The organism is Longibacter salinarum (assembly GCF_002554795.1).
Classification (GTDB): Bacteria; Bacteroidota; Rhodothermia; order Rhodothermales; family Salinibacteraceae; genus Longibacter; species Longibacter salinarum.
Genome location: NZ_PDEQ01000009.1, coordinates 57,672 through 115,342, shown reverse-complemented (window position 1 = coordinate 115,342; position 57,671 = coordinate 57,672). Strand labels below are relative to the sequence as shown.

Below are 57,671 nucleotides of genomic sequence, written 5' to 3'. Positions count from 1 at the left end.
CGTCGACGAGGCCTTCAGCCGAGTCGGGATCAGCAACGATTTCAGTATCGGAGGATCCGTCGGGATGCTGGGAGAGCTGTACGGAACGAGCGGGGTATCACGTCGCCCGACGGCTTCCGGACGCTTATTTGCGCGGGCGCAGGCATCGGGGTATGGGCTCAGCTACGACCTGAACATGGTGCTTTCGACCGAGCAGTACCAGTTTAATCAGAATGCGAGGCGGCAGTCGATCAACCAGATCGATCTGCGCGTCAAGTACAAATGGATCGAAGCGGACGCGGGAACGGTGTCGCCTCGTCTGTCGCAGTACAGCCTGAACGGGACCTCGTTGAAAGGGGGATTTTTAGAGCTAACGCCCGGCAAGTGGCGGATCACGTACACGGGTGGGGTGTCGCAGCGAGCGGTCGAGCCGGCGAGCCTCGGGTCCACGTCCTCGGCCACGACGACGGCCGGTCCCTCGCCTCGGATTGGCGCGAATGCAGGCGCCTTCCAGCGCTGGCTGCACGCCGCAAGACTCGGGTACGGAGACCTTGGTGGGTCCTACGTCGATCTCATCGGGCTGTACGGGTTTGACGACGCGTCGTCGCTGCGCGACCCGGGCGCGCTCTCTCCCGTCTCAAACACGAACGTGACCACGGTCGCGGGCCTCCGGGTGCTTGATGGACGGATTCGGCTGGAAGGGCAGCTGACGGCATCGGGGCTCGTCAACGATACGCAGGCCCCGCGCTCGGATACCTCACCCGGTTTGCTGTATGACCTGGGTATCATGAATGCGCGAGCGGGGAGCCAGATGGATTACGCCGGCCGGTTGAGCGCTCGGGTCGACGTCCTGAAGCGGGGACAGCTGCAGATGAGTTACGAGCGGATCCAGCCGGGCTTTCGCTCGCTCGGGCTGGCGTACCTGCGCAGCGATCAGGAAGTGATCCAGATTCGCCCACGCGTCGATTTCTTCGACGGAAAACTTCGTCTCGACGCCCAACTCGGTCAGCGCCGGAATAACCTGAACGGCGATCTGCAGTCAACGCTACGGAGACGCCAGGCCCGCATGAACGCGCAGGTTCGCCTCTCCCGTACGTTCTTCGTCTCCACCTCCTACAGCCGACTCGTGAACGCCAACACGGCGATGCCCGGTGTTCAGGACGTCGCGACCTTCCGGCAGGTATCGCAGACGGTTTCGGTCGCGCCGTCCCTGACGTTTCGGCGCGGGTCGCTAACGCACAGCTCGGCCCTAACGGCAAGCCTGCAAACGCTCCGCGACCGGCAGTCCGATCCGAATGCGAGTGGCGCGAGCTTCACCAACTACTCCGGCACGCTCAGTCATACCGTCGCCTTTCCGAGCGGGACGAGCGTGGGCCTGTCCGGGAATGCACTGATGAGCCAGCGTGCCGCCACGGATCTGGTGACCGTCTCGGTTAATGCGAACGTGAGTCGCAGCCTTCTCGACCGGGCCCTGCGCGTGAATGCGAGCGGAGGATGGTCGAGCAATCGCGTGCGCATCGATCCGGCCTCGATGGTGCCCACGACGACCAACACGTCGCGGCAGTTTACCGCAACCTCGACGGTACGGTACCGCATCCCGGTGATGGGCGACGTGTCGTTTCGGCTTCGAGCCCTGCGAAGCAGTCAGCCTCAGGGTGGCTCCTTTAACGAGGTACAGTCGACGATCCGGTACGAGTACCGGTTCTAAATCGACGTCGCTCACCTCCGATGACCCATTGCATGCCCGACTCTACAGAGAACTGTCTTATGGGAAGCCATTCTACGAACCGACGATTGGGATTGCGCCACCTGCGTCGTATCGCGGTCGGGGCATCGTTTCTGTTTCTCCTGGTTGCTTCCGCAGCCGGAATCGAGGCCCGCGCTCAGAGCACGGCGCAGGTTCAGCTGACCGGGGTTCCGCCGCAGCTTTCATCGGTTCAACTGGGCGTGATCGAGCGGAATTATCGGGCGGGCATGTATCCCGTGCAATTCATTTACAACGATCCATCCGATCGGCCGGCGGTCTTTCGGTTTCGGTTCACGGTCCGATACAACGGAAGCGTGGTGCTGGAGATGACGTCTGATCCGACGCGGTTTCTGCCGGGGATCTACCTGTACCGGACGTTTCGCGACGCGCCTCAGGTCCGCTTTCCCGGGGGGCAGAACGCTCTGCTTCGCAACCTCGCGCCGTCACTGCGACGTCAGATTGAGAATACAGGCCGGCTGCCGGAAGGGGACTACGAGATTGAGCTGGAAGCCGAACCCATGGACCCGACTCGGCTCATCTCGAGCCTGCCGGGCCGAGCGACGGTGTCCGCCCGGGTTGCCGAGCCGCCCGTGCTGATCTATCCATCAAACGGGGCACTCGTCACCGAGGCCACGCCGCAGTTCTCATGGTCGCCGGCCACGGGCGTACCGGGCAACACGATGGTCCAGTACAGCCTCCGGATCGTCGAAATCAACGCCGGGCAAACGCCTCTGCAGGCTTTGAGAAGCAATATTCCCCATGTGGAAACGGTGGTAACGGGAACGACAACATTCACCTATTTGCCGAATGAGCTTCCCCTCCAAAACGGACGCCGATACGTCTGGCAGATCGTCGCAAGCGGTGCCACGGAGATACTTCCCTTCTCCGATAACGGGGAAACCGACATCTACACCTTCACTTACGGCGACCAGGGCGTCCAACGCTACGTCTGGCGCTATCCATCGACGGAGGACCCGTTGATCGAGGTGCCGATCCCGGAATACGCGATGGGCGACCTCGGCCTGAGCGTGACCGGCGTGTTCAGCGGAACAGTTCAGGGCGAAACCGTCTGGGCAGACTTTGGCGGCGAAGGCGATGCCGCCATCTTCGACGTACAGGGCACGCCGCCAAACGCCACGCTTGAGCTGAAAGTCGGCACCGTGAAGCTATCCAATGGCATGACTATCACACCTGGCAACTGATGAGACCTTTTCTACCTGACATGCCTCGCGCGGCTGCTTGCTCTGGGGGCTTTCGGCGGCTCATTTTGCTGGGCGTCATCCTTTTGGCGGTGATGCCCGAGGGGGCGCGTGCACAGACGGCACCGGTCGCCCAGTCCGTCCAGTATTTTGCGATCGAAGACGAGACCCTGACCGTGGATGCGCCGGGTGTGCTTCAGAATGACACCGACGCCGATGGCGATCCGCTGACGGCCGTACTCGAATCCGACGTGTCGTTCGGCACCCTCAACCTCCGGGCGGACGGTTCCTTCGACTACACGCCGAATCCCGGATCCGTCCAGGATGATTCGTTCACGTACCGCGCCTCGGACGGCACACTTACGTCGGATGAGACGACGGTCACCATTCAGGTCAACGGTCGTCCCGATGCGCTGGCCGACTTCTACCTCGTTGGGCAGAATGACACGCTCATGGTCAACGCACCGGGCGTTCTTGAGAATGACAGTGATCCCGAAGGCGACTCGGTGGTCGCGTTACTCGTGAGCGGCCCATCCAACGGAACGCTCGAGCCGCGTGGAGGCGACATGCTCGAGCTGACGCTGGACGGCGCCTTTACCTACATTCCCGACACAGATTTTAGCGGCACGGACGAACTCAGATACGCAATCGAAGATACCGGCGGCGCGACATCCGATACGGTAACGGTCGTCCTGACGGTGAATTCGCCCCCGGTCGCCCAGGACGATGCCTACACGGTGAGCGAAAGTGATACGCTGGACGTTGTAGCAAGCAATAACGTGTTGACGAATGACACCGACCCGGATGGCGACACGGTGAGCGCCCTCCTCCTCAGCGGTCCGGCGAACGGGAATCTTCTGCCTCGGGGCACGGACAATCTGCCGCTCACATTCGACGGCGACTTCTCGTACGTCCCCGCTCCAGGGTTTACCGGCACCGACAGCTTCACGTACACCGTCTCCGACAACAACTATACGGATGCAGATACTGCCACAGTCACCCTCACCGTGAACGCCGCGAACACGTCGCCCGTGGCCGAGGCCGATACGTTCACCGTAAGCGAAAGCGATACGCTGGAGGTCTTTTCTCCGGGCGTGCTCATCAACGATACGGACGCGGATGGCGACGACCTGGCGTCTGTGCTCATTGATGGACCGCAGAACGGTGTGCTGGTGCCGCAGGGGACAGACAACCTCGGCCTCACACTCGACGGGGCCTTCACGTATGCCCCGAACTCTGGCTTCCGCGGCGTCGACCAGTTCACATACCGCGTGGATGACGGCACCACCACCGACACGACGACCGTCACGCTCAACGTAAACGGCCTCCCGACCGCGCAGCCCGACGCGTACGACGTCGCCGTGAACGATACGCTCGACGTGGCGCCGCCCGGCGTTCTTGAGAACGACACCGACCCGGAAGGTGATGATCTCTTCTCTACTCTGGTCGAGGGGCCCGTGAACGGAACGCTTGTCCCGCAGGGAATTGATCAGCTCGGCATCACACCGGATGGCGGGTTCGTTTATGTGCCGAACACCGATTTTGTCGGTACCGATACGCTGACCTATCGCATTCGCGACGACGTCGGTGGGGAGAGCACCGCGCGCATAGCCATTACCGTCGGGACCTGCGCGTTCACCGTGGTGAACCTCGGTACGCTTGGAGGCACAGCAAGTCGTGCGCTCGACATCAATAACGTGGGGGAAATCGTGGGGCTCTCGGAGACCGCCGATGGTCGGGTCGAAGGCTTTATCTGGAGCGGTGGTGTGATGACTCCGGTAGACGAGAACCGGAGGAGCCAGACGTTCGCTATTGACGAAGACATTGCCGGCACGGCCGTAATCGACACCTCTTTTCAGGCCGTCCGATTCAGTGGAACGCAAACGCTTAGTCTAGACGCCCCGGCCCCCTTCAGCGTGGCGTTGGGTACGCGCGGTCAACGATTCGCCGGGACATACGTCGATGCCGACACCTTCCAGCCCTTCGTCTACGACAACGGCTTTTCCGCTCTATCCGTACCGGACGGGAGCGGAGGGCGCGCTGTGGACGTGAATGCCAGCGGGCAAGTGGCCGGATACAGTCTGGGCGGGCAGGTGCTACGGTGGGAAAACGGGGGCGTGGTCGAACTCGGTCGCGGCCGGGCGTACGCCATCAACGAAACCGGGCAGGTGGTCGGTCGGAGCGACGGGCGTGCGGTGCGCTGGGACGCCGACGGGACGGAGGTGCTTCTGGGGACGGACCCGGACTTCGCCGAGGCCTACGATGTGAATGGAAACGGAGATGCCGTCGGAAGCAGCATTTTTGTCACCGACACCACGCAGACCGCGTCCTCCACTTCAGGCAAAGCGAGCGGTCGGGATTCTCGCGTTTCCTGGCGCACGGCACGTGACCTCGCAGTCATCGCCCGGAGCGTACGGACACCGCGGAAGATGTCGATGTCAGCCCGGTCATACAAGCGTTCCGTTCGGGGGGCGGCCTTCGCGTTCCGTTCGGGATCCGTGACGGATTTGAACGAATGCCTTCCGCCTTCGTCGCCGTGGGTGTTGGAAGAGGCCCGGGCGATCAACGACCTCGGTCAGATCGTTGGGTTCGGGCTCGTGGACGGAGAGCAGCGCGCGTTCCTGTTGCAACCCGGTAGCAACGCCCAGCCGACGGCCAGTGCCGACCGGTTCGAGGCACCGGCCCGGGAGCCGATCGACCTTCAGCTTCTTGCGAACGACACCGACGCGGATGGCGACCCCCTGCGGGTCGTCCGTGTGTTCGCCCCGAAGAACGGGACCATCCGTCGGCATGCAGATGAGAGTGTTCGATACGTCCCGCCGTCGGGGTACGCCGGCACCGACCGCTTTACGTACGTCGTGTCGGATGGAAAGGGAGCGACGGCACGAGCCGACGTCGCGATTGAGGTCCCCGCGCCCGAGAAGACGTATCTCGAAGCGAATGCTCCGAATCCATTTCATGGAAAGACGACCATTACGTTCACGCTTCCCGGTCGACAGCACGTTCGTCTCGACGTGTACGATCTCCTCGGCCGACGCGTCACGCGACTCGTGAATGACACGCTTCCGCCCGGCCGGCACGACGCCACGTTCGACGCGACGGGGATGTCGAGTGGCGTTTACTTCTATCGAATCCAGGCGGATGGCTACGTGGAGACGCGGAAGATGGTGGTCGTCCGATAGCGCACGGCGAGAATCCATTTGCCTCGATTTGATCACGCTGGTCGGCTCTTTGCCTCACCGTCGCACGGCCGTGCGACGATCGGGGCCAAACGATGACCTTCGGATTGAGCGGAGACATGACCCCGTTGCCCTTACTTGTTCGCAATTCATCCCCAGCGGCCGAGGCACGGCATCTGGACAGCGTCATTTGGATTCAGTATTAACGCAAAAAAGCGAGCTCCCTGGAGAGGGAGCCCGCTTCTGAACTTCGTTTACATGGGGGCGCTTGAGTGCGGCCCGCGCGACCGAACACGTCAGGATCCGGTCTGCACCGTTCCTTCCATGGACGCGTGGATCGTGCATCGGTATGTGGCGACGGCATCCGCGAGGGTCTGCGTATAGGTAAACGTGATTCCCTGCGAGTCTTCGACGTAGTTGATGTCGCTGTCGCCTTCGAGGCTTCCGGAGCCGCCCTGATTCAGCAGGTAGTCCGAGTTCGCGTTCTGGAAGCCGAGCGGATGGGCGGACCCGCCGTTATTTTCGATCCGGTATCGCGTTCCAACGGTTAGCGTCAGCGTCGGGTTTTCGCCGGACGCGGCCACGCCGGTTGCGCCCTCAACATTCGCCACTTCCCATGCCGACGCGCCGACGTTGGTAAGTGTAACCGTCACGTCAGGCGACGACGTGCCGGTACCTTCGTTGGCTCCAATGTTGCCCTGTGAGACGATTTCCTGGAGGTTCGCCGCGCTCTCGTGGATGTTGACGTAGCCGTCGAAGCTGGTGAGGTCGCCAAACGAGAGGTCAATGATCTGGCTGCTACGTGCGGCCGGATCGGTACCGTCGATCGGGCTCAGGTAGTACTGAATGTCTCCGCCCTCGGACGCGCTGTTCGCGTGAATGTGGCCCGGATGCGAGACGTCTGCGCCTGTGGCGTCGTCCTCGTACTGACCGTCGCCATCAACGTCCAGTCGTACCGTGGCGAGGGTCAGGTCGGTTGTGAGTTCACGGAACGTGATCTCACCAGGAATTCCGCTCGGTGCGACCGATCCGCTGTTAGCATTTGCCTGGAGCGGGTACGTAGTCGTCTGCGGGTTGTCCAGCAGCGCGAGACCAGCGCCGAACGTTCCCGTGGCGTTGGCTCCGATATTACCCTGCGAGACGACGTTGTCCAGGTTCGCGACGCTCTCGTGGATGTTCACGTACCCGTTGAAGGTCGCAAGTTCATCGAATGGCCGGTCAACGAGGCGGGCTGACGTACCGTCGTTTGCACTGTTGGCGTTGGTCCCGTCGATCGGGGAGAGGTAGATCGCAATCGATCCACCTTCCGAGGCCGTGTTGTTGTGAATGTGGGCGGGGTGGGATACGGTTGTACCCGTCGGGCCATCCGTCAGAGACAGCGTTACGAGCGTTTGGGTGTCGCCGGCCTCCCAGAAGGTCACGGTGCCATCCACGCCATTGGGGAGGGCGCCGCCGTTCGACTGTGCCGCGAGGTCGTAGCTGATCCGCTGTGGAAAGCTGTCCGGCACGAGGACACCATCAATCACATGTGCGACGCCATTATCCGCTTCGACATCGGCCTGCGTGACCGGAATGCCACCGACGGTAAGGGTGCCGTTTTCAGAGGCGATGGGCAGCTCCTGGCCCTCCACGGTGGTTACGCTCTGGCGACCTTCCAGATCACTTGCCGTGAGTGCTTCACCGGCGACGACGTGGTAGTTCAACAGACGGGTCGTCAGGTCGGGGTTGTTCGTCAGGCTTTCGACGTCGACGTTGTCGAAGGCAGCGTTTGCGGGCGCGAAGACTGTGAACGTGGTGTTCTCGTCTGCGAGAGTTTCGTCCTGGCCTGTTGCTTCGAGGGCCGCACCGAGTGTGCTGAGATTCGCTATATCGTTAACAACGTCAGCCAGGGTCGTGACAGCGTCTTCGTTCTCGGAGTCCATGTCGTCGTCCATCGCGGAGCCGCCGCTGTCACAGCCGGTCGCGATCAAAGCAAGAGTGAGGACGAGTAGGAATGAAAAAGATCGTAGGCGAGGCAAAGAGTCGGCTAAGGGCATGGGCCGGAGAGGCGTTGGGAGAAAACGTGTTGATGATCACCGGGATGGTGGAGGTGATCATCCATACCTGAGCCGGTCGCCCTGGTGCCTCTTCATTGTAACCCGGCTGTCATGTCGTGTGACGGGAAAGTAATCAGAAGTATGGTATACGGAAACGTTGCATGTGTGTGCGTGTCGAGTGGGGGCTGTGGATGATAAAATTGTGACGGGCGTGGGCGATACCGTTCTACGATTAGCGTAAGCGCAGACCAGTTGTCCGTCGTTTATCTCTCGTTCCGTTCGTGCTGGTTCAGAGATTGGGGCTCGGATGCCGTGTCATCACCAGATGGTGGATGGTGCGGGTTCTCACCGCGAACCAGGTGCCAGTGATGTCTGCGGTGATGCGTGCCGTAGGCCAGCAGTCCCATGTATCCGAGCGCTCGAATCTTCTCGACCTCGCGGGCGTCGTCGGTTGTCGTTCGAAGGACGAACGCGTCCTCCTGTTGATCGACGGACATATCCCAGCCCGTTTCCGCGTTCAGCATATGTGGATGAGCGTTCAGGACCCGGTTGAGGGACGCTCGAGCGGCGGTCGTCGTGGGCCGCACGCGAAGGCGAAGGCCGGAGTCGATATCCGTCTTTTCCAGCACCTCCACGTAAACGGCGACCTGGTGCATGTCAATCAGGTGCCGTCGCAGCCGGTCGATGTCGACCTGCGACCAGTCGGTTGTCGAGTCTGCCTCCAGGTGACGAATGGCCTCCTGTATGCTCCCAAACACCGACTGGCCCGGCTCCTGAAGGGTCGGCGTAGCGCTAGAGCCGGGCTCGCTTCCCCCGTGCATTCCGGCATGGTGCTGCGCCGCAACGGGTCCTGCGATGAGGAGCCCGGTCACAAGAAGGAAGAGAACGGTCCAGGCATAACGTGGCGAGCCTGTGCGTGTCGGCGGAGAATACATAGAATGGCAGCGATCGGCTGATGGTAAACGGAGGCGAGTTACCCATGTCGAGGTGATGAGACAGAGCTTGGGGGCCGAAACAGATCGCATTCGCAGATGGATCCCACCATTTCGATCGTAGCGTCCCGTTCCGTCGCTGACATCCCTCATCGCTGCACTCGAGTCGCCTGATCTCCTCAAGGCCACCGTCGCACGGCCGTGCGACGGTGTGAGGCTGTCGTTGCGGGTTTCCTGTAATTACCCAAAGCGAGAGCCCCGAGACGTGCCATTATCGGCATCCCGGGGCTCTGGTGTTTTGAAACATGGTCCTCAAGAACGTCAGCTTTCAGCGGAGTCGCTGACCGGTTCCAGTCGGTAGAGGCCGCCGTTCGGGGCGTCGGTGAGAACGTAGAGGTATCCATCCGGGCCCATGGCCACGTCGCGGATGCGACCAAGCTCGCCCCGCAGCAGCTCTTCCTGATGGGTGACCTCGTTATCGTCGTTAAGCTCGACGCGAATGAGCTTGAGTTGCGCGAGCGCACCCATAAAGAGGTCGTTTTCCCAGTTCGGGAATGCGTCCCCCGTGTAGAACGTCATGCCCGAGAGGGCCGGAGACGGGTCCCAGTATTTGACGGGCTCGGTCACGCCGGGAGCTTCCGTACCGCCGATGTCTTCACGCGGCGTCGTGTAGGTATCGCCGTAACTGACCGCCGACCAGCCGTAGTTGTTGCCGGCCTCGACCAGGTTCAGTTCATCGCCGCCGTGCGGGCCGTGCTCGTGCTGCCAGATGTCGCCTGTCCCCGGGTGGATCGCCATGCCCTGCTGGTTCCTGTGACCGTAGCTGAAGACCTCCGGGCGAGCGTCGTCCTGGCCAACAAAGGGATTGTCGTCGGGCACGGAGCCGTCCATGTTGAGCCGCACCGTCGTGCCGACCGACGTGCTCGGCGTCGGAATTTTGACCGTGCGCTCGCGGCGCTGGCCGCGCTCACCGAGCGTCACGATCAGCTTGCCGTCCTGCGAAAACGCGATGCGGGATCCGAAGTGGTAGTCCGGCTCCAGGAAGGGGGTCTGGCGGTAAATCTCTTGGACGTCCGTGAGCGAGCCGTTTTGAAGTTTGGCTCGGGACACGACCGTGCCGCCTTTGCCATTTTCTTTCTTCGAGTACGAGAAGTAAATCCATCCCGAGGTGTCGTAGTCCGGAGCCACGCGCACATCGAGGAGGCCGCCCTGGTTCTCGGCCCAGACCTCCGGGACGCCCGAGAGAGCCGTTTTGGAGCCCGATTCGTCGATGATAAGCATCTGTCCGGGGCGCTCGGTGACGAGCATCCGTCCGTCGGGGAGCCAGTCGACGGCCCAGGCATGCTCAAGGCTTTCCGCCAGCTGGACGACCCGGAAGGTTGCGTCCTCCGACTCGACGCGATCGACCACGACCTTACCGTCTGCCGGAGACGACACCGATTCAGCAGCGGCAACAGCGCTCGACGCCGTGTCGCCGGGATCGTCGCCGGAGCCGCAGGCGGATAGGGAGACAGCGAGGAGAAGAATCAACAATCGTATCATGGAGCGGGGGATGGTTGCCAGAGGAGCGTGCGTTGAACCGGGAGATTGAGCAACTATGCCTACCGTTCTGCCTGGCAGGGTATCCCGGGCTTCCTTGCCCGAATTGAGACGATCCGGAAAGGTTCTAGCGAAGGGGGTGTTATTTCGAACGGAGGGATGCTTTGCGGCCCCGTCCGGTCTCGGGGAAAGCACGAGGAGGAGAGAACAGCGTGCCGATGAATGGAAGGCACAGCACAGTAATGCATCGGGCCGGCCGATTGAATCTGAACGCACCATGAAGGCTGTTTCTCAGACGAGAACCGCGCAGGGTGGCAAGCCGCTCCGTCCCAGGATCGCTCTGTCGGGCTCGTTACAGGCGTCCGGTGCGTTTCATTTGACTGCATCGCATTTTTCGATATCTTGTGCGTTGTAAAAAGTCATTATACAATGAAGTTGTGACGAGAAATGTATTGCGTTCCTGACCACGTCGTCCCATGACGCCCCTTCCCCCGTCTGTCCCCTCGAACTCCGGTCGAGATCACCAACGTCTGGTCGCGCTACGCCGGTACGAGATTCTGGGGACGGATGAGGAGGCCGCATTCGATCGGATCGTTGATCTGGCGGCTCGGCTTCTGGGTATGCCGATGGCTGGGATTCATTTTGTCAGCGACCGCTGTCAATGGGCCAAGGCGCAGACGGGTTTTCAGAGGAAAGAGGTCGACCTCAACACATCATTCTGTGCACGTGCACTCGATACGGAGTCGCTGCTCGTTGTCGACGACGCAACAGTGGATCCTCGGTTTTGCGAAAATCCGTTCGTGACGGGGGCACCGGGAATTCGGTTTTACGCGGGAGCGGCGCTCACAACCCCGAACGGCATTGCCATTGGCCGTTTGTGTGTGCTGGACACCGCGCCCCGTCCGGGTGGCCTGACGGAGGACGAGCAAGCCACGCTGCAGCAGCTCGCGGATGTGATTATCGACCAGCTCGAATATCGTGCGCAGCCGCGTCACCGGGAAGAGATTCTCGAAAGCATTACGGATGGGTTCATTGCCGTCGATAGCGAGTGGACCGTCACGTACCTGAATCAGCGAGCCGCAGAATTCGTGCAGCGCTCGAGCGATGAAATGATCGGGGAGCATCTCTGGGAAGAGTTTCCCGAGGAAAAGGAATTGATCGTGTACAAGCGACTGCAGCTCGCCCTGGAGGAGCTTGAGGCGGTGCAGTTCGAATCGTACTCCCCGTCGCTTGAGGCCTGGTTTGACGTCAAGGCCTATCCATTGGACAAAGGCGGGCTCTCGATCTATTTCGACGATATCACCGAGCGTCATGCCCGGGAGCAGCAGCTAAAGCTCATGAGTTGCGCGGTCAAGGATGCTGCAGAGTCCGTGATCATAACGGAGGGAGCTCCAATTGACGAACCCGGGCCTCGGATTGAGTACGTCAACCCGGCATTCGAAGAGATGACCGGATATTCGGCTGAGGAAGTGATCGGCAAGACGCCTCGCATCTTGCAGGGTCCGGATACGAATCGCGGCATCCTGAATCGCGTCCGCACGTGTCTTGAGGAAGGGAAGCCTGTGACCAGCATCACCGGCCTCAACTACCGCAAGGACGGAACGCCCTTCTGGGTTGAGTGGAGCATTACGCCGGTGCGCGGCGACGGCGGGACGGTGGAGCACTGGGTATCCGTTCAGCGCGACATTACGCAGCGGCGCGAACTGACCGAGACGCTCCGCGAGCGCGAGGAATATCTGTCGGTCACACTTAACTCGATCGGCGATGCCGTCATCTCGACGGATACCTCCGGTCGTATCACGGAGATGAACCGTGTTGCCGAGGATCTCACTGGATGGACGGCGGAAGAGGCAGACGGGCATGCGTTGAGGGAGGTCGTGGACTTGCGTGATCCTGCAACTGGCAAACCGGTCGAAAGCTCGGTTGGCGAGGTGCTGGAAAGCGGTGACATCGTGGGGATGAACAACAACCGGGTTCTCCACGACCGGGAAGAGATCGAACGACAGATTGCCGACAGCGCGGCCCCCATTCGGTCGCGTGAGGGCGAGTTGCTCGGCGTCGTGCTCGTTTTTCGCGACGTGACCGACGCCTACCAGCGTCGGCAGGCGCTGGAAGAGCAGCGTGAGCGGCTGGAGATGGCTATTGTCGGTGGTCGCGCGGGAATGTGGGACTGGAATATGCAGACCGATGCAACGGTCTACGACGAGCGCTGGGCCGCCATCCTCGGGTACACGCTCGACGAACTGGAGTACGATAACACGTTTTTCGAGCGGCACACTCATCCGGACGATCTGCAGTCCGTCTACGACGACATTGAAGCCCACGCCAGGGGCGAGCTTTCGTATCTCGACCAGGAGATCCGTATGCGCCACAAGGACGGCTCATGGCGTTGGGTACTCGACCGGGGGAAGATCGTAGAGTGGGACGAGGATGGCAACCCGCTACGGATGGTCGGAACGCACGTCGACATCACGGAGCGAAAACAGGCGGAAGAGGAGCTCCGCAAGAGCGAAGAGCGGTTTGATCTCGCCGTGCGCGGCTCCAAGGACGGTCTGTGGGACTGGGACCTGAAGAATGGCGAGGTCTGGTATTCGGATCGGTTTATCGAGCTCATCGGGTGGCCGCCCGACGTGTTTGATCAGACGCTTGAGGCGTGGAAGGACGTGTTGCATCCTGATGATGTTGAGCCGACCATGAAGGCGATTGAGGAGCATCTGCACGACCGTACGCCGTACGATGTCGAATATCGGTGCCGGTCGAAGGACGGGACGTACCGCTGGTTTCAGGCGCGCGGTCAGGCGATCTGGAACGAGGAGGGTGAGCCCGTCCGTGTGGCGGGATCCATCACCGACATCACGGAGCGCAGGCGTCAGATTTCCATCGAGCAGCGGTTCGGTCGGCTTCTGGAGGCGGTGCCCAGCGAAATCTACGTCTTCGACGCCGAAACACTCGAGTTCGTGCAGACGAGCCGAGGGGCCCGCGAAAACCTCGGGTACGAGGCCGACGAGCTCGCCGAACTCACGCCGCTGGACCTCAAACCTTACGATCTGGAGACCTTCGAAGAGGTTCTGGCACCGCTCCGGTCGGGAGAGAAAGAGATCGTTATTTTTGAAACCACGCATCAGCGCAAGGACGGGAGCTCCTATCCGGTCCAGGTCCGGTTGCAGTTGAACCGCGGCGAGGTGCGACCTCGATTCATCGCGATCGTTCTGGACATTACTGAGCGCAAAGAGCGAGAGCGAGAACTCATCCAGGCGAAGGAGCAGGCCGAAGAGATGAGCCGCCTGAAGTCGTCGTTCCTCGCCAACATGAGTCACGAGATCCGCACGCCGCTCACGGCGATCATCGGGTTCACCGAGGTGCTGCAGGACGAGATTGAGGGAGAGAATTACGATCTGCTGTCGATGATCTTCCAGAGCGGCCGCCGCCTCGAGCGCACGCTGACGTCCGTCTTGGATCTCGCTCAGCTTGAAAGTAAGACCGTCGAGATGAAAGCCGAGACGGTCGACCTGACGGAGGAGGTGCGCGAGGCGTTGTCTCTTTTTCAGAAGGATGCGGAGGACAAAGGGTTGCGTCTGGAAGCCGACGTGCCGGGCCAGCCCGTCATGGCCTCGACCGACCGTGGGGCGATCCACCGCGTTCTGGCAAATCTAATCTCCAACGCCGTCAAATTTACCGACGACGGAGGCGTTCGTGTCGGACTCCACCCCGCAGACGAGCACGTCTGCATCGAGGTGGAGGACACCGGTATTGGCATTGACGAGGCGTTTGCGGAGAAGATCTTCCACGAGTTTACGCAGGAGTCGGAGGGCTACACGCGAACCTACGAGGGCGTCGGGCTGGGCCTTCACATCACGCACCGACTGGTCGATTTGCTGGGTGGACGGATTACCCTGGAGAGCGAGAAGGGCAAGGGCAGCCTCTTCACGATCACGCTCCCCTATGAGCCCGAAGACAACCCTTGCCGAATGTCGGCGGATGCGGGCGGGGCGAAGAACGTTTCGGAGTAAAACGTCAGATCAGGGGGCGATCGTCTCGGCCCCACTTCACGTTGACATCGGCTACAACAAGGCTCCGAGGAGTGGGCTGTCGAAACCTACCACCTGACGGGCCGTTGAGCGACGTGTCTGATTGTAACTACATGTCGCAATGACTGAGGCCGTCCAAACATACCACGAAGAGCATGTCTTCAGCCGTGTGCTGCTGAGGGCGTCGACCGTGCTCTTGCTATTCGGTCCCCTCCTCGTAGGGGCGAACGTGCCGTGCTATGGACAGGCCGTTCAGAAGCAGAGTGCCGTGTCGGCGTCGAACGGGTCGAGCCAAGCAACGGCCGGCTCGGTACACGGATCGGCGCGCACATCGTCAAACGGCGCCGTGCTCGTGGATGTCGCCGATCCCGTCCTTCCGTGTGTGGCCGTGCCCGCGCCGCGATGGATGGATTACGCGGTGACGCTGACTGCTACGCAGAGGACGCACGGCATATTCGCCGACGATCATTCGGGTGGTTCGTCTCCAGGCGGCTCGTCGTCGGGTGGAGGTCCGCCTCCCGCGATCGTTGTGCCTCCACCGAGTGATCTGCTTCTACCCGACGGAGATCGTGGCTCCGTTCTATTTCTTTCGTCCGCTCAGATGTCTCTGAGCACGCAGCGAACCGTCGTGCTGCGCTTGTAACCGTCTCCGCTTGCTCGCCAGCGTTTCTGGCGGGCCGTCCCGTGCCGTGTCTGTGCACGGACGCATCCCATTTGGCCATCTGTTTCCCCGCGGCCTCCGTGCATCACGCTGTGGGAACGGGCCGAACCAAGTGTTTATGCCTTCCAAGCGGAGATTCCTACGTCTATGTCTATCTGGAGCACGCAGTACGTTCGCATCATTGCACTCACTGCCGTCGTCGTTCTCATCGGCGGAGTGTACGTCTTTCTCCCCGATTCAGCACCGGACCGTTCGTCCTCAGAATCGGAGAGCCCACCCGTAACGTCGACTCGGGCTTCGGGCGCAAACGGCTCGCAGCATCCTTTGCAGTCGCAGAAGGCCCCGGATTTTGCCCTCGAACGAATGAACGGGGAGACGTTTCGCCTGTCTGAGCACCGCGGCGAGGTCGTCGTCGTGAACTTCTGGGCGACGTGGTGTCCACCGTGTCGGATGGAGATCCCGGGCTTCATCAAGCTGCAGAAAGAGTTTCGCGATCAGGGACTCACGTTCGTCGGCATCTCGCTCGATAAAGGTGGATTTGGAGCGGTGCGCCCCTACGCCGAGGAGATGGCGATCAACTACCCGCTCGTCATGGGCGAGTCCAGCGTCGTACAAAAATATGGCGGCGTACGTGGGCTGCCGACGACCTTTGTTATCGACGCGGAGGGCGACATTGCCTTTGCTCGCCCGGGCTATCTGCCCGAGAAGCAGCTGCGGGCGCGACTCAAGCCACTTCTGAACGAGGCCAGCAGTGCGGGCTCCTGAACGGGACACGTCGCATTTTCGCCTGCTCTGATCCTGCTCTCCCTCTCTAGAAATGGCTATGTCTAACGCATCTCTATCTCCTCAACGCTCATCCGACGAACATCAAAATGCCGAGCACTCATCCTTACGTAAGCGGGGGATACAAGCAGCTTATGCGATCGGCCGATTTCTGCGCCGAAACTGGATGTGGGGTATTCTGCTTGTGTTCGGTTTTTACCTCTGGAACGACTTGAGTCCGGATATCGATCTGCCGGACCGTGGTCCCCGCGCGCCCGACTTCGCACTGACACAGATGAACGGAGAGACGTTTCAGCTTTCCCGTCACCGCGGAGAGGTGGTCGTGCTCAACGTGTGGGCGACGTGGTGTCCGCCCTGCCGGGTTGAGATTCCCGGGTTTGTGGAATTGCAAGACCAGTTTGCGGAGGACGGTGTGCAGTTCGTCGGATTGTCCGTCGACGAGCAGGGGCTTGATGCGGTGCGCGAGTTCGGGCGAACGAACGAGCTGAACTATCCGCAGGTGGCCAGCCGCTCCGTGGCCTGGAAGAAGTACGGGCAGACGCGCACCGTGCCGCGAACCTATGTGATCGACAAAGCAGGCCGCGTGCGATATCGGCACACGGGTCTTCTTCTGAAGGGTGCACTCGAGCCTGTGCTTAACGAGCTCTCGGCCGAAGAGTACTCGGCGTCGGAGATGTCGGCTCTGGAGGCAGACGAAATGACAACGAGGTGATCCGCCTGCCGCTGCCGCTGATTCGCCGCTCGTACCTTCTCTAGAGTACCGTTCTACAGGATGAATTTGATTAAGCACCTCTTTGTCTCCGTGCGTTCCTCGGAGTCCGAGCACCCCTTCGCATCCATCCCGGCCCTTGCTGCGTTGATGGCTGTTTTCATCACGCTAACTCCCGGTGGGCTCGCAAGCTGTCCGGTATCCTCCCAGCCGATCCCTTCTCAGCAAACCGAGACGTCGCGTCAAGCCGAGGCGTCGTACCTGAGTGAACCTGTGAGTATGGGGAGCGACTCCACAACGGCGTCTAACGTGATGTGGCGTGCGGAGGCGAGGCCGCAGACGGTCCGGCCGGGGGAAACGGTGACCCTGCGCCTGGAGGCCGAGATCCGCGGCGACTGGCACATGTACGCGCTCGACTCGCCCGTCGGTCAGGCGCTCAATGTCACGGTCGATTCGCTCCCCGACGGGGTCGCCGCCGACCCGTCTTTGCGGCAATCGCCGCCAGACAAAGAGTTCGATCCGAACTTTCAGGACGAGGCATACTTCTTCGATGAGTCTGCCGAGGTGAGAACTGCAATTCGGGTTTCAGATGGCGTCGAGCAGGGTTCTCATACTCTGGGCGGAGACATACGCTACATGGTGTGCAATGACGACCTCTGCATGCCTCCGCGTACGACGTCATTCACGGTGCGCGTTTCGATTGAGGCAGGCGAACCTCGCCCGGCCTTCGTGGACGCAGATTACGAAGGGTTGGTGCGTCCCGAGGTCGCTCCATCTTCTTCGACCGAAGACGTCCGCAGCAGTGATGTCGCCAGCGCCGGGAATAGCGAAGGACTCTGGGTCTTTTTGCTGCTGGCGGCGGGCGCAGGACTGGGCGCCTTTCTCATGCCCTGCATCCTGCCCATGGTGCCGCTCACGGTATCGCACTTCGCAAATGCATCCAGTCGTGGAAAATCGTTCCGACACGCGAGCATCTACGGAATCACGATCATCGTGACGTTCACCGGTCTGGGTGCACTCGCAGCAGCCGTACTAGGTGCGGCCGGGGCGCAGGCAGTCGCAGCCAACCCGTGGGTCAACCTGGGCATTGGTGCGGTACTGGTTGTTTTCGCCCTGTCTCTTCTTGGGCTGTTCGAGGTCCGGATGCCGCAGACGGTGGCGAACGTTCTGAATCGGCAGTCGGATCGCCGGGGAGGCTACACGGGATCGATCTTTATGGGCCTTACGCTCACCGTCGTTTCGTTTTCCTGCACAGCGCCGTTCGTAGGCGGATTGCTCGCGGCCGCTTCGCAGGGAACGTGGGTGTATCCCGTTCTGGGAATGCTCGTGTTCAGCAGCGTCCTGGCCCTCCCGTTTGTCGCGTTTGCGCTCTTTCCCGACGCGCTTGAGCGTCTTCCGTCATCGGGACCGTGGATGCGCGTTATGAAAGTGACGCTCGGCTTCGTCGAGCTGGCGGCTGCGTTGAAGTTTTTCTCCAATGCCGACCTCGTGTGGAATGAGGGGGCCGCGTGGCTGCCCCGGCCACTCGTGATCGCGCTCACCATTTCGCTGCTCCTGATGGCGGGCGCGTACCTTCTCGGCAAGCTTCGGATAACGAACGAGGCCGATGCTGCGGGCAATGCCGCCGCTGTTGGTGTGGGGCGGTCGCTCGCTGGTGCCCTTTTCCTAGCGCTCGGCTTGTACATGGCGCCGGGCCTCTGGGGAGCGCCCCTTGGCGGGCTCGACGCCTACCTTCCGCCGTCCCAGGCAGATGATCCCGGACGTCTCGTTGCCAGCAGCCCCGGTGAAGACACCCGGTTGAGCGAGCTCAACTGGCATACGGATGACATCGACGCGGCCATGGCCAAAGCAGAAGTGAGCGGGAAGCCGGTCTTCGTCGACTTCACCGGCTACACCTGCACCAACTGCCGCGAGATGGAGGCCAACGTGTTTCCAAAGCCGATCGTTTCGGAGCACCTTCGCTCCGACTTCGTGCGCCTGCGTCTCTACACAGATAGCCGCAAGGAAGGGCCCGCGCTTCGGCGCTATCAGCAAGACCTGATTGGAACGGTCGCGCTGCCGAGCTACGCGATCATAACGCCCGCCGGGGAGGTGAAGGCGCAGCACAGTGGCATGGCGGCCCCCGACGCGTTCGATCGATTTCTGGAGCGTGGGCTGTCGACTGCACGCCGTGTTTCTCAGGTCGCACCGGAGAGGTCGCAGAAAAGAGAGCCGCTCTCGTCTAGCAACTCATGAGCTGCAGTTTCGACCGCGCGGCCGCTGTATCTCATTTCTAATCCGAAAACAGAATGTACGTGACGATGATGAATCCCTCGATCAACCGAGCCTTCTATCTCATCCCGATGGTTGTCATGGCGCTGCTGATGGCGCCGGGCCAGGTTCAGTCGCAGCCGGCGACACCCGAAGACGCCGTTCATGCTCCGAGCGAGCTTGATGATCGTGCGTCCGCGCCGGGCGTCGTTTTTCTCGTGCGGACGCCGCAGCACATTCGCGCCGCCATCAAGACGGCGGGCGACCTGCAGGCGTCCGAGGCGCTCCAGGGCAAGCCCGTCGAAATCGTCGTGTGCGGGAAAGCGGTGAAGCACCTCGGGAAGGATGACGCTGTCGCAGAAGCCATTCGTACGGCCGAAGCAAGCGGCCCGGTGTCCGTCTTCGCCTGTGGAATGTCGATGGCCAACCTCGGCGTGGAGCGGAGCGACGTGATGTCGGAGGTCCGCGTCGTACCGAACGGCCTCGTCCACACCCTGGAGCGGCAGGCTGTCGGCTACCTGTCCGTCGACCTCTAAGTGTGCGTTTCCAGACCGACCCGCTCCCCTCGGCTTTTTGCCAAACTGACCTCAATTTCCAGCCCCCTCTTTTCCCATGGACGCCTCCCTTTCAACCGCCAGCTCGCACGCTGGTTATTCTCGCCATCCGATTGTCGACGGTCTATTTCGTGGCCTGTTCAGCCTGATCTTTATCGTTGCCGGGGCGGGTCACCTACTGGATCCCGAATCGATTGCCCTGCGCCTCGAAAATGCGCCGATGGGGTACCTGGCCACCTCTCTTCTGCCTTCGACCCCGATGGTTATCGCCGCAGGCGTCGCTCTGCTCGTCGGCGGACTGGCATTGCTCATCGGATACCGAACCCGGCTCTCCGCTCTGCTCCTCATGGCCGTCCTAGTCCCGATTACCATCACCGTTCAGATTGGCGCGCCGACGCTCGGACCGCTGTTTAAAAACATCGCCCTCTTCGGCGGACTCCTGTTCTTCGCGACAAATGGAGGCGGGGCTTACAGCATCGATGCGAGACAACCGCGTGCATAGAGAGCTTCGTTTAATCTGTGGTCTGGGTAATGAGAAGAGGCACGATGAGCCCCACGTTTTCTCGTTCGATCGGTACGCATGGCTGTGTTCGCGTTCTTGTTTGTCTTGTTCTGCTGGCGTGCGTGCCGCGTGTCGCCGTCGCTCAAAACCTGGTCGATCAGGTGAAGGTCGCCCAGTTGCTGGAGCAGGAGCGACAGGCGCTCGATGCGTTGCCAGAAGTGTACTATGACTACCACGTCTTCGGCGATGACGAAGCCAATACGGTTCGGGCGCGGCACCGCCTGTACGAGGATCTGGGGCAGGGCGACATCGCCTGGGGACGGATGCGCGCCCGAACGGTCGCGCTATTGAACCGCGTCGCGCTCGAGAGCGTGGCTCTCGGCGACACGCTCGTCGTGCCGACCCGCTTCGAGATCGACTTTCGTGCGTACGCGCCCTTTCCGCGCTACTATCCCGGCGGACGCGCGATCGACAAGGTGCTCGTTCTACATAAAGACGTGCAAGGGTGGGCCGCGTACAAGTACGGAAAGCTCGAGCGCTGGGGGATCGCGAATACGGGGGCTCTGGAGACGCCCACGCCGAACGGCCGGTTTAACATCAATTGGAAGGCAGAGAAACGCCTCTCTTCCGAAAGCCCAGCGGACGAGGAGTGGTGGATGTACTCCGTGATGAATATCCATCACCAGCGCGGCATTCACCTGCACCAGTACGCCATGCCGACTGGCGCTCCGACGAGCCACGGCTGCGTGCGCCTCGTCAACAGCGATGCCGAGTGGCTCTACGCGTGGACGGACGCGTGGACGACGACCGAGGGCCGCGAGGGCATCGCCTCCGCGCGCGGCCAGCTCATCCATCAGGGAACGATGGTGCTCATCCTGGGCGAGGAAGACACCGGCAACCCCCGGCCGTTCCGCTTCGAACGGCGCTACCCCGTCCTGGAGCGCGTGGAGCTGCCACCCGTTCCCTGCAATGTGCCGCCGGGGAGCCCACAGCAAAAGCGCCGGGCCTGCGGGGCGGAATAGGCCGCTGGGAGCAAACATTTTACCTCCACGTCTTCGAGGCGATCGCGTTTGCTCGCAGAAAATCCGTCCGCTGGAGCCCCCTCATATGGTGCCGATAAGAGCCGCTCGATTGATGGTTCGGTCGTCGGAAGGCCACATTCGGGGGCGCTATCGAACCACCGTCAGCCTCTTTGTGCGGACCTGGCCGTTGCCGGTGAGGCGAAGGAAGTAGGTGCCGGGTGCAAGATCGTTGGTGCGAAGCTGCACCTTCTGTCGGCCCACGCTTGAGATCGGCAGCGCTTGCACCTGCCGTCCGAGCAGATCGTACAGCACGAGGCGGGCGTTCGCAACATCATCCGGGACGTTGAGCCGGGCGGTGGCCTGCCCCTGTGCAGGGTTGGGGAACGTCCCGAGGAGCTTCAGCGACGTAGCCTCTGCACGGCGGACCTGAATCGCAGAAGAGTATGCCGACGTGCCGTCCACGTCCACCTGTTTCAGTCGGTAAGAGAGGGTTGTGGCATCGTACGGAAGGGAGGTGTCGTCGAACCCGTAGCGCTGCGCCGTTGTCGTCGTGCCCGCTCCGCCCACAGTGCCGACCTGCACCCAGTCCGTGGACGCGCTCCGTGAGTTTGTTGCGTCTTCGCTGACGGATGGGGCGTCAGTGAGGATGCGGCGCTCAATCTCGAAGCGGTCGTTGCCAGTTTCTGAGAGAGTTTGCCATTCGATCGTGACGCCTGTCTCGGTTGCCTGCGCAGAGAGGCCTGCCAGCTCAACCGGCAGGGAGGTTGCATCGACAGACAGCGGCAGGTCGTTGAAACTCGTCGCGGCCGATCCATTGAGGCTTGTTATCTCGCCCCCCGTAAATGCCAGTGCTGATTTGTCTGCGAGCGTTAGAGCGATGGGCGTGTCCGGAGCATCTGGCTGCACATCCACCGCGACGAGCAGGTACGTAGCTGTGCTTGTCAGATCCGTTGTGAACCCGGAAAAGTCGAACGTCGCCGGGGCGTCGGTTTCATCGATCGAAAGGACGACCAATTCGTCGTCTGTCGTGGGATCGAGGCTGGGGTCGGCCGATGCGTAGAGCGTGGCGCCCGTCATGCCTGCGGTGCCCACCGCTGAGTTGCTGATCGTTACGCCCTCAAGCGAAACGCCGTCCGTACTTGCGCTGAGTTTGAGGAGGCCAAGGAGATTGTCGTCTGTGCCTGGGTCGATGTTGGGGGTGAGACTGAGTCCTGCACTCGATCCATCAGTGATTGAAAGATCCGGTACTTCCGTGACGGTCAGGACGAACGAGGACGTCGCCGTCGCCGTGGCTTCGTCTTTGGCTTGCACCGTGATCGTAGCGGTTCCGCTCTCGTTTGGCTGCAGGGTGAGAGTGAGCTGTCGTTGTTCGTTGTTGACGGAAGCATCGACGAGGGTCTCATTGTCGTTGGATGCGAGCGACAATTCGAGGTCCGCATTCGGGGTTTCCGGATCGGTGAATCTACCGGACAGGTCGATCTCGATGGGCGGGTCGTCTTCGATTGCCGACTGGTCCGTTAATGGTGTGGCGACGGTCGGTTCGATGTTCGGATCAAAGTTGAAGACGTAAGCCGATTCATCCGCATAAGTAGAATAGATATCTCTTGGTTGCCCGACGGCCAGCAGGTCACCATGTATTGACACCGATCGTCCAAAATCGTCATAATCTAGAGGGTCAACTCCCCGTACGACGCCGGTTTCCTTCCAGGTATCGTCCGGATGTCGTTCAAAGATATATGCTGCGCCGGTATTCGATCCTGCCCCATTTTCGTTGTTCAGACCATCCTCTAACGGGGCGCCCACGGCCAGGCGGTCTCCATCGATGGTCACGGACGAGCCGAAACGATCATATTCTTCAGCGTTCGAGGCTCGAAGTTGTTCGGTTAGCTGCCAGCTGTCGTCCGTCTGACGTTGAAACACGTACACAGCGCCAGCAGCGAAGACTCTGGGATCCTGAATGTCTCTAGCGTTAGATCCGACAATGAGCCAGTCATCATCGATCGAGACGGCCCCTCCGAATCTATCGTAACTTTGGGCATCGGGGGCCCGCAGGAGTTCTTTTTCTTGCCACGTGCCGTTCGGCTGTCGCTCATAGACGTAAACCGCTCCGACCCCCCAGGTACGGTCGTCTGGGGACTTCTTTTCCGGGGCGCTGACGACGAGTCGGGTTCCGTTCAGCTCCACCGATTGCCCAAACTGTTCATCGTCATCGGGATCCGACGATCGCAGGACCTCTGTTTCCTGCCACGTGCCATCTGATTGCCGTTCGAATACGTATGCTGCCCCCGTAAGGGTAAGAGGATCCGGTCCGTCCTCATACTGAGCCCCAACAACAACTCGCTCGCCGGAGATGGACGCCGACAACCCGAAGGAGTCCCCATCGCCGGCATTTGAGGCACGAAGGATAGCGGTTTCGATCCAGCTACCATTCGCCTGACGTTCGTATACGTACGCGGCTCCGGCAGTGGTACCTGCTCCGTCTTCATTCGGCGCACCTACGACGATCCGGTCGCCGCTTATATCCACAGACGAGCCAAATTGGTCGACTGGACCCGCATTGGAAGCACGCAGGATACTCGTTTCTAGCCAGGTGCCGTCCGGTTGCCGTTCGTATACGTACGCCGCCCCGGCAGCGGGGATTTCGCTATCCGGTCCACTATCTCTTTTCACGCCGACGACCATCCGACCCTGGTCTAACGCGACGTCCTCTCCAAAGTCGGTGCTTACATCGTCACTAGAGGCTCGCAGAATCGCTTCCTGGACGGGTTGAGCTTCGGCCGCGCGGGGAGAAAGGACAGACAGAAAAAGCAGAAGAGCAAGCAGGTATGCGAGTCGGTGCCGTACGACGGCAGGGAATCCGGGGGGCATGAAGACGATGCGTTGGGGGTAGAGGGGGGATGGGGGAGCTGCGAATACCGCTTGAGTACACTCATCTTTCCGGTTCGTGCGTGACCGGAGTCGAATCTCGCTACTGTGTGTCCGTCGTACGCAGACGTTCAATGGAGGGCGTCCTGGCGAGAGAGCACGTTCGCAGCAACGGGGCGCCCCTGATTGCGCTCAACGCAGTGACGGCTAATAGAGTGACGCACAGTGGAAAGAGCGGCGTAGCAGTTGCGACCGAGACACCGGGAGCCTGATCATAAGCTTCGGGCTCTACATTCCACTTACGATATTCAGGGTCAGACCCTATCATTTTTCGGTTAATGCCCGGCTCGTGTGAGGCACAACGTCTTGCGGGCGGACCCAGGAGGAGGATTAGCCCGAAGTCGATGGAGCAAAGCGTGCGGATTCTGCTGCCGCTTCTTCAATCTGCGCCGCGATCCACTCGGCCTCTGGATGGTCGGTGATCATCTGTGCAGCCGTCACGCGGTCGTCTGTCATGCCAAATCGCCTCCAGTAGTCCTCCCACGAATTGCCTGTTGGCGGTCGTCCTCCCGACACGGTTCGGACGATCTTACGAAGAATGGGACGTCGATCCTCCGGTCCTTTGACGGGGCGACGACAATCGAGGAAGAGTCGGTACGCATTTCCGCCTGATGTGACGAGGTGGGCTGCCTCCAGGGCGTCGCAGGGGATGACCGTTTCGGTCTCGCGTCCGATGATGCCCGAACGCACGCGAATCGATCCATCCTCGACGGTGATCAAACTCCGATAGGTAAGGTAGCTCAGCATTCCCCAGATAGACGCACATCCAAATATACCGAGGAGGATCGACACAAAGATGCCTCCGTGGAGCGCGGCGAGCACGGTGAGCGGTACGAAGAACAGGGCCATGACGGTCATGAGTAAAGCGACCCACGGACGCCGCGCACGGCCGAAGGTCACGGTGAGTCGTCCTGGATGGGGACGGTCAAGCGTAATCCCCCGGCTCAACGAGCTCTGCGCAGTGCGCTCCTGTACATACTCGCGATAGGCCTCCACGGGGGCCGTCCCATCGTCCACGACCGGAAACACCGGGATCTCCACGACCGAGCGATAATCGATGCCCGGCATCGCTGCTGATGCTTCGACGGTCCACATGTACCGGTTGGCGTTCTTCTTCGCCGTCGAGGGGGGCGGGCCATCCGGAATGTCAAAGACAACCGGCACGTCCACCGTTTTGCCGTTCGATGTTGACATCGGGACCATTCGCTCCTCGTCGCGCCACAAGAGCACGTGATTGGTCTCGAGGTTGCCCTCGCTATCGCGGGTGATGCGTCGGCGGTAGCACGAGAGCTTGACCGTAAAGCCGTCGTCCGGTGCATCTCCGCTCTCAACACCGGTATGGAGCACACCGCAGAGTGGACCACCAAGGACGCCGGGCAGTGTATCCATCTCAAAGCTCGTTGGGCCAAACCGTGTCGCGCGACGCATCCGGTAGGTCGCAATCCCCACCATAAGGAGCCCGGACGCGCTGCACATGACCGTCAGCGGCCATTTTTCGGGGTTTGCGATGCCGACGGCGACGCCAATGACGATGAAGAGGAGTCCCCCACCAAAAATAACCCAGTTGTTTTTGTCCTCAATGCTTCCCTGGTGGGACGTGATGGTTTCATCGCGCCATTCGGCCCGACGTTCCCACGGGCGCTCGTCCGGACCGAGGCGCGGAGTCGGCTCCGGCTCGTCGTTGTCACCATCGATCGAATCGGGCGAATCACCATCGTGAACGCCAACCGACGCATCGGTATCTGACATCTCCGGCGCATCCTCGCCATGCGTTACGACGGACTCACGCTCCCCGGCTTCGCGATCGGTCGCGGGTACTGAGGTGGAGTTCTCAGGCGTCGATGCATCAGGTTTCGCCGGGTCGGACGTCTCCGCTTCCTGTTTTCCCGCGCGGCGCCATACATCGCGCCAGAGATAGAACAAGAGACCGACGCCAAGGCCGGCTGTCGCCAGAGCGATGCTTCCCCAAACCGCGACGTTCTTGGCCGTGACGTGGTCACCATAAATCAGGATGACGGCACACAGTCCCGAAAACAGCAATAGAGGAAGTGCTACGAGGTGGCCGCATCCGAGCTTCACCCACTGATTCATGTCATCGTATCACATTGGAATGTTGTTGAATGGTACACCCTGGGTCGAAGCTCATCCGACGCGTCTCGATCCGAATACGAACCATTGGGCGTCCACGCGACGACAGTATAGCTCATATTTGCATCATACGCGTAAATATGGACCATAGGACATCTGCACATCTTCGGACACATGACGATCCCCTTGCTGTATTCCGCGCGTCGGATACCGATGCCCAGCTGCAGGCGCTATGGGACGCGATCAAACCCCGAATGGGGTGTCATTGCGTTCTGCCAGGATCGTCCAACGATGCGGCTTGCGGGAGCGGGGTTGCGGTCTCACCGGGGACAGGGCCGTTGCCGTAAGGGTCGAACTGTAGGCTTCCCACAGCTCAGTAGGCCAATCTAAGTTGGGAGGAAGAGGGTCAGGAACGAAGCCTTTCGTGATGCCCCAACCGCTGGACAGCGTAACGTGCATCTCTCCAGTCGCCTGATCACTAAAGTCTTTAACCAACATGGCGTAGCAGCGGAGGCTAGAAAATTTTAATGGGCTGAACCTACTTTAAAATATATGCCCTCATAATTTAATGACCAGCCTGTCGTTAAAGCAATCCGGCGTTTTCTTTAACTGATTTAGGCTAGCCCAGGGATATGCAGCTCAGCATATAGGCGTTAATTTTTAGAACACCTGCCGATTGACCCAGGTGTGCCGACGACTGCGGCAACAGGTGTTTGCATAATTTCGCTTCTACCGAGTCTCCTCTGACCACACACGTCCCATCCATGCCCCCCGATCTCGTGCCGCAGCTCCGCTCGACGTTGCCTCCCGTGCTTGCAGATGCCGGTGAGGCGGCTGGCCAGCGAGCCAATTCTTCGACTGGCTGGTGACCGGGTAGGTCATCACGGACAATCCGGCTGCGCTCGTCCGCCCTCCAAAGCTGGTGGTCGAGTCGGAGAAGACGCCGGTGGCTCACCGCAAGTGAGAGAGGAGGGCTGATTGATTCCGTCGTCGAAGAGGCCTCAGGCGTTGCCCAGCTACGTGATCGAGGATAAGAATATTCTATTTCCGACCGGGCGAATTTCGGGGAAGCCTACAGGAGCGCTATTGGGTGCGGTAAAGGAAAAAGCCAGAGCGGTCGTGGCCGCCCTGGCTTCTGGTCGAACACTAAGGCTGCCTGGCTACTTCGAGGCCACGTTCACAGACTGCGCTTCGATCAGCGTGTCGCGAAAGTCTTTTACTGCGGCGCGCTCTTCAAAGCTGACCAGGTACTGAAGCTCTTTGTTTGGGGAATTGCCGAGGAGCATCCGGGCGGTTGGGCCATCCGGCGTATGCGACGCGATGAAGCGAAGGGACGAGGTCCACTCCACGACATTCTCGCTCACGCGCTCGATGTCTTGCTCCGGCGCATGCGTGAACTCGTAGAAGACGGCCTCCCCGTCCTGAACCGACTGGTCCCACTGAGACAGCGCCTCGGCGAGTCCATCGATGAGAGTCTCAACTGTCTCTCCTGGGAGCGGGACAGAACGACGCAGGTTGGCAGATTCAATCGCGTAGCCGGACATGCTTCCACTCGACTTCGGGGCGAGGAGCACGTACTCCACTGGCGCTTCCCCTTGATTAGCGAGTTGCCGATCTCGAGCCTTTAAGACGATAAAATCTCGCTTGCTTGCGTTCTCCTCCGGCCCAATCACGAGCTCCATGCCCGTCGCCGTCGAGGACGCACTATACGGAATCGACGCGGTGGAATGGTAGGCGACGAATTTCGGCTGGCACCCGGCTAGAAGGAAAAGGGCCGCGCCCAAAACAGATACAATAAGGGAGTTTCGAAGAGGGGTGTTCAGTGGCAAAACAGCCATACAGATGCACGTACAGGAAGAGAGTTGGCTACTAAAGGCAGCGATTCCGCTGCCTACTACACTGTAAAGTAATGAATCACTCTCTAAAGTGCGTGCAAATATTTACACCGAGACCTGGCCGACGAGTTCGTGTTATTGAGTGTATAACACGTGCGACTATGAGCATGACGGTTCTACTCAGGGTGGGCGCGCTGAGCGATTGCACTGACCCACCGAATGCTTCGTCCGCCCGCGTCTCCGGAGGTCCAGATCTCGCGAATCGTAAGAGGTGTATGGTCTTTAAGAAGCGTCTGCAGCTTAGGTTGGGTCATATCCGTGAATCGTCGGCCGCTGGCCATGCGCTCCCCCTCGCCCTGTTTAAACGACATGTAGAACACTCCCTCCTCCGCCATCCACCCTGCAACTCGTTTTAGCATGTCCGGGAGAATGTGCTCGGGGAGATGTAAAAGCGACGCCGAGGCCCAAATGCCATCGAACGGCTGGTCCGGCTCAAACGTCTCGATACGTTCGTGCCGGACGGGTTGGCCGATCCACTCCGCTGCGATGCGGGCCATCTTCTCGGAGGCGTCCATGGCGGTCACGGTATATCCCTGCTCGATGAACGCTCGGGCGTCCCGCCCGGAGCCGCAACCGACGTCTAAGATGTGTCCGTCGCCGCGTACATATGTCAGAAACCGGTCCTGAACCGGGCTCATGTCGACCGAGCGAGTCGCCTCCGCATAGGTGTCTGCCCGGGCGTCATACCAACGAATCGTCGTGTCTTGTGAGTCGCCCATCTTCAATGCTCGAATGAGATGTGAGGCAACGCGGTCTACGTATGATCGAACCCGTCTCCAAATTCCTCGGGGGGCACGTGTGCGGCTGATAGTCGGTCGCCGTCCGTAAGATGTCTTGCAGAAACGTTTGTCGCTTCCGGGGTGTGGTTCCGGTTTGTCGCTTCAGCGTCTCGCGAAGCGGGTGGTGGCTCTCGATGAGGAAATCGTTGCGCCCAGCGAGGCGATCGAGATACCGGGTTTCGGGGATCCGGTCGGATTTTCCGGTCACCTGTCTTCCCAGCCCGCTATTACACTGAGGGCAGCTGAACACGAGATTCTAGACGCCGTCCAGGTAGGCCTTGGGAAGGTACCGGTCGAGGGCCTTAGGAAAGAACGCAACGTAACCGCGGTTAGTGCGAGCGACATTTTGAGCCTCGCTTGAAACGTGAACATGCAATACAAACCACCAAATAGGCAAAGCCTCTGACGAGCTCTTGCGAGCCAGCAGAGGCTTTTGTTGTGCCTATGTTTTGCCTCGTTTGTTCTACGTTTTGTAAACAAGGCACGTAGCGCAAATATAAGTGGGCCCGGCGGGACTTGAACCCACGACCGATCGATTATGAGTATGACCACTTACCCCCCCCAAATCCGTCGCGTAAGCCGATGAAGAGACGATGTTTCTTCATCTAAATCAAAGGCTTACGCCTATTTTACGCATTCAGGTGCTGTGGCAGAGACGTGATGTCCAAACAGATCACTGAGTCAGTGGTCTTGGAGTGAGTAAGGGGCCTTGTGGTGAGCAAGCCAGACATGGCGGTCAGTTCAAAGCGTATCCGGATGCCGTCAGGTGTAGAGCTATTTTATATTGTTGCTTAGATGTGGAATACTTCCTTCACCCATTCTGGCTCTCGCTTCGTACCATAGGGACCATGAATTGTCTGGAAGCAGCCCTTGCTTTCAACTTCACGATTAAGGTCCGTAAGAAGCCAATCGATGTAAACCTTGCCGTCGTGAACCTCCTTCACGACACCCAGAGCTTTGATCGTGATTGTTGAGGCGCCACGTCCCCGCATCGCCTTCACGGCGACTCGGTCACCGGCCTTCATTTGGTCTCTTTTGGCTGCAAACGCCGGTTTTTGTTCGTCGCTATACCCAACTTCCCAATAGCCCCGACGGTAAAAAGCGTCGGATTTGTCATCTCCACTCCAGTTCGCGCCGACGAGCCAATAGTTGTGATTTGTTGTCATGCTGGGGGCTTTCTGTGAAGGGCACTATAACGAGTAGCGCTCACCGGCGGGGGCAACACCACGACTCGACGTGAGCACATGCGACACTAATATATTTCAAAGCGCATACCGACACCGTCTGGTACAGCGCCTTGTTATATGGTTTTAACTTACACCTTCTCACGGCTTGAGCCAGTCTCTATCTGGCCGTGCCAGTTGACGTGCGTTGTTGTAGGCCCAATCCAGAGGAAGGCAAGTCGATGCACGATAGAAAGCACCTTTGTCTTCAACTACCAGAGCTAGGTCTGCAGCGTTAGGGTTTGACAAGCAGAGAGGCAGCAAGATCTGAATTCTACCCTGGTGGTACTGGGGAACGGCTGCCTTGTAGTTCCGCTTCGCCCTTTCAATTGCGTTATCTATTGTCCCTTTCAGAAACGTCTGAAGCTGAAAAGTGCTCATCGAGTCGTAAGGCTCAGGAAATCGATCTCTATTATCACGAATGATGTGCTCAACGTTGACTCTGATTTCCTTCCGAGTATCAAGCACTAGAGAAGCCGGATCGTCATAATAGTGCGCCATTGGCGGAAGCGTAGAGAAGCCGTTCAGCTTCCAGTCGCCTTTTCTTATCCACCCTTGGAAGTGCCAAGGCACATCAACGTCCTGCATGCGGTTCTGGTCTGAGTAGCAAAAGATAGGCTCTTGGCTTTCAGTAACTAAGCCTGTGTTGAATACAATCGAGCCACCATTATCTGCGACAACAACTTTGTCTTCCTCAGCAAGCCTTCTGTAAGTGTACTTAACATAGTTGTACAACACAGGCATAGACTTTTCCGAATCCTCCTGTCGCTCTTCATTGACGTAGTGCCAAACCTCATCCTCTGCCAATTCCGCTAGATCATTGAAAGCCCCTTCAACGTTCGGAATAAAAATGAGTTGATGAATGTCGTTAGGCCATGTGTTACTCATCTTGTTTAAAGTATTATTAAGTGATTAAGACACAGTATAGCGCATGGTGATCACCGGCAATGGACAGGCGAGTGGCGAGGTGTAATGTTATCGGAGGACCGACCTAACTGCGAGCGACCGTAAGAGACGTTACTGCCCCATCGTCCTGTGCAGCACCGGGTTATGCGGACCTGGCTATGCTCGTGGCAACCCCAATTTCTCTCTATAGTGGTTAAACCAGCTAAGCTCTTCCTCTGAAAGTCCGGGGCGTCTGAATTTCCAACCCTGAGGACTTTTTTCGGGCCAATAGATGATCTCGCTGTCTGCTACTACGTGGGTGAGCAGCCGATCTATGTCAGGTTCGCCACGTCTTCCGACCGGCTGGCGGATTCTGTCGTTGTACTCTGGCAACAGGTACGGGCGCTCTAGCCCAAATCCCAAGACGGTCATCTGGCGCGTGATGGCTTCTGTCAGCTTCTCAAGACGCGCAACGGGAAGAGGAGCCGATGTCCTCGGATCTGTTCCATCGACACGCGCTGTTCTAAGGTGAGCCAGGTAAGAGTGACGAAGATCCCTGACGCTCTCCTCGGCGGCTCCAACAACTTGCTCGAAGTCTGAGGCGCGCACTAGGTCTAGGAACGCCTCTTTGAGTTCGCTGTGGTCGTGAGGTCCATCCTTCCTGATGTTCGCTGCGATCTGATTTTTCAGACCTCTGATTGTCAGAAAATCCCTTCCGGTGTCAACAGCGATGCGCCAAATGCACATCAGCGCGGCTTGGTAGAAGGTGAAGAATACCTCTCTTAGAAATGTTGAACGATGGGGTGGGCAGAACAGGTCTATAGGAAACTCTGAAACCTTGCCGTTGATGTACATGCGATTAACCAAAAAGGTCACCTGCTGCCAGAGGGCGTCATATTTAGTCTGGTAGTCAGCAACCCACGATGGGTCAAGTATCTCATCCTTCGGCAGATCAGTCAGTCTCATCAGTTTAAGTCGCGGGAGTCTATATAACGGCTTGGCCATCACCGGCCGAGGGCACGCCAGCGATCAGTCGAAGTGATTGTCTTTCAAGGTAGCGTACCAACAGCCTACGCGCATCAGCCCACGTTCCGGGTGCATGGCGTTGTTATGCTGAGTTGTTGGGTCCCGAAAAAACACTACCCGAGTTCATCGATCAACTCCCCAAACGAGATGTTTTTGCTGTTGGCCGATGTCAGCTTGCCAGCACCATCCCACTTCCGTACATCGAGGCGGATATTCTGATTGCGTATTTCCACAGACACCTTGACTTTCCCGCCACCCTCTGAATCTGATTCTTCAGTCACTCGGACTATGTGGGGAAAGTCGTCCTCTAATAGATCTTTAGCATCTTGCTCATTAATCGAGATGTCCATCGCAGCAAGAAGGTGTAATTAAAGGTAGCTCGAACAGCAGTGCTTGCTCACGGCTGTGCTCTGTATGAGATATCTACTTCAGAACGAGTTCGCATAGAATGGTGAATCCTCTTCATGTAATATGCCGAACGATTCCGTCGAAGTCAATAAGAACAAAGCACATCTGGGACACTGACAAGAGATTCCGCAATACTGCGATGTCATGGATCACCTTAAGTTAGAGGCCGGTTTCGGAGTCATGCGCTGATGAATGGGCCCACCAGTCGTGGCGGATAAAATCAGTTATCCGATGCCAACACCAGCGACCTAAGCGTACCTAAGACTCAATTCTGTCATGCCGTAGGTGGTAGGGTGACTCGGTCATTTGTATTAAGGACAGTGATACCTTGATACATACTCTGAGATAGAGCTGGGCGACGCGTGGCCTTTCAGGTGTTTGGGCATTAGTGGTACGTGGCTTCGGCTCTGTCGAGTCCACGTATGTCGCAATACCGCCCACGGGATTATGCATGCTAAGCTTCTTCTCGTCGTTGTCCTTTTGTTGCCAGCATGTACCACGACAGACGCTGTTCGCATCGACGAATCAAAACGGTACGCTCCGTCCGAATCGGTGGAAATACTGAGCGAGCCGCCACAAGAGCCGTACGAAGTGATTAGTATGCTGGAGTCCCGCGGTTCGGTCGGACAATCGCTCCCCGACCTACTGAAGAGCATGAGAGAGCGTGCCCGCGCCATGGGAGCTGACGCCATCATTCCCACTCAGGAACGAAGTGAGCATCAAGAACCGGGCTTCATCTATAATGCTCTGATTGGGGGTTATCAGTCGCTTCCAGGCGGGAGAGTACCGATTCTCAGAGGGTATGCAATCATATATGAACGAAACAAAGAACGGCGGGCCAGTGCATTTACTTCACGGATGATTTCGGGGGGCGTTGCTGCAAACAGTTTGCCTGTTGCCCTCGGAGGCTACGGAGGCGAATTATGGGTAGGCCATAGCCGGTTTCGGGCTGTCGCGGAAATATACAGTTTGCAGATTCCCAATGTCTTTTTGCGAGATGGCTTTCAAGACGGTGAGATTGATTTAGCGTATCGGCTGACGGGTAATTATTTTCCTACTGGCCAGTTGGAGGGCTTTTACGCCACCACTGGCTTTGAATACGCCATAAACAGTGTCGGATATGAGAGTACTACTGCTAGGGGAGAATGGGAGTCCCTCTTCGTGTCGGTGGGAGTGGGCCATCTATTGAGTCTCAACCGATATCTTCATGTCGATGCCCGATTGGCCTTGAACGCACGTTTAACTGGTGAGAACGAAGTAGACGTTGGGCGAATCGTGTTTAAACCGGACACTGTTGCTCCTGCAGGCTTTCTCGGCTTGGGCTTTAACTTTTAGACTGAGAATTTATCGCGTGAGCAGGTTGATCGATCGAAATATTGCGCTGCGTGCCTAAATCGGTTTGCCACCTCATCAGGCCGATGTGGTTGTGCGTAAGAATACAGGTCGGGCCCCTGCTGGGAAATGTCTTCCTCCCAAGTTAAAAAACGCCGCTATGTCCGACCTCGTGCCACAGCTCCGCTCGACGTTGCCTCCTGTGCTTGCAGATGCCAGTGAGCAGGCCGGTCGTCGGGTGATCGAGTTCTTTACCGCGGAGATCCGCAACAAGAACACGAGGAAGGCCTACGGCCGGGCCGTGCGCCAATTCTTTGATTGGGCATCCGCTCGGGGCCTCACGCTCAAGGCCATCGAGCCCGTCCACGTCGCGGCGTACGTCGAGGAGGACGATCGCTCTGCGGCAACCGTCAAGCAGCACCTGTCGGCGATCAGCCGCCTCTTCGACTGGCTGGTGACCGGGCAGGTCATCAAAGACAACCCGGCTGCTCCCGTGCGCCCTCCGAAGCTGGTGGTGGAGTCGGGGAAGACGCCGGTGCTTACGGCGGGCGAGACGCGGGAGCTGATCGACTCGGTCGTGGAGGACGCCTCAGACGTAGGGCAGCTGCGCGATCGGGCCATCATCGGGGTGATGGTCTACACGTTCGCCCGCGTGTCTGCGGTGGCCCGTCTGGACGTCGGGCACTACTTCCAGGCCGGTCATCGCTGGATGCTTCACTTGCAGGAGAAAGGAGGAAAGCGGCGGGACATCCCCGTCCATCACAAGGCCGGCGAGTATCTGGACGCCTACCTTGCGGCCGCCGGTTTACACGGAGAGCGCGATGCACCTCTCTTTCAGTCGTTGAAGGGGCGCACCGGTCGACTGACCGGACGTCGACTGCAGTCTGACAACATCCTGCAGATGGTGAAGCGCAGGGCCCTGGACGCCGGGTTCGATCCCGACCAGGTCTGCTGCCATACGTTTCGTGGCACCGGCATCACGACGTACCTTGAGAATGGTGGGCAGCTTGAAACCGCCCAGCATATCGCAGGGCACGCGTCTGCGACGACCACGAAGCTCTATGATCGCCGGAGCCAGAACGTGCAGCAAGAGGAGATCGAGCGCATCCGAATCTAGCGTTACTGCAAGTTTAGCGGGCTCCGAGAAAGGCGTCGATATGACTCTTTTAAGAGGCGCCGTGGGCCGGTCTGCCCGTTGTCATTTATTTGATTCCATAAGGCGGTATGCCGATGACCCGTGTACAAGCATTTATTTGGGGAAGTATCTGCCTTGGGGTGTGCTTTACGTTTATCGGCTGTCAGCTTTCGCGAATCGACGAAACTGCGTGCGACGACTCAGAGTGGCGCTACCTGCTGGAAACCTATCGCTACCTGGAGCGCTCCGACACGATCGACGTGTTCCTCGAATACCATGGGGCGACGGAAGACACCCGGCGTACGGTTTCCCAGAAAACCCGGTACACGTTTAGCACTCACAGTTTTTTGCCGGCACTGTGCGCTCACACCACGGCTGAAGACTTGAAGAGGTGTCTGGTGGGTCCCTCATCTGATGTGATCGATCGTGCCTATGAGCGGAGCGAGGAGGTTTTGGGTCGGTTGGAGCAGAGCATCGACTCGACCCGGAACGTGGCGGCCGACCACCGACAACAGCTAAAATGCCTCGACCAGAAAAGCTCGATCGGCCTCGTCGACTATACACACTACGCTAAGCGGGACTCTGCGGTCACCGTCAGGTTCGGACCCATCTTCTATCCGTCGGACGACCAGCGGGACGTGTTGCCCTACCCGATCTACGTGACCGGGGAAATTGCCTACCATCGCAATTACCTGTACGAGCCGCACGTTTGGACGGACTTCATGGTAGGTATCGACTCGACGGGCACCGCGCGGCAACTGTACATCCATCCAGCCAAACCGTACAGTCTAGTTGACAGTCTAAAGCACCTTAATTAAAAAGTGATGCGGTAAAAGCATTCCCTGAGAGCGACTGTAAGCTCGATATCCTGGCGAATCCATCAACGTATGCATATTTACGTGCGGTGTCTACTCTTTTTAATCCTCGTTTTGCCGCTTCAGGCCTGCGGGCAAACGTCCGCCCCTCCGGATATTCCCGAGGGAGCTATCGCATTCAAGAATGACCCCGACGTAGGTGCTACGTCCAGTTCCGATGAACAGGATATCTTCGTCCTCGAACCGGATTCGAACCGTGTCTGGCGGTTGACGAACAACAGCGTGCCCGAGTTTTCACTGAGCTGGTCGCCGAACGGGCGCCGCCTCCTCTATTTGATCGATACGAAGGGTTCGCCGAGCCGTATCGATGGCAGTCAGCAAGGGGATCGTCGCATTGCCGTCATGGATCTTCAAGACCTCTCCGTAGAATACCTCGACCTTTTCTGGGCGCGTCCGGAGGGGCCTGACATAGAGCGCGACCATCCCTGGATTGAGCGGGTTGCCTGGTCGCCAACGGACACGTCGACGTTTGCTGCCGTCGTACGGATTGACCGCAAGCGCGAAGGGGCCATTGTCGCGAAGACATCGTACTCCGTGATCCTGCTCAACCAGTCCTCACGATCGGTACGAACGCTCGCGGAGCCCAGACTTCCTCCGTACCGGCTATTCTGGTCGTGCGATGGGACGAAGCTTGCATACCAGGATCCCCGGTCTCGAGAACCACGGGTGTTCAACACGAAGACCGGCGAACAAATATCTCTACCGACGTCGAAAACGGAATCCAGCCCCGATAACCCCGTCGGAGTGCATGGTTGGACGCCTGATGGGACGCAACTGCTCGTTGGCGACCGAACGTCCACATCAACGTTTCCCGTGTATGGTGCCCACCTGTCTAACAAGAGCTGGAGGCAACTGGCGAACCTGGACGGTGACATTAGCGACGTGCAGTCTGTTTCTGCCGAACACGGCGCCAGTGGATCCTCCACGGCCCTGGCCATACTGAAGCCCGTTGGCCCGGACGGCTACGACGACATATGGATGTATAATACGCAGCGCGAGAGTTACCACCCAATCACGAACGACAGGGGGAGGAAGGGCGAAATCACACCGTACATTGCTCCCTGCGGATCCAGGCTGAGGTAGAGGGCAGCACGCGCATCCCCTTAACGAAGGCCCGACGGATCTACTCTGGCCCGAAGGAAAGCGTCGATCTGGCTCTTCTTGAAGAGGCGCCGCGGGCGTGTCTGCACGGGCTTCAGGTCGCCGGATGCCACGAGCTTCGACAGCGTGCGCATCGAAACCTGGAGGAAGTTGGCGAGCTGCTCGGCGGTCCACAGGCTATCGTCGGTGAGGAACGGGTAGCGCTGCAGTGTCTCCTGCACCTTCTGGTCAACGACCTTGCTGAAGGCGTCTTTCGAGATTTCCTGATCGGACGCTGATGAATGAGGACGGCGGACGGCATCATGCCGCCCGCCGCTTTTGGTGACGCGGGTCATGGTGAGGGTAGTGAATGGAAGGGATTTGGCGATGGTAGGGGTTGGCTACCCGACCTGGGCGTGTGCGTAGGCCTTGATCGTCTCGCGATCGAAGCGGCGCTGGCCACGGATCCAGATCGGGGCAATCTCGCCATCGGCGATCAAGTGCTCGACGGTTCGCTTGGAGACGTTCAGGTACTTGCCTACCTCCTTTACCGTCCACAGGGGCGGCAAGGGCGACTGGCTCGCTACGTGCTGAATGCGCTCCTCTACGGCCCTGTCGATTGCAGATTCCATCGCTTCGGGCAGTACGGGCAGCGTGCTCTCACGCTGCGTATGAGGCTCCACGGGTTCGTGATGGTTCATGCTCAAGAGGATCTTGAGCTAAGAGCGTCAGCGTGATGCTTCTTGATTAAGCCGACAGCTCCGTGATGCCGTTCTGCTTAGCTGGCACCACCGTTCGGGATTGAGTTACCCCATGGATAAGAAATCAGGAGCAGATTTTTGAACCGGATCAAATTTGTGTTTTCCGGTCAGGTAAGCGCCGTTTGCTGACGTTAAGGCCGAATCACTGAGCCGTCCCAGCTTAGTTGATCGAGCGAGGCCTCAAGCCGAACCACCGAGCCTCTTCCTCCTTTTGCGCCCTAAAGGATCCCGCTTTGCCTCAATAGAGATCCGAGAAGTGGAAGTCTATTACAGAGCTGGTCCGGCACCGCTTCCCTCAGTCGTTAGACATTTTCACTTAAAACACTGTATTTATAGTCGGGTCCCTGTGCTAATCAACAACGTCTATGAAATACGAAGTTAAGCCTCGGTCTTCTGTCGAAGGCCCTTATACCGTTGATGAACTCGTCAACCTCCTTGGTCAGTTAAAACTCGGTCGGAAAACCCCCTGTCGGCCGGCAGACGGATCCACGAGACGGTTCCGACCTCTTGAGACGGTCGTTCCGGACGCAGTACAGCGTCATCAATCTCGTCGCGAGGAGCGGCTTCAAGACAGTCACCGGAACATTGAGACTGTCAGTACCCCCTCCCTTATGGTTACTACCGAGGCCGTGCTCCCTGACCGTCAAGTTGAGCGTCGGCTCGGAATAGTGACTGCAGAGGTTGCCATCGGTCTGAACCTATTCAAAGATGTTTTTACTGTTGCTCGCGATATCGTAGGTGGGCGAAGTGAGACGATCCAAAATGCCTTCTCCGAAGCGAAGGAGACCGTTTTAGAGGAAATGCAGTCAGAAGCCCACGATTTGGGCGCAAATGCGATCATCGCGATTGATTTCAAATACAGCGAGATCTCCAGTGGTCGATCGATGCTTCTTATGGTTGGCGTGGGAACCGCGGTTCGGCTTCGTTCAGTCGACGCGAATACCACAACGAATGAGTAAGGGGAACAGGCTTTACAACCTTAATACGTGAGTAGGGAAATCCACGTGTAACAGGGCCTCGGTCTTGCACACTTTATTTCGTTAATAACCGTCGTTTTCAAATGCGCGTACCGATCTACATGGCGCCTCGTATCGCCATAATGTTCTTTCTGATCCTTCTAATTGCTGAAACGCCGTCTCTGGCCCAGGTATCGGTAATTCCTCCAGACCCACCAGAGGTAGAGTTTCTACAAAATAAAACGGATGAGTTTACCGGGGAACGGATCGTTCAGACGAAGCCCGTTGATGTTGTCGTAGAGGAGCAGGCAAAACCTGTCATACGTAATGCCTCAGTATCTATCTTCCACAACGATGGCACCAGGTCGATTGTCCTTTCGACAAGATCAAGTACATGGGCACTTCTAAATGTGGAGAAAGCCTATTTTTTGGTGGACGGTGAAAGACATGAAGGAAAGGTTGTACAAGCTGGTACAGAGACGCGGGGTCCGGGAGTTGGAGAACAAAATGCAATCATGCTCAAACCGGAAACAGTAAAGAAGATCGTTGATGCTGAAACGGTTCGCATGAAGATAGGACGCTATGTGCTTGATGTTAGCTCGGCGGTTGATAAAGAGATGGATGCGGTGGTCGACATAACAGAGTAGGTGTATTGTCAGCGTAAGATGTGGGGGCGACTAGGTGCGCTCATGGCAGCAGTCCGGGAAATTCCCGACCCACGAGACCAGGTAACATGCACGTCATGTGTCGCCAAGCGTAAACTGTGTTGAGCTTTGATGGCCGTACAGTTCCGTTCATTAATTAGCCTAAGGTAGTGTATCGGCACAGCTGTCGTAATTAGGGCCATTACGTTCCCGGTCGGCTTCTGTGACGGAAGGACTTAATGGCACTCGGTCAGACGGTGTCATGCCTACGTGTGATCGAAGGTTAGTCAAGCCTAAGTACCGCTCGTGCCGCCTGTGCGCACTTAAGCGTGGCCACTACGTCCCGTTCGCAGTACTCCTGCATCTGTTCGATCCGGCCCTCCTCGACCGCATCGGCTACCTTGCTTCCGTCAAAGCCGTCTTTCGGGCTGTCGACGTAAAGATGCTCGCAGAGATCAGCCAGGCTGTACGAGGCCGGCCACAGGTTGCACAGGTCCGTGTGCGGCCGGTTGTTGTAGGGATACGTGTCCGTCAGGTCGCGCCGCGTGGGTGATACATCGCGTCGGGCCGAGCGGGCTAGGAGGAAGGGGACGTCGAAACGCTTGCCGTTGAACGTCACCCACGTGACGCCGCGGGAGAAGCCGGCAACGGTGCTCCAGAAGTCCAGGAACAGGTCCACCTCGTCGTCTTCTGTTGCCGCGGTCCAGCTCACGGGATCGTTTACCTGGCCGTCCAGCGTCCCGCTCACGGCGCTGATGCAGCAGATCCAGCCCAGCAGCGGGTGCGTGCTCCGGACCAGGCGGCAGCGGTCCTCGTGGTCCAGGTCGGGCTTCTTTCGCTCGCTCTGCCTCATCTCCGTCTCGTAGCGTTCTTTCTGGGTATCCGTGAGGGCAGAGAGGGGCTGCGGGCAGGTTTCGATATCCCAGGCTACACAAACCATATCGGGAGCCGTCACTGTGGCCGGTGAACGAGTACGTGCGGTGCAAGATAAGGCACACGCAGTATTACACATATCATGAACATATGCGCGTTCGAATGATCGTACAGCGTGTGGAAGCTGTCCCGGTCTCTTTAGGCCATGGATGATGAGGCTCGGGCGCTTCCCGCTGTAAGGAGCGGTCAATGGCTTCCTTCCCCGGGTGAATGCTTCCGGGGGTACGAGGCAGGGGGGATGCGGGAATCAGGTAAGGGGGATCAAATGGTTGGTGTGCTTGTAAGCCCTTGTGTTGTGTTTTGAACTTGATTGCAGAAACACGAAGGCACAGTCTTCTCCTCCGGTCTCGTCAACTGGAGTATTCTGTGATCGACAACAAGAAGGTGGCCCCGCCATTGCGCAGGGCCACCTTTTCTGTTTTCAGGAACTGTAGTGTTAGTAGGAACGGTGCTTACAGCCCCATGGATGCTAAGTTGATGGGGAGGCGCCGCTCCAGGCGGCGATGGTGCTTTTCAGGGAGGCCTTTCAGTGTGAAGGGAAGCACGTCGAGGACCGACCCTTCGCCATCCAGAAGGGCGATATACGGGGTGCGGCCCTTGTACACGAGGACGGCCGGGACGGCGTCCCGAAGCTCTTGGGGAAGATCCAGATCGGTGCCGGGCAGAGACATGCCCTCCGTGAGCATCGCAAGGAAGGCTGCGGCCTGCTCTTCGGTGCAGGTGCGTCCGTGGTACAGCCGCGCCAGCCGCGTCGCAACCGCCCGTCCGACGACGTGACGGTGTCCGTCGGATAGGATCCTCTGCCTCTGCTTGTACGGCAAGGAGGTGAAGATCTTCAGGCAGGACTTCATGTCGCGTGTGGACATACGACCGATCGCCCGGACGACGTCTTCGATGGTCGAGTCACCGGATAGGTTGTAGGTCTGGCGAAGGCGGTGGGCACGAAGCCAGAGGGATGGGGGTAGCCAGTTAGGGAATGGCATAGAGGAAGGGGTTTCAAGATGTCAGAGAACAGGGTGGAGCCGCGCTGAGGATTCGGTCAGCACGGCTCCGTTCATGCCTATGGTGCCCCCTTCCGTCGGATTTTTGCGGGTTTTCCCGGTGCCCGTCATTCGTTGTTCAGTAAACCATCCCAGCTGGGACGGTCGGATTTGTGCGATTCGGAAAATCGTCGTGGTCGTTCATCCCAGCTGGGACGGTTTTTCGCAGGGCCACTTCTCCACAAGTCGGAAGCGTCCGGTCAAGGAGCTTCTTCAGCGTGTCGCCCAAGGCCATCATTTCCGAGCCGTCCGGGCCGCCGACGAAGATGTCCTCGCCGTCGATCAGGAAGGTCGTGTCGCCATTCGTGATCGTGGCCTTCGAGCCTTTCTCGATGTCGATCGTCCAGGTCGGGTTCGTGATCTCGATCCGGCCGGTGGGCTCGATGCGGGCCGTCATCTTGGACTCGTCGTCCTGCGCCACATCCAGCTCGTAGGCCGTCTTCTCGAAATCGCCAATGCGTTCGGTGACGGTGACGCCTGCGCGTTTCCAGAGCGTCTCTGAGACGACGCCTTCGCGGTTGCCGAGCTTGTGGTCGAAGGTGACATCCTCGCCCATCTCGATGTGCTCCTCGTGCGCGAGCGTGCCCTCGGTGAAGAAGCCCCAGCGGCGTTCGTGGGTGACGTCCTCCGTCTCGATGGCGAAGCTGTGGATGATGCCCTGATCCCAGCCCACCACTTCCTCGAAGCCGATCGACTGCTCCAGGTCCTGCATCAAGGTGTAGCGCATCCGGCCGTCCGCGGCGCCGATCCCTTCTTGGAAGCGGTGCGTGACCGTGCTTCCGTCGTCCGGATCGCGGTTCTCGACAACAAAAAAAGAAAGGTGCTTCGACTTCGGGTTTAGCGGGCTCACTTTGTCCGAGTCCGTCTGATTCCCGAGCGTCCAGATGATGTTGGGCGCCGCATCGCCGTCTCGGTAGAGGAAACGGCTGTTCACCATCAGCTCCCGAAAGCTGACCTCCGCTTCGTCGTCTTGGATCAGCCGATCGTGGCTGAATGGGGAGTAGAGGCGCTCATGGTTGCGGGTTGTAAGCCGCGCGGTCTGCGTGGATGGGAGCAGGGTCAGGCGTGCCCACGGGGAGGCCATGAAATCGGTCAGGCCCGTCTGCGTGCCGAGCCAGTGGCCGCCGTGCTCCATCGTGTACTCTAGGTCGCCCGGGGCACCCCACTCGCCCATCGATTCGTCCGGAGCCTCGTCGGGCGTCGTGCCAACCAGGAAGGCCCGATCGTAGGGCGAGCGTGCGTCGTACAGGACCACACACATCGTATTCGATCGGGGCGTGATGCGGAACCCACGCCCGGCGTTGGACATGCCGGGAGAGGTCAGGCGCACCTTCTGGAGCTGGCGGCCACTGGCGGTTTGCACCTTGCACCACCCTTTGTCGGGGTGCACGGATACAATCCGGCCTTCCTCCATTCGCATGTCGCGCTCGTACGCGCCGAGCGTTGTCGCTCCTGCTGGGACGCACCGCCTCCCCCGGAGTTGTTCTATATTACAGTTCCCGCTCGTAGACAATCTCTCTATTATCATTGCGAAGGATAAAGCGAGACTTGTGAGCTTTTGCACCTGGAGTAAACGCAGTTGGCTTTTCGTCGTCTGGCTGGTCGCTATCGAGCCGCTGGTTGAAGATGTCCCCCGACGTCCGCTCTGGGGGATGAAAGTGCATCACGGGAGGAATGTCGAGATCCTCTGTAACGAGTTCCTGATTGGAGAACCACTCCACACTTCCGTCGATGCACACTTCTGATTGAACATGGTCGCTTCTCAGAAGAATGCCTTCCCGCCCATCGGGAAGTCGGATGGCTTCCCCTTCCTTCTTAGCGAGTTGACGATGGATCACGCGGTCGAGGTGTTTATCGAGACAGAAAGCGTCGTCGCCGGCGTTTTCGCGAGCCACATCGGAGCGAAGAGCGACCTGTTCAGTGCTGTTGAAGCCAAACCCTTGGCTCGCACTGTACCATCTGGTTTTGGGAGGTGCCAGGTTTGTACGTCTGGAGGGGCGAGTTAGTGTTTTCGCGCAGTAACCGACCCAATTCTGGAGTGACTCTAAAGATGTCAACGTGTCCAAACAGGCACTGCAACCGGCACCCTTCCTCGCGAAATACTTCTCGGCGAGTTCCGGAAAGGAGCCTTTGCTAGGCTCCTTTGGTTTGGCAGCCATGACGTAGTGGTAATGTGGGATCGTTTTGTCCCTGCTCCCATGCTCGCCATCCGTGTCCTGCTCGCTGTCCCACTCGAGGTAGCGGAAAAAGATAAATGGGGCGCAGAGGCGCCTGAACTTGTCGATAAGGTATGTATGGACATCTGCAAGGTGCGGCAGCCACAGGCGATGGTTAAAAGTGTCATCGAAGTACCCCGGACGGATAGAAAGCGTCAGCCCGAACCGCGCCTCGTGTTCATGAAGTAGGCGCATGTTGTGGGCAAAGTGGCATCGTCGCAGCCAGGGCCCGCATTCCGGACAGCCTTTTGTTCCACAGCGAGTCCATACGGTACCGGGATTTACTTCACCCGTGTTGGGGTCTATTTTGTCGAATTTCCTGAGCGTAGCGCGCGGACAAGCGTGAGGTAGTTCATGTGCATCATAGGGGGCGTTCATTGGGAGGGTATGTCAGCGGATACCGGGACATCAAAGCGTGACTCCGCGCACACGCATGCAGCGCTCTGGCTGCCATGACCGGCAAGGCCCGATGTGGGCAAGGGTTGAGCGTTCTTCGCTCGTTAGACAACCTCGGGGATATTCTCCGAACAATTTGATCCGCCCCTTCCTCTGCCAAAAGAGACGGGTCCGTTACAGTTAGGGGACCGTCCCAAGTGGGATGGCGCTGGGACGGTAGGACCATCTTTCGATGTGAGACGCCCTGAGTGGCTTCAATGGGCGTTCTGCAAGACAAAACCCCTCCGACGACTACGGAAGGGGTTTTCTTTTTAATTGCCGAAATCAGCTTAGCGTGTGGTGTAGCTCAATCACATGACTCCACACTCATAGCCCTCTCAAGCATTTAACCATGAGCGTAGCCACGCAGACCCGTTTACAGTCCATACGGAAGATCGACAACCGGTACTTCGCCTACTTCTACAATCCGCAGAAGGACCCGGCCCGGAAGTCCTTTCCCCTGGGTACGACGCGGAAGAGGGTGGCAGAGAAGAAGGCACGCAAGCTCGAGGAGGAGGTGGCCTCGGGTGAGCTTGATCCATGGAATCCAAACCGCACAACAGGAACGGACAATCCGACCGTCGAGCAGGCGGTCAGCCTGTTCATGGAGACGCGCCAGAGGCTCCGGCCCGCGACGATCAAGGCGTATCGGTCGGCGATGAATACGCTTCTCCTGGTTCTCCCGGTCGGGTTAAAACTGAGCCACGTCACGGCCGACCAGGTAGACAGCGTCGTGCAGGATGGCGACGTACGGGAGAGTACGAGAGCCTATCGCTACCGGCACCTCCGTACCTTCTTCAACTGGGCAGAAGAAGAGGGGCACATCGAGTACAACCCGATCAACGACGTCCTCAAGCCGAGGCCCGGAAAGCGAGTCCCGGAGTTTCTGACGGAGACACAGGTCGACGCCATTCTTGAGGAAATCCAGCGAGACTACGAGGCAAAGCGCGAGAAGGGGGAAGTCCAGGAAGGTCAGATCGTCTGGCTGAAAGACGTGGTAGAAATCGCCGTGCACACCGGACTCCGTGCCGGCGAAATCGTTCACCTACGTTGGCACGACGTGGATCTGGAGACGGGATACATCACCGTCCGAAACGTGGATGCCTCTGGTGCTGAGGATGGCTTCAGAACGAAGAGCGGCCACGAGCGCAGCGTTCCGGTGGTCGGCCGAGCAGAGCGCGTTCTCGAGCGTCTGGAGGCGAATCATGAAGGGACAGGCGACGCATACGTCTTCCACGGCTACCGGGGAGACAAACTCAATGCGACCTACATGTCCAAGCAGTTCAAAAACTACGTCCGGGAGGCTGGGCTCTCTGACCGCTTTCGCTTTCACTCCTTACGCCACACGTTTGCTTCATGGATGGTGCAGCGTAAAGCCTCCATAGCTGTGGTAAGCAAAGTCCTCGGTCACAGCTCGACGGAGGTCACGCAGAAGTACGCTCATCTGATACCGAGCGCGTCGAAGAACGTGATGGAGGAGGTGTTTGGGGACAAGTAGTGGGCAGGAGGATGCGGCCAGCCACTATTTATGTCGAGACACAGAGGAAAACTCGCTTCTGGACATTGTCTAGATAGTGTGCGTAATTCCATAAGCCTTCTGGATAGCACTCATTGCGCTAATGTCGCATCAGCGTCGCTGAGGACCGATTTAGTCCGGATAGTTTTTGCTATCCCGAAGCCTTCCGGATAATTATAATGTTATGCTGCTCCACCGTGAAAGTGTGTTATGGCCGGAGAAACAGATGAGAAGGCGAGCCGATGGCGGAGCCTTTGGAAGTTCTTCGCGAGAACCTTTGGTATTTGCCTCTCAGCCTTGTTGATTCTTCTGTACGGACTGGGTTGGGGGGATCTGATCGCCAACGGAGAAGTCGAGGTGACGGGCATACAGTCGATCATTCGCGCACTGCCCGAGTCGTTCGTCTACTTTGTGACGATCCTTCCGTATTGGTGGGCTGTGCTCCTTGGACTTCCGCTGATTTTGGCCGTCGTGATTTCCTCTGTAGCCATTGTCGTGAAGATGCTCCGGGGTGGTACGCAATCCAATCATTCAGCAGCATAACCCGCACTGCTGCCGACGACGGGCAGCGGCTAATTTCCGGCGGTAGCGTTTCGGCTGCTGGCGCTATACCTTTTCCTGCCCGTCGCGGCAGAGTTCCTCCGTTATGCATAACGGAAGTCTCCGTAATCCTCCGATCGACACACAGGGAGTAGATTTCGATACCAAGCATTTGATATAGGTCTATCTATAAGTGAGTCTTCATGTGGAGGCTCAGTTTATCAGAAAATATTACTCATGTCATTTAACAAGATACTTTGGACTATAGACAATGAGCTTGATCCCCGGTCCTTCGAACGGCTAGCCACCGAGCTACTGTACAGAAACGGTTACAGGGAGATAGAGCCGATTGAACCCCAAGATGGAGGTAGAGATGCGGAGGAATATCCGCGACGGGGAAGAGGACGACATGGCAACGTCTGCTTTTTTCAATTTAGCCTCCGAAACGATTGGAAGACAAAACTGCGGGAAGACGCGGAACGACTGAATGAGCGTGATTATGAGTTCGAAACTTTGGTTTTCGTAACGTCTCAGGAAGCCCGTGGAATCGACAGAGATCAGTTGACGGACGAGCTTTGCGAGAAGTATGGGTGGGACCTCGTTGTATTCTCCAGGGAATGGCTGCGCCTTCAACTGGAAGAGGCACACCCTGATCTTGCTCAGAAGTATCTTTCCGTAGAGGTGTCGGGACGCACTCCGGAGCTTCTCTTCAACATAGGAACTGATGAAGATCTGGAAGAAGAGCTTTCAACGGCACTTGAGCTACTAGAGTCAGAGGAGCCGGAGCGTGCAGCAAGTCGGTTGAAGCAATTTGTTGGACAGCATCCTGAATCTAGTCAGGGTTGGTACTTTCGCGCGGTCGCTCAGTACCAACTTCACCGATATGATGAAGCAATCGCGAGTCTCAACCGGGCCTCCCGGCTAGGACATGATAGGGAAATGCTCCGTTTGAGTCGAGCGTGTACCCTTACGGAAAAAGGAATCGCAGAAAACAATAGGGAGGCTATTGAGGAGGGCTGCAAACTGTTCCGAAAGGTTATCGAGGAAAAGTCCGATCCGACCTGGGCCGACTTCTATAATCTAGGAAATGCTCTCAGTGCCTTGGGCAAGGCCGAAGAAGCTGTTGAGGCATATGAGGAGGCCCGTGAGAAATCCGAGCGTTCATCGCTCCTAAAAAACTTAGGAAGTGCGTACCACCAGGTCGGAGATCACGAAGCGGAGATGGAGTGCTTCAACCGCGCACTTGAATTGGAGCCAACAAAGCCAGAGGCATTAGTTAGCAAGGGTATCAGTCTTCTTATCGATTTTGACAAACCCGATCAAGCAGCGACATTTCTTGAGCGGGGTGTAAATCATAATCCAGACTGGATTACGCATAATCCATTAACTTGGTATTGGCTTGGCCTATCAAACTATCGGGCTGAGAGATTTCAAAACTCTCTGGAATGGATTAACAGAGGGCTAACTCATCAACCCGGACACGAAGGATTAACACACCTGAAGTCCGAGGTGCTGGCACAGCTCACTGAAACAAATGCGGAAATTACAAGCGATGCTCGCCAGTTCTGGGAGAGGCGCCTCGAAAGAGATCCAAGGTTTTATGACGCCCGCGTTAGGCTGATACGTCTCGAGAACGAGGAAGAAAACGTCGAGAGGGCTTGGGATCTGATAGATGAGTGTCTAAAGCTTGCCGGAATAGAAGAGGTATCCTTCCGAGCCTCAGGATTTTCAATTGATCAATGCACTCGTGCCCTTTGGTTTTTTCCTCAGTATACCCAGTTCAGGCGAAGCGTGCCGATAGCAAAATACTGGAATGAAGACCATGCTCTCTATCACCTTGGCTATCCTGCACCAAGAGAAGAACGGGTACTTCAGGCCCTCAGAACCTTTCTTGCCGTTCCTTTCGGACTCGGGATGGAATTTTCGGTTGACGAGAATACAGAGAACCTTGATGTCCTCGTCTCACTGCAGCAAAAAATCTACGCTCTAGTCGAGGAAGCCGTAAGTGCCGCCAGCCGACCATTTGCCCATTACTTTACCAGTGACCTCTCCAACGAGGAGACATCAGGGAGGCTCACAGAGATTATCCTGTTTATGGCGCTGCTTGCACTACGGGAGGCAAGTGCTGAATATGGATGGATCGGAGGCCGATTGTCTGTCTTGAAGGAGAAGCTGAATGAGGCAACTACCTACTGTAACCCGGAGGATCACCACAATAGTACGATCACCTCCGTATTGAAAGCAATCAACGATGAATTGGGGCTTTTTCCTGATGAGGGATAGTCTCCTCCACTGTGATGTGTACTGTGAAAGGCGGGCATAACACATCGCTAGAGTTGACGGAGGGCTCGTGCCGTCATCGATCGAGGTCTCGTAGGCGAGTTCGTCTTCGCTGGTCGGAAGTGGCAACGACTCCGTTCGGCGTTGTTATTTTGTCGGTCAGCACTCCGGTTGGCGTTTTCTCGCCCTCCGCACCTCAGCTTCCCCGTTATGAGCACCTGTTAAACGCTCCAATCCCTTTTACCCCCATCCTACGCACAATTCTGCAATCGCCTGCATAATCCTGCTTTCGCGGCCCGTCTGCGGCCTCGGTTTAGCAAAATAATAAAGCCCCTGAACCCGCCGTCTCCGGCGTTCAGGGGCTTCTTTTTGCTCCAACATGAGGGTGGGCCCGGCGGGACTTGAACCCACGACCGATCGATTATGAGTCGACTGCTCTAACCAACTGAGCTACGGGCCCTGAATGCCGTATGCGGCGGAATGCGGTGCCGCCGATTTCTCTGCACGGTCCGGTCCAGCGACGGTTCCCCGGTGGCCGGGGTTCACGTGGGGAAACCATGCTGGGCTGCTTCGGCTAGTCGTTAGGCCTTCCCTTCTAGTGGACTTTCATCGATGCGCTCGTAGCCCCGGTCGTTCGTGCGGGCAACTGATTCGGGCGCCGACGTTTCGATCGGAAGCGTCTCCATGTCGTGCAGCGCCGTAACCAGGTTGTAGGTGGTCGAAAGGGATGCGAGCCGGTCCTGAATCTCGTCCTGGAGATGCTGGACGAGATTATCTAGAAGGGCATCCGTGTTGGTCAGAAAATCGGGGTGCACGAACCGGTAGACGACACTTAACACGTCCCCGTCCGGCGTGTGCTCTTCCGCCAGAATCATGGGAATGGGGGTGCCGCAGGGAACGGAAAACCGGAGGCCAAGCACGTCGCATTCGTAGATCCGCCAGTCGTCGCGCGGGGCACTGCGCCCGGCATTCTGATCTGGGACCTCCCAGGCGACGCGAATGTTTTTCAGTTCGCCACAGTCGTCGTCGAAGACCATCTGACACAATCTCTTCAACGGTTCGCGACCTTCGATCGGGATGTCGGACTCCTCAATGCGATTCTTGATATTGAGGCGCTTGCGGTGGGAAGACATGGAAATCAATCCGATTAGATAGACAAGGTGCAGCAGGGGGGCGACCTGAACCTCAAGGGTGTTTCCGCCTCCTGTGCTTCTGGGGCGGCAACGCCCGGCCGAGGACAACACGTCCTCATGATTCGTCGAGGCTCAGGGAACGGCCGATGGACCGAAGGTGCGTGCGAGCAAGCGGAAGAGTTGCTTTTTCTCGGTTGAGAATGAGATAGGAAAAGACGGATTCGTGTCTGGGAAAGGAGTGAATGAGGTGATACTGGTTGCCCAGCGTGATGAGGATGTCTTCAATCTGATCATCGAGCGCCAATTGATCGATAAGGTTGATCTTGGAGCGAACGACGTCCGTCGTGGCGGCTCCGGCCAGTTCCATGTCCAGAGATCCTCCCCCCATTGTCCCAAGGCAAACTCCGGATTCGAAATTGACCAGCGCAACGCCGATCGCACCGTCGATGTGCATCGCCTTTTGTAGAGATTCTCGGATCGTAGCCATGGTCATTCATGCTATACGTGGAATCGAGAAGGCGAGCGCAGAGATGCATTCGCGTCGCGGTGAAGCGAGTGATGAAAGACATGGCGTTCACCCGCCTGCCCCACCGGTTAGAAGCCGACGGGCCAGCCGCTCGCCACCAACGAGGTCGGCAAGATGTTTGAGTTGGCGGTCTTCATAGGCCTGATTGAAGACGGCTATATCGAGAGACAATGCCTTCTGGAACGCACGTTTTGCCTGTTCCGGATCGCTGCTCTTGGCGACGACGTTCTCGCCGTGCCTCGAAATCACGTCGATCATCGAGAGTGGGTAGCGGACGGGAAGGCCAATTCGAACGTGAATGTGGCCGATGTTGAGTCGGTGGGCGACGTACTCTTCGTCATAGCTCCCGCTAAACAGGTCGACGAACCAATCGGCGATCATCGCGTGCCGGTCGTCCATATCCTCGCCCTCAAGATACTCTTTCGTGTTTTCGTGGGCAAGAAGGCGTTCGTAAAAATCGTCGGTGAGTGCATTGGTCTGCTCTTCCGCCTCGCTCTGGAGGTTAGACAGAAGCTCTTTGTCTGTGTCGCTCAGATTCATCAGGTCGGCCAGCTCGGCATGGATGTTTTTCTGTTTTACCGACCAGCTTTTTCGTTCTTGGTAGTTTTCCATTGGAGAGAGATTCGTTCGTTGATGAGGAGGTAGCGGTCCGCGGCCCGAATGACGGATGCGCGGAACGTTGGGAGGGAGGGGAGGAACGGAGGTGCAACCCGTGCGCGGGACTCGGGGTGCGGAACGGACGTGCCGCTTATGGATCGATATGGTGGGCCAGTGCACGGACCAGCGACATACACTGATCGACATCTCGCGCGTCTATGTGGTCGATCGAAAGCGTCATCTTCCCGAGCGTGCGCGAGATGCGATCGAAGGGATCGTTGTCGGCCAAATCCATCCGCGTGATGCCGACCGCAAGCGGTCGTTTCTCCTTTTTTCCGAGGTGCTTCGTGATGGTTAAAGATTGGACGAGCGCGTCGTGTCGATCGGCAGGAATCAGGAGAATGATCCCGTCAGCACCGGTCGAGAGCACGTCCCACATGTACGCAAACCGTTTCTGACCGGGCGTGCCGAACAGCTTGACCGAGTGGCGTCCGACACGTGTGCATCCGAAGTCGAGACCCACGGTCGTGTGCTCTTTGGCGACCGACAGGGTGGTTGCTTCTTCGGTGGATACGGTCTGTTCACGGGCTAATGAGCGCACAAACGTCGTTTTGCCTGCGTGAAACGGGCCCGTGACCACAATCTTGAGGTCGGACATGGGAGCGGGGGCTCGAGAGACGGGGAGAGGTGGGGGCTGGCCGTTTACGCCGAGGCCGTCGAGGGATCGGCGAGGTACGCCTTAATTTTGTCGGCGGCCGAACGTGCGCGGAGATTGATCATGCCGACATTCGCATCGCCCGCCGCGATAACGGCCAGGACCCCCTCGCCGCCGACACGATACATAAACACGCTACGGTTTTCCCCCTTGATGCTCGTTTCCTCGACGTCGCCGGCGGTCAGTGTTAACGACATGCGTTTGCTCACGCCCATTGTGGTTGCAACCATGGCGGCGACTTCTTCCGCCTCTTCACCGGTCAACGTGTCGGAGATCACAAATCCGTCTGTCGAGGCGATGACCGTGCCGTCGATCTGGCCCGGGATTGCGTTTGCGAGGTTTTTCAGGACACTGTTTATGCTCTCAATGGTTGACATGGGATGCGTCGTTAGTTCATGAGTGTGTGATGTGTTGCGCGATCCGGTCCACTACGAACGGAGGCTCGTCGGTGCTTGCGGTCTGTCGAGAACGGATGGAACTCGTTTTACGGGTCCGATTGGGCAAGAATGAATGTGAGAAATCGGGATTCACGTGACGAACGAGGGCGGTGGCGCACCTCGACGCGATGTAGGTGCCAGCCCCGGTCGAGCGCCGCATTTACGTCGCCGAGTTGTCCGTTGGCGGCCGCTTCCGTCGAGCAGACGATGACGCGAAGGTTGCCGTCCCAGAAATACCGAGGTGGGTCGCCAGCGGAGAGTGGTTTTGGCTCTGGGGAGGCGGAGTCAACGGCAGTATTGTCGGGCTCGTGGTATTCGGAAAATAGTGAGTCGGTGGAGCGCGTCGTCTCCGTGTTGCGCTCATCCTCGGACGTCGCCGCCACGTCAGAGGGCTCTGCGAGGGGATCGTTTTGCAGGAGGGGGTCCTTGTCTCGGGAACCGAATATTCCCATATTGCTCGTGTCGATCTGTGATGAATCGTGGTGGCTAGGTGGCGCGAGATCGAAGTGGAGATCCTACGACCGGATGCCACCCGCATTACTGACTTGGTACGTACCGGTGGATGCTCGACTGGGAAGGTTTCCGTAGATGGATCCGTATCGCTGAAGCCGCTCCTCGATTTCGTCGATCAGCTGATCGTAGTCGGTCGCGCCGGGCGAGTCCGGGGCATATCGGAAAATATCGACGCCCGCGCTCGGTGCAACCTTCAAGGCGGGATCGTTCTGGATCTCAGTCTTGAATACTTTGCCGCCGTAGTGACTCCGCAGTTCATTGATCTCGTCAACTGCACGATCGTCGCCCTTCGAGACCATCGTGAGCAAGACGCCGAGGATCGGAGCGGCCTCTCCAATTCCCTCGCGGACCCGGCGAACGGTCTTGCCGAGGCTAATTACCCCTTCCATCGCGAGATAGGAGGGGGCCACGGGGACAATGATGGCGTCCGCGCCGACGAGGGCATTGACCGAGAGAATCGAGGTCGACGGTGCACAATCGATAATGATCGTTTGGTACCAGTCTTTGACGGTCGAAAGCACATTCCGAAGGCGGTATTGGCCGTTGTCCCGAAGTTTCAGACGTGTGCCTGCGTCGGCGAGACTCAGCGATCCGGTAATCAGGTCAACATTCTCAAGGCCGGTCTCCCGAATGGCATCGTCGATGGCCACGTGTCCGAACAGAACGTCTGCACTGGACGGACGCAGGTTGTCGTGATGCACACCGAGCGCAATTGAGGCCGAGCCCTGACTGTCGAGATCAACGAGGAGGACCCGCCGCCCGCGTTGGGCCAGGCCCGCAGCTACATTCACAGCTGTGGTGGTCTTTCCCACACCTCCCTTGTTGTTGATGATCGGAATGGTCGTCAGCATAACGGGGGATGAGCTGAGAAAACGGTTGGGTGACATGGGCACTTCATCGAATCTGCAATATCCGTTCCCGGGTTCGCCAGTGCGTTCGACCTGACGAAAAGAAACGTTGGAACCGTCGCAAGATGCGAGTTCATTATCGCACAGAGTTCTCGCGCCTCCCTCCAAGGATGGCGGACCCGAACGACATTCAACACGTAACGTGAGCGGCGCTAGCATGTCTTCGGAAGTAGAAAAAATTGCCTTGCATCACGCTCAAACGGCTGTGGCACGGGGAAATGAACGAGTCCTGTGCCCCCTCGTGCGATGCCAGGTTTTCACGGACCTCCTCTCTTCGCCGGCACCCGCTGGATTCGATTTTGGATCCCATGGCAAGAGAACGACTCGACTTCCGAGCCATTACGCTCGATCTTATCCGGTTAGGGTAATAAATATCCCATATGGGTAAAAAGTCAATCCATCATTTTGGTGATCGGCTGCGACAGATTGCCGACGCAATGTTCGATGGGAATCAGAGTGAACTCGCGCGTTCACTCGAGATGAAGCCGTCTAGTTTCGCGAAATACACAGGGGGAGATCGCAAGCCGGGGTCCAGCGTTCTCCAGAGATTATCCCGTTTGGGAGTAAATATCAACTGGTTTCTGTCTGGAGAGGGGTCCCTGATGCAGGAAGATGCGTCGTCGGGGACAGAGGGGGAGACTCCGACCGCATCCGCCAAGCCGGACATCGCGAGTCGCGAAACGACGATGAAGGCTTCTGGGGAGCGATTTTACCAAATTCCTGTCGTTCGCGTGCGAGAGTCGAAAGACGGTCCGGAACTCGTCGAGGACCAGAATGGCCCGCACTGGCTTTCCGAATCGTACATTCGTCGCACGTACGGAATCGCACCGGCCCGGCTACGCGAGTTTCAGGTGACCGGGAATACCATGGAGAACACGATCCGGTCGGGGGATTGGGTTTTGGTGGGGATGTGGAATCGGGATTGCCTGGTGGACGGGGCGGTGTGTTTGATCCGTGGCCCGTCGGGATTGCTGATCCGCCGGATCAGGTTATGCGGTCCCATGGTCGTTCTCGCGGCGGACAATACGTCGGTCCCCGATTTGGAAATCAAGCGCGAGCAGTGGAATCACGAGTATGAGCCGCTGGGAAGTATCCTCGCGGTCATGCGCCGGATGTGAAGCGTGATGGATGGGTCGATCACCTTGGGTCCACGAGGGAGACCCGCAATCCGTCGCGGCACCTCTCGCTGTATTTCGCACTACAATTGAAGGCGCGGCACGAAGGCCTCCCGACGCCCGCTCTGGCACGCAGGAGGTGAACCGCGGGGGAATCTGATGCCAGCGATTAACGGGCGCTGGATGCACAGGGGACGCGCACGGCTCCGCGAGGGTTGTGCCCGTCTGGTTTTGGTGGATCGGGCCTCCACAACGGACGATTCGCGGGCGTTTCGGGGTCTGTATGAGGTGCCCATCAGTCCAACACTTACGTGTGGACGGACCAATCTGTCATATTCGGTTGTGTGTCGTATGTTATCCTGCGATATCGATTTTGTATAGCATACACTGTCATTCTCGTTTGTATTTCAGCCCTCCGGTCCGATGAGGTCTATCCCGACGCTCCGATTGTTGCTTCGTCCCCTTGCGCTGATTTTTGTCGTCGCACTCGCTCTTGCCGGTTGTGACGATGCGCCCGTATCGTCGCCTGAGACAGACGCGCCTACAGAGGCCGAGGAGAACCTCGTCAACGAGGCGCTGAAGAATCTGCCGTTTGAAGAGGGCTCGGAGGCGAAGTTCTTCCATCACTGCACCGTCACGACCGATGCGCCCCAGGCGGCGGTCGATGCGGCGTCGTCGGGCGACGTGATCTGCGTTAAGCCGGGCACCTACAGCGGCACGCTTGAGATTACGACACCGGACATCACGGTGACCTCGCTCTGGCTGGGCGGCGCGACCATTCAAGGGGGCGATGCTCCGACGGGAAGCGCCGTACGAATTCTCGCGGATGGCGTGACCCTCGAAGGGTTTCAGGTCATGTTTCCGGGCGGGCTGATCGGCATCTCGATTGGGCCGAATGTGAGTGACGTCACGGTTCGGCATAACCGCGTCCGTGATGTGGGGCCGACGGGCCGGCTTGGGGTGACGGGCATCATTGCCGACGGCGGCAACACGGGCATCACGATCGAGGGGAATCTCGTGGAGGATCTTCGAAACGAGTTTACCTCAGACTCGGGCTTTCCGACGGTCAATGGCATCTTTGCGAATGACGACCGGGCGGATGGATTCTCGAACTCCGTGATTCGGAAAAACGTCGTTCGCAACCTGTACAGCGACAACGCCACGCTTGGCATTCTTCTGCAGGGCACGGTGGCCAACGTTCAGGTGGAGAAGAACCTTGTTTATCGCCTGTCCGCCGACCCGGATAATGACAGCGATCCGTCAGACGATAACGCAACCTATGACGAAAACCTGGACGACGGCTTCGACGGCACGCTGGCGACGTTTGCGCAGGGCGTCAATGTAGACGCATCCACCACGTCTGACCTGAACGTCACCCGCAACTTCATCTACCGCGTGACTTCGACCGGTTTCAACGGCGAGGCCGTCAAGGTGGACGCCGGCGCGGAGGGGCTGACACTGACCTTCAACGATCTGCGCTCAGAGGTTGGCCTCAACAATGGGACGAGCACGAGCTTCGATGCCACCTGTAACTACTGGGGACATCCGCTCGGCCCAAGGACGGTGGCGTCGAACCCGGCCGCGGATGACGGACCGAACCGCCAGCGCCGGAGCGCTCTGGTCGGGGACGCTGAGGTGCAACCATGGCTCGTCCGGTCGATCCTGTGGGGGCGCAACCTTGAGAGAAGCTGCGTCGGCGGACGAGGAAATCGAGGTGGCAATCGGTAGGCACCGCTCCGGTCGTGCATGCAGCCGGTCCGTGCGGGTTATCGTCACGTCCCGCACCTAACATCGTTACTACTTCGTGCGATCCGCCCGGCGTCTTCGGAGGCCGGGCGTTCGTTTATGTTTCTGTATTTCTATAATATCACGTCCCGATTCGCCGTACCGAATCAGTTTTCAGAACGACCCATGGAATCGAACTCCAGCTCCGTCCACGGCCTTCATCACGTGACCGCTATTTCCGGCGAGCCGCGTGCGACCCTCGACTTCTACCAGAGAGTACTCGGGCTGCGCCTGGTGAAGCGGTCCGTCAATCAGGATGCGCCCGAGACGTACCACCTCTTCTTCGCCGATGGGGCGGGTAGCCCCGGTACGGACCTCACCTTTTTCCCCTGGCCGGACTTGCCGCCGGGGCAGCCGGGTGTGGGGCAGGTCGTCGAAATCCCGCTCGCGGTGCCGCAGGGCACGATGGACTACTGGCAGGACCGGCTCGTTGAGGCGGGAGCGGAGGTCGCAGAACGTTCGAAGCGGTTCGGGGAGCCTACCCTCGCGTTTACGGATCCCGACGGGATGCGTCTGGCCATCGTGGAAACGTCCGATGAGCGCGAGTTCACGCCGTGGGAGGAAAGCCCGGTGCCGGTCGACAAGCAGATTCGCGGGATGCATTCCGTTCGCATCTGGGAGCGACGCCTGGAGGCAACCGAAGCCGTTCTGACGCGGGTCATGGGACTGGAGAAGGTTGGCGAAGACGACGGCTGGCACCGGTACGGGATTGACGGACGCTCCGGGACGCTGGCGGAGATTAAGATCGTCGACGACGGGCAGCATGGACAGGGGGGACCCGGGACGGTCCATCATGCCGCCTGGCGCATGAACAATAGTGAGGAGCAGCTTTCGCTCCGCTCGCGGGTTGCTGAAGTCGGACTCCGCCCATCGGAGCAAATCGACCGCTTCTGGTTTCAGTCGGTCTACTTCCGCGAGCCCGGCGGGGTGCTCTTCGAGCTGGCGACGGACGGGCCGGGCTTTACTGCCGACGAGGATCTCGAGCACCTTGGCGAAGAGCTGATTCTGCCGCCGTGGCTGGAGGATCGCCGCGAGGAAATTGAGGCAGCCCTTCCGCCGCTGGAGAATCCGGTAGACGGTACCTCGTAGTCGCGATGCTTAGCTCTCGAGACGCTCGCGCAGGGTATGCAGGTAGCGGACGACATCCGGCTCGAGATCAAGGTCGGGACGCAGGCGATCGACCCAGTTGAGAATTTGCCGCGCGGGGAGCGGGCGGTCCTGTTCGATCATCACGTCGGCGTAGCTCACGGCATAGTACAGAATCACGGTGCGGAGTCCCGTACTGGACTGCCGGATGCAGCTCATGTCGAGATGTGATGCGACCGGTCCCTCGAAGTCGCTCGCATCCAGGGAGAGAAACGACTGGGTGATGCGGGACGCGTCCCGCAGCGGAGGCGTATCGGGGTCCGTGTGGGTGTACGCACCGATCGACGTCGTCTGCAGGTCGTGCAGGCCGTCGAACGTCGAGGCCGTGAGCGTCGGTGCCCCGACGACCGGGCGTGTGAGTTTACCGGTCGCCTGCATGTCGTACCACGCTTTCACCACGGCTTTCGACAGCGTGATGACGTCACCGTCCTCCTCGGCATAAGGACGAAAGGCGCGGAGCGAGTCCGAGGCCATCGGAAGTGGCAGGTCGTACTGCCCCGACACGTACTCCACGTACGCGGGCAGATTTAGCAGGGAGGCGTTGACGACGGCGATGTCGGTTCGGCGTCCGTCGACCTGCTGGAGGCCGAGGAGCGGATACGTGTCGGCATCGCCGTTTGTGAGGAGAAGGGCGTCTGGTGGTACGGTGGCGAACATCCACCGGGCAAGCGTTTGGACGGGGCCGGGGAAGAAGTCGAGTTCAT

Annotated in this window: 49 protein-coding genes and 1 tRNA gene (2 of these 50 cut by a window edge); 24 read left to right on the top strand and 26 right to left on the bottom strand. The window is 58.6% G+C overall.

The features are described 5' to 3' along the window. The 3 genes in view from CRI94_RS15595 to CRI94_RS15585 are tightly spaced (at most 32 nt apart) and all read left to right on the top strand, a layout consistent with a single transcriptional unit that may run on beyond the window. A protein-coding gene (locus CRI94_RS15595; protein WP_143815446.1) for an AsmA family protein crosses the window boundary here: on the top strand, positions 1-1,687 show its 3' portion. It extends 140 nt beyond the left edge of the window; 1,687 of the gene's 1,827 nt are visible here — the last part of the coding sequence; its start codon lies beyond the left edge, outside the window; it ends in the stop codon at positions 1,685-1,687. A gap of 32 nt (positions 1,688-1,719) precedes the next feature. Continuing rightward, complete coding sequence (locus tag CRI94_RS15590; protein WP_143815445.1) at positions 1,720-2,928, top strand: hypothetical protein; 1,209 nt, start codon at positions 1,720-1,722, stop codon at positions 2,926-2,928. Between the two features lie 20 nt (positions 2,929-2,948). Further along, entirely contained in the window at positions 2,949-6,107 is a 3,159-nt protein-coding gene (locus tag CRI94_RS15585) for an Ig-like domain-containing protein (protein WP_179862355.1), read from the top strand. A 293-nt stretch (positions 6,108-6,400) separates the two neighbouring features. Here the strand turns inward: CRI94_RS15585 and CRI94_RS15580 are convergent, their stop codons facing one another. The 3 genes from CRI94_RS15580 to CRI94_RS15570 form a co-directional block, all read right to left on the bottom strand. Next, on the bottom strand, positions 6,401-8,122 hold the full coding sequence (locus tag CRI94_RS15580; RefSeq protein ID WP_245846225.1) for a fasciclin domain-containing protein: 1,722 nt from the start codon (positions 8,120-8,122) through the stop codon (positions 6,401-6,403). Between the two features lie 281 nt (positions 8,123-8,403). Next, on the bottom strand, positions 8,404-9,075 hold the full coding sequence (locus CRI94_RS15575) for a hypothetical protein (RefSeq protein ID WP_179862354.1): 672 nt from the start codon (positions 9,073-9,075) through the stop codon (positions 8,404-8,406). 318 nt (positions 9,076-9,393) lie between these two features. Continuing rightward, positions 9,394-10,614 (bottom strand): PQQ-dependent sugar dehydrogenase, encoded by a 1,221-nt coding sequence (locus CRI94_RS15570; protein ID WP_098078021.1) that lies wholly within the window; start codon positions 10,612-10,614, stop codon positions 9,394-9,396. A 473-nt stretch (positions 10,615-11,087) separates the two neighbouring features. On the opposite strand from CRI94_RS15570, the gene CRI94_RS15565 reads away from it, so the two are divergent. The 8 genes from CRI94_RS15565 to CRI94_RS15530 all read left to right on the top strand — a co-directional run bounded on the left by CRI94_RS15565 (position 11,088) and on the right by CRI94_RS15530 (position 21,120). Next, a complete protein-coding gene (locus CRI94_RS15565; RefSeq protein ID WP_098078018.1) occupies positions 11,088-14,621 on the top strand; it encodes a PAS domain S-box protein in 3,534 nt (1,177 codons plus the stop codon). 139 nt (positions 14,622-14,760) lie between these two features. After that, the gene (locus tag CRI94_RS15560; protein ID WP_098078013.1) at positions 14,761-15,282 is read left to right on the top strand and encodes a hypothetical protein; all 522 of its coding nucleotides are present in this window, start codon (positions 14,761-14,763) and stop codon (positions 15,280-15,282) included. 165 nt (positions 15,283-15,447) lie between these two features. Then, the gene (locus tag CRI94_RS15555; RefSeq protein WP_098078009.1) at positions 15,448-16,065 is read left to right on the top strand and encodes a peroxiredoxin family protein; all 618 of its coding nucleotides are present in this window, start codon (positions 15,448-15,450) and stop codon (positions 16,063-16,065) included. Positions 16,066-16,249: 184 nt separating this feature from the next. Continuing rightward, the gene (locus CRI94_RS15550; protein ID WP_179862353.1) at positions 16,250-16,795 is read left to right on the top strand and encodes a TlpA family protein disulfide reductase; all 546 of its coding nucleotides are present in this window, start codon (positions 16,250-16,252) and stop codon (positions 16,793-16,795) included. A gap of 90 nt (positions 16,796-16,885) precedes the next feature. Then, positions 16,886-19,027: a protein-disulfide reductase DsbD family protein gene (locus tag CRI94_RS15545; RefSeq protein WP_179862352.1), complete on the top strand. Its 2,142-nt coding sequence runs from the start codon at positions 16,886-16,888 to the stop codon at positions 19,025-19,027. Between the two features lie 65 nt (positions 19,028-19,092). Continuing rightward, a complete protein-coding gene (locus tag CRI94_RS15540; RefSeq protein WP_179862351.1) occupies positions 19,093-19,578 on the top strand; it encodes a DsrE family protein in 486 nt (161 codons plus the stop codon). A 76-nt stretch (positions 19,579-19,654) separates the two neighbouring features. After that, entirely contained in the window at positions 19,655-20,098 is a 444-nt protein-coding gene (locus CRI94_RS15535; RefSeq protein WP_098077994.1) for a DoxX family protein, read from the top strand. Between the two features lie 44 nt (positions 20,099-20,142). Further along, complete coding sequence (locus tag CRI94_RS15530) at positions 20,143-21,120, top strand: L,D-transpeptidase (RefSeq protein ID WP_098077991.1); 978 nt, start codon at positions 20,143-20,145, stop codon at positions 21,118-21,120. A 147-nt stretch (positions 21,121-21,267) separates the two neighbouring features. Here CRI94_RS15530 and CRI94_RS15525 read toward each other — a convergent pair whose 3' ends face one another. The 8 genes from CRI94_RS15525 to CRI94_RS15485 form a co-directional block, all read right to left on the bottom strand. Beyond that, entirely contained in the window at positions 21,268-23,988 is a 2,721-nt protein-coding gene (locus tag CRI94_RS15525) for a T9SS type A sorting domain-containing protein (protein WP_098077987.1), read from the bottom strand. A 387-nt stretch (positions 23,989-24,375) separates the two neighbouring features. After that, positions 24,376-26,136, bottom strand: coding sequence for a YdbT family protein (locus CRI94_RS15520; protein WP_098077982.1), 1,761 nt, complete (start codon positions 26,134-26,136; stop codon positions 24,376-24,378). Between the two features lie 1,157 nt (positions 26,137-27,293). Beyond that, positions 27,294-27,971: a hypothetical protein gene (locus CRI94_RS15515; RefSeq protein WP_143815444.1), complete on the bottom strand. Its 678-nt coding sequence runs from the start codon at positions 27,969-27,971 to the stop codon at positions 27,294-27,296. Positions 27,972-28,144: 173 nt separating this feature from the next. Continuing rightward, entirely contained in the window at positions 28,145-28,747 is a 603-nt protein-coding gene (locus tag CRI94_RS15510) for a class I SAM-dependent methyltransferase (protein WP_098077974.1), read from the bottom strand. A gap of 851 nt (positions 28,748-29,598) precedes the next feature. Beyond that, entirely contained in the window at positions 29,599-29,973 is a 375-nt protein-coding gene (locus CRI94_RS15500) for a hypothetical protein (RefSeq protein WP_098077968.1), read from the bottom strand. 159 nt (positions 29,974-30,132) lie between these two features. Then, positions 30,133-30,918, bottom strand: a complete 786-nt coding sequence (locus CRI94_RS15495) for a DUF3825 domain-containing protein (protein WP_098077965.1) — start codon at positions 30,916-30,918, stop codon at positions 30,133-30,135. Positions 30,919-31,092: 174 nt separating this feature from the next. After that, positions 31,093-31,881: a hypothetical protein gene (locus CRI94_RS15490; protein ID WP_143815443.1), complete on the bottom strand. Its 789-nt coding sequence runs from the start codon at positions 31,879-31,881 to the stop codon at positions 31,093-31,095. Positions 31,882-32,054: 173 nt separating this feature from the next. Continuing rightward, a complete protein-coding gene (locus CRI94_RS15485; RefSeq protein ID WP_098077959.1) occupies positions 32,055-32,291 on the bottom strand; it encodes a hypothetical protein in 237 nt (78 codons plus the stop codon). A 505-nt stretch (positions 32,292-32,796) separates the two neighbouring features. Between CRI94_RS15485 and CRI94_RS15480 the strand changes: the two genes are divergently transcribed. The 4 genes from CRI94_RS15480 to CRI94_RS15465 all read left to right on the top strand — a co-directional run bounded on the left by CRI94_RS15480 (position 32,797) and on the right by CRI94_RS15465 (position 36,774). Continuing rightward, positions 32,797-33,684 (top strand): hypothetical protein, encoded by an 888-nt coding sequence (locus CRI94_RS15480; protein WP_098077956.1) that lies wholly within the window; start codon positions 32,797-32,799, stop codon positions 33,682-33,684. Between the two features lie 157 nt (positions 33,685-33,841). Then, positions 33,842-34,798, top strand: coding sequence for a tyrosine-type recombinase/integrase (locus tag CRI94_RS15475; protein ID WP_098077953.1), 957 nt, complete (start codon positions 33,842-33,844; stop codon positions 34,796-34,798). Between the two features lie 434 nt (positions 34,799-35,232). Beyond that, entirely contained in the window at positions 35,233-35,634 is a 402-nt protein-coding gene (locus CRI94_RS17550) for a hypothetical protein (protein WP_179862350.1), read from the top strand. Positions 35,635-35,745: 111 nt separating this feature from the next. Beyond that, positions 35,746-36,774, top strand: coding sequence for a TolB family protein (locus CRI94_RS15465; protein ID WP_179862349.1), 1,029 nt, complete (start codon positions 35,746-35,748; stop codon positions 36,772-36,774). A 20-nt stretch (positions 36,775-36,794) separates the two neighbouring features. On the opposite strand, the gene CRI94_RS15460 is transcribed toward CRI94_RS15465, so the two are convergent. After that, a complete protein-coding gene (locus CRI94_RS15460; protein WP_098077943.1) occupies positions 36,795-37,127 on the bottom strand; it encodes a helix-turn-helix domain-containing protein in 333 nt (110 codons plus the stop codon). Positions 37,128-37,172: 45 nt separating this feature from the next. Continuing rightward, positions 37,173-37,454 (bottom strand): helix-turn-helix domain-containing protein, encoded by a 282-nt coding sequence (locus CRI94_RS15455; RefSeq protein WP_179862348.1) that lies wholly within the window; start codon positions 37,452-37,454, stop codon positions 37,173-37,175. Positions 37,455-38,143: 689 nt separating this feature from the next. On the opposite strand from CRI94_RS15455, the gene CRI94_RS17765 reads away from it, so the two are divergent. Both CRI94_RS17765 and CRI94_RS15445 read left to right on the top strand, forming a co-directional pair. Beyond that, a complete protein-coding gene (locus tag CRI94_RS17765) occupies positions 38,144-38,491 on the top strand; it encodes a YbjQ family protein (protein ID WP_179862347.1) in 348 nt (115 codons plus the stop codon). A gap of 119 nt (positions 38,492-38,610) precedes the next feature. Further along, on the top strand, positions 38,611-39,135 hold the full coding sequence (locus CRI94_RS15445) for a hypothetical protein (RefSeq protein WP_143815441.1): 525 nt from the start codon (positions 38,611-38,613) through the stop codon (positions 39,133-39,135). Positions 39,136-39,415: 280 nt separating this feature from the next. Here the strand turns inward: CRI94_RS15445 and CRI94_RS15440 are convergent, their stop codons facing one another. The 4 genes from CRI94_RS15440 to CRI94_RS17545 form a co-directional block, all read right to left on the bottom strand. Beyond that, positions 39,416-40,087 (bottom strand): ribonuclease H-like domain-containing protein, encoded by a 672-nt coding sequence (locus tag CRI94_RS15440; protein ID WP_245846224.1) that lies wholly within the window; start codon positions 40,085-40,087, stop codon positions 39,416-39,418. Between the two features lie 430 nt (positions 40,088-40,517). Next, positions 40,518-41,048, bottom strand: a complete 531-nt coding sequence (locus tag CRI94_RS15435; RefSeq protein ID WP_098077930.1) for a hypothetical protein — start codon at positions 41,046-41,048, stop codon at positions 40,518-40,520. Positions 41,049-41,184: 136 nt separating this feature from the next. Then, positions 41,185-42,525 carry a hypothetical protein gene (locus CRI94_RS15430; protein ID WP_143815440.1) on the bottom strand — a complete coding sequence of 447 codons (1,341 nt, stop codon included), beginning with the start codon at positions 42,523-42,525 and terminating at the stop codon, positions 41,185-41,187. A 70-nt stretch (positions 42,526-42,595) separates the two neighbouring features. Further along, positions 42,596-43,000 carry a hypothetical protein gene (locus CRI94_RS17545; protein WP_143815439.1) on the bottom strand — a complete coding sequence of 135 codons (405 nt, stop codon included), beginning with the start codon at positions 42,998-43,000 and terminating at the stop codon, positions 42,596-42,598. 303 nt (positions 43,001-43,303) lie between these two features. On the opposite strand from CRI94_RS17545, the gene CRI94_RS17540 reads away from it, so the two are divergent. The 4 genes from CRI94_RS17540 (at position 43,304) to CRI94_RS15410 (ending at position 48,095) form a co-directional block, all read left to right on the top strand. Continuing rightward, a complete protein-coding gene (locus CRI94_RS17540) occupies positions 43,304-43,510 on the top strand; it encodes a hypothetical protein (RefSeq protein WP_143815438.1) in 207 nt (68 codons plus the stop codon). A gap of 598 nt (positions 43,511-44,108) precedes the next feature. Next, positions 44,109-45,254, top strand: coding sequence for a tyrosine-type recombinase/integrase (locus CRI94_RS15420; protein ID WP_098077924.1), 1,146 nt, complete (start codon positions 44,109-44,111; stop codon positions 45,252-45,254). Between the two features lie 315 nt (positions 45,255-45,569). Continuing rightward, on the top strand, positions 45,570-45,815 hold the full coding sequence (locus tag CRI94_RS15415) for a hypothetical protein (protein ID WP_143815437.1): 246 nt from the start codon (positions 45,570-45,572) through the stop codon (positions 45,813-45,815). Positions 45,816-46,049: 234 nt separating this feature from the next. Next, a complete protein-coding gene (locus CRI94_RS15410; protein WP_098077918.1) occupies positions 46,050-48,095 on the top strand; it encodes a tetratricopeptide repeat protein in 2,046 nt (681 codons plus the stop codon). A gap of 383 nt (positions 48,096-48,478) precedes the next feature. Here CRI94_RS15410 and CRI94_RS15405 read toward each other — a convergent pair. From CRI94_RS15405 to CRI94_RS15370, 8 genes are all read right to left on the bottom strand, one after another. Beyond that, positions 48,479-48,552 (bottom strand) — tRNA-Ile (locus CRI94_RS15405). 121 nt (positions 48,553-48,673) lie between these two features. Continuing rightward, positions 48,674-49,225, bottom strand: a complete 552-nt coding sequence (locus CRI94_RS15400; RefSeq protein WP_098077915.1) for a hypothetical protein — start codon at positions 49,223-49,225, stop codon at positions 48,674-48,676. Positions 49,226-49,340: 115 nt separating this feature from the next. Further along, the gene (locus tag CRI94_RS15395; RefSeq protein WP_098078201.1) at positions 49,341-49,712 is read right to left on the bottom strand and encodes a hypothetical protein; all 372 of its coding nucleotides are present in this window, start codon (positions 49,710-49,712) and stop codon (positions 49,341-49,343) included. Between the two features lie 87 nt (positions 49,713-49,799). Continuing rightward, complete coding sequence (locus tag CRI94_RS15390) at positions 49,800-50,363, bottom strand: protoglobin domain-containing protein (RefSeq protein WP_098077912.1); 564 nt, start codon at positions 50,361-50,363, stop codon at positions 49,800-49,802. A 136-nt stretch (positions 50,364-50,499) separates the two neighbouring features. Next, positions 50,500-51,006 carry a GTP-binding protein gene (locus CRI94_RS15385; RefSeq protein ID WP_098077909.1) on the bottom strand — a complete coding sequence of 169 codons (507 nt, stop codon included), beginning with the start codon at positions 51,004-51,006 and terminating at the stop codon, positions 50,500-50,502. A 44-nt stretch (positions 51,007-51,050) separates the two neighbouring features. Further along, positions 51,051-51,440, bottom strand: a complete 390-nt coding sequence (locus CRI94_RS15380) for a roadblock/LC7 domain-containing protein (protein WP_098077906.1) — start codon at positions 51,438-51,440, stop codon at positions 51,051-51,053. 107 nt (positions 51,441-51,547) lie between these two features. After that, positions 51,548-51,883, bottom strand: a complete 336-nt coding sequence (locus CRI94_RS15375; protein WP_143815436.1) for a hypothetical protein — start codon at positions 51,881-51,883, stop codon at positions 51,548-51,550. 132 nt (positions 51,884-52,015) lie between these two features. Further along, positions 52,016-52,864 carry a ParA family protein gene (locus tag CRI94_RS15370; protein WP_179862346.1) on the bottom strand — a complete coding sequence of 283 codons (849 nt, stop codon included), beginning with the start codon at positions 52,862-52,864 and terminating at the stop codon, positions 52,016-52,018. Positions 52,865-53,301: 437 nt separating this feature from the next. On the opposite strand from CRI94_RS15370, the gene CRI94_RS15365 reads away from it, so the two are divergent. From CRI94_RS15365 to CRI94_RS15355, 3 genes are all read left to right on the top strand, one after another. Continuing rightward, entirely contained in the window at positions 53,302-54,039 is a 738-nt protein-coding gene (locus CRI94_RS15365) for an XRE family transcriptional regulator (protein ID WP_098077896.1), read from the top strand. Positions 54,040-54,459: 420 nt separating this feature from the next. Next, positions 54,460-55,764, top strand: a complete 1,305-nt coding sequence (locus CRI94_RS15360) for a right-handed parallel beta-helix repeat-containing protein (protein ID WP_098077869.1) — start codon at positions 54,460-54,462, stop codon at positions 55,762-55,764. Between the two features lie 183 nt (positions 55,765-55,947). Continuing rightward, positions 55,948-56,910, top strand: a complete 963-nt coding sequence (locus CRI94_RS15355; RefSeq protein WP_098078198.1) for a ring-cleaving dioxygenase — start codon at positions 55,948-55,950, stop codon at positions 56,908-56,910. A gap of 9 nt (positions 56,911-56,919) precedes the next feature. Here CRI94_RS15355 and CRI94_RS15350 read toward each other — a convergent pair whose 3' ends face one another. Beyond that, positions 56,920-57,671 carry the 3' portion of a tetratricopeptide repeat protein gene (locus CRI94_RS15350; protein WP_143815435.1) on the bottom strand. 595 nt of this gene lie beyond the right edge of the window, so only the last 752 of its 1,347 coding nucleotides appear in the window; its start codon lies beyond the right edge, outside the window; it ends in the stop codon at positions 56,920-56,922.

Excerpts from the sequence above, each read along its gene's own strand:
- CRI94_RS15590 (WP_143815445.1), top strand. The coding sequence starts at position 1,720 with ATGCCCGACTCTACAGAGAACTGTCTTATGGGAAGCCATTCTACGAAC.
- CRI94_RS15585 (WP_179862355.1), top strand. The coding sequence starts at position 2,949 with ATGCCTCGCGCGGCTGCTTGCTCTGGGGGCTTTCGGCGGCTCATTTTG.
- CRI94_RS15575 (WP_179862354.1), bottom strand. The coding sequence starts at position 9,075 with ATGTATTCTCCGCCGACACGCACAGGCTCGCCACGTTATGCCTGGACC.
- CRI94_RS15570 (WP_098078021.1), bottom strand. The coding sequence starts at position 10,614 with ATGATACGATTGTTGATTCTTCTCCTCGCTGTCTCCCTATCCGCCTGC.
- CRI94_RS15565 (WP_098078018.1), top strand. The coding sequence starts at position 11,088 with ATGACGCCCCTTCCCCCGTCTGTCCCCTCGAACTCCGGTCGAGATCAC.
- CRI94_RS15560 (WP_098078013.1), top strand. The coding sequence starts at position 14,761 with ATGACTGAGGCCGTCCAAACATACCACGAAGAGCATGTCTTCAGCCGT.
- CRI94_RS15555 (WP_098078009.1), top strand. The coding sequence starts at position 15,448 with ATGTCTATCTGGAGCACGCAGTACGTTCGCATCATTGCACTCACTGCC.
- CRI94_RS15550 (WP_179862353.1), top strand. The coding sequence starts at position 16,250 with ATGTGGGGTATTCTGCTTGTGTTCGGTTTTTACCTCTGGAACGACTTG.
- CRI94_RS15540 (WP_179862351.1), top strand. The coding sequence starts at position 19,093 with ATGATGAATCCCTCGATCAACCGAGCCTTCTATCTCATCCCGATGGTT.
- CRI94_RS15535 (WP_098077994.1), top strand. The coding sequence starts at position 19,655 with ATGGACGCCTCCCTTTCAACCGCCAGCTCGCACGCTGGTTATTCTCGC.
- CRI94_RS15530 (WP_098077991.1), top strand. The coding sequence starts at position 20,143 with ATGAGCCCCACGTTTTCTCGTTCGATCGGTACGCATGGCTGTGTTCGC.
- CRI94_RS15525 (WP_098077987.1), bottom strand. The coding sequence starts at position 23,988 with ATGCCCCCCGGATTCCCTGCCGTCGTACGGCACCGACTCGCATACCTG.
- CRI94_RS15520 (WP_098077982.1), bottom strand. The coding sequence starts at position 26,136 with ATGAATCAGTGGGTGAAGCTCGGATGCGGCCACCTCGTAGCACTTCCT.
- CRI94_RS15515 (WP_143815444.1), bottom strand. The coding sequence starts at position 27,971 with ATGGCTGTTTTGCCACTGAACACCCCTCTTCGAAACTCCCTTATTGTA.
- CRI94_RS15510 (WP_098077974.1), bottom strand. The coding sequence starts at position 28,747 with ATGGGCGACTCACAAGACACGACGATTCGTTGGTATGACGCCCGGGCA.
- CRI94_RS15500 (WP_098077968.1), bottom strand. The coding sequence starts at position 29,973 with ATGACAACAAATCACAACTATTGGCTCGTCGGCGCGAACTGGAGTGGA.
- CRI94_RS15495 (WP_098077965.1), bottom strand. The coding sequence starts at position 30,918 with ATGAGTAACACATGGCCTAACGACATTCATCAACTCATTTTTATTCCG.
- CRI94_RS15490 (WP_143815443.1), bottom strand. The coding sequence starts at position 31,881 with ATGAGACTGACTGATCTGCCGAAGGATGAGATACTTGACCCATCGTGG.
- CRI94_RS15485 (WP_098077959.1), bottom strand. The coding sequence starts at position 32,291 with ATGGACATCTCGATTAATGAGCAAGATGCTAAAGATCTATTAGAGGAC.
- CRI94_RS15480 (WP_098077956.1), top strand. The coding sequence starts at position 32,797 with ATGCATGCTAAGCTTCTTCTCGTCGTTGTCCTTTTGTTGCCAGCATGT.
- CRI94_RS15475 (WP_098077953.1), top strand. The coding sequence starts at position 33,842 with ATGTCCGACCTCGTGCCACAGCTCCGCTCGACGTTGCCTCCTGTGCTT.
- CRI94_RS15460 (WP_098077943.1), bottom strand. The coding sequence starts at position 37,127 with ATGACCCGCGTCACCAAAAGCGGCGGGCGGCATGATGCCGTCCGCCGT.
- CRI94_RS17765 (WP_179862347.1), top strand. The coding sequence starts at position 38,144 with ATGGTTACTACCGAGGCCGTGCTCCCTGACCGTCAAGTTGAGCGTCGG.
- CRI94_RS15445 (WP_143815441.1), top strand. The coding sequence starts at position 38,611 with ATGGCGCCTCGTATCGCCATAATGTTCTTTCTGATCCTTCTAATTGCT.
- CRI94_RS15435 (WP_098077930.1), bottom strand. The coding sequence starts at position 41,048 with ATGCCATTCCCTAACTGGCTACCCCCATCCCTCTGGCTTCGTGCCCAC.
- CRI94_RS15430 (WP_143815440.1), bottom strand. The coding sequence starts at position 42,525 with ATGCGAATGGAGGAAGGCCGGATTGTATCCGTGCACCCCGACAAAGGG.
- CRI94_RS17540 (WP_143815438.1), top strand. The coding sequence starts at position 43,304 with ATGCTCGCCATCCGTGTCCTGCTCGCTGTCCCACTCGAGGTAGCGGAA.
- CRI94_RS15420 (WP_098077924.1), top strand. The coding sequence starts at position 44,109 with ATGAGCGTAGCCACGCAGACCCGTTTACAGTCCATACGGAAGATCGAC.
- CRI94_RS15410 (WP_098077918.1), top strand. The coding sequence starts at position 46,050 with ATGTCATTTAACAAGATACTTTGGACTATAGACAATGAGCTTGATCCC.
- CRI94_RS15400 (WP_098077915.1), bottom strand. The coding sequence starts at position 49,225 with ATGTCTTCCCACCGCAAGCGCCTCAATATCAAGAATCGCATTGAGGAG.
- CRI94_RS15395 (WP_098078201.1), bottom strand. The coding sequence starts at position 49,712 with ATGGCTACGATCCGAGAATCTCTACAAAAGGCGATGCACATCGACGGT.
- CRI94_RS15390 (WP_098077912.1), bottom strand. The coding sequence starts at position 50,363 with ATGGAAAACTACCAAGAACGAAAAAGCTGGTCGGTAAAACAGAAAAAC.
- CRI94_RS15385 (WP_098077909.1), bottom strand. The coding sequence starts at position 51,006 with ATGTCCGACCTCAAGATTGTGGTCACGGGCCCGTTTCACGCAGGCAAA.
- CRI94_RS15380 (WP_098077906.1), bottom strand. The coding sequence starts at position 51,440 with ATGTCAACCATTGAGAGCATAAACAGTGTCCTGAAAAACCTCGCAAAC.
- CRI94_RS15370 (WP_179862346.1), bottom strand. The coding sequence starts at position 52,864 with ATGCTGACGACCATTCCGATCATCAACAACAAGGGAGGTGTGGGAAAG.
- CRI94_RS15365 (WP_098077896.1), top strand. The coding sequence starts at position 53,302 with ATGGGTAAAAAGTCAATCCATCATTTTGGTGATCGGCTGCGACAGATT.
- CRI94_RS15360 (WP_098077869.1), top strand. The coding sequence starts at position 54,460 with ATGAGGTCTATCCCGACGCTCCGATTGTTGCTTCGTCCCCTTGCGCTG.
- CRI94_RS15355 (WP_098078198.1), top strand. The coding sequence starts at position 55,948 with ATGGAATCGAACTCCAGCTCCGTCCACGGCCTTCATCACGTGACCGCT.